Source organism: Helicobacter pylori (genome assembly GCF_011140715.1).
GTDB lineage: Bacteria > Campylobacterota > Campylobacteria > Campylobacterales > Helicobacteraceae > Helicobacter > Helicobacter pylori_DA.
In genome coordinates this window covers 1-57,671 of record NZ_SFZZ01000011.1, presented here as the reverse complement: position 1 = coordinate 57,671, position 57,671 = coordinate 1, and the positions used below count along the sequence as shown (strand labels likewise).

The 57,671-nt window shown below is 39.1% G+C and carries 60 protein-coding genes, 1 tRNA gene and 1 pseudogene (1 of these 62 running past the window's edge); 38 read left to right on the top strand and 24 right to left on the bottom strand.

All coding sequences use genetic code 11. The features are described from left to right. The 6 genes from EWZ81_RS01060 to thiE all read left to right on the top strand — a co-directional run. Positions 1-1,435: the 3' portion of a type I restriction-modification system subunit M gene (locus EWZ81_RS01060; RefSeq protein ID WP_165548731.1), read on the top strand. 149 nt of this gene lie to the left of the window's left edge; 1,435 of the gene's 1,584 nt are visible here — the last part of the coding sequence; its start codon lies off the left edge, out of view; it ends in the stop codon at positions 1,433-1,435. After that, positions 1,428-2,747, top strand: coding sequence for a restriction endonuclease subunit S (locus EWZ81_RS01055; protein WP_165548729.1), 1,320 nt, complete (start codon positions 1,428-1,430; stop codon positions 2,745-2,747). Before EWZ81_RS01060 ends, EWZ81_RS01055 begins: the two co-directional genes overlap by 8 nt. A 3-nt stretch (positions 2,748-2,750) precedes the next feature. Next, positions 2,751-5,753 carry an HsdR family type I site-specific deoxyribonuclease gene (locus EWZ81_RS01050; protein ID WP_165548726.1) on the top strand — a complete coding sequence of 1,001 codons (3,003 nt, stop codon included), beginning with the start codon at positions 2,751-2,753 and terminating at the stop codon, positions 5,751-5,753. A gap of 84 nt (positions 5,754-5,837) precedes the next feature. After that, a complete protein-coding gene (thiM, locus tag EWZ81_RS01045) occupies positions 5,838-6,620 on the top strand; it encodes a hydroxyethylthiazole kinase (RefSeq protein WP_165548724.1) in 783 nt (260 codons plus the stop codon). Continuing rightward, a complete protein-coding gene (gene thiD / locus EWZ81_RS01040) occupies positions 6,617-7,426 on the top strand; it encodes a bifunctional hydroxymethylpyrimidine kinase/phosphomethylpyrimidine kinase (protein ID WP_165548722.1) in 810 nt (269 codons plus the stop codon). The genes thiM and thiD overlap by 4 nt, the downstream gene beginning before the upstream one ends. Then, the gene (gene thiE / locus EWZ81_RS01035) at positions 7,419-8,072 is read left to right on the top strand and encodes a thiamine phosphate synthase (RefSeq protein ID WP_077655089.1); all 654 of its coding nucleotides are present in this window, start codon (positions 7,419-7,421) and stop codon (positions 8,070-8,072) included. Before thiD ends, thiE begins: the two co-directional genes overlap by 8 nt. Before the next feature lie 108 nt (positions 8,073-8,180). Here the strand turns inward: thiE and EWZ81_RS01030 are convergent, their stop codons facing one another. From EWZ81_RS01030 to der, 9 genes are all read right to left on the bottom strand, one after another. After that, the gene (locus EWZ81_RS01030; protein ID WP_165548719.1) at positions 8,181-8,918 is read right to left on the bottom strand and encodes a hypothetical protein; all 738 of its coding nucleotides are present in this window, start codon (positions 8,916-8,918) and stop codon (positions 8,181-8,183) included. Next, the gene (coaBC, locus tag EWZ81_RS01025) at positions 8,918-10,195 is read right to left on the bottom strand and encodes a bifunctional phosphopantothenoylcysteine decarboxylase/phosphopantothenate--cysteine ligase CoaBC (protein ID WP_165548717.1); all 1,278 of its coding nucleotides are present in this window, start codon (positions 10,193-10,195) and stop codon (positions 8,918-8,920) included. Before coaBC ends, EWZ81_RS01030 begins: the two co-directional genes overlap by 1 nt. Further along, the gene (gene pseB / locus EWZ81_RS01020; RefSeq protein WP_165516017.1) at positions 10,192-11,175 is read right to left on the bottom strand and encodes a UDP-N-acetylglucosamine 4,6-dehydratase (inverting); all 984 of its coding nucleotides are present in this window, start codon (positions 11,173-11,175) and stop codon (positions 10,192-10,194) included. The genes coaBC and pseB overlap by 4 nt, the downstream gene beginning before the upstream one ends. Before the next feature lie 21 nt (positions 11,176-11,196). Further along, a complete protein-coding gene (locus EWZ81_RS01015) occupies positions 11,197-12,960 on the bottom strand; it encodes an OmpP1/FadL family transporter (RefSeq protein ID WP_165548715.1) in 1,764 nt (587 codons plus the stop codon). Next, positions 12,957-13,574, bottom strand: coding sequence for an HP0838 family lipoprotein (locus EWZ81_RS01010; RefSeq protein ID WP_001268720.1), 618 nt, complete (start codon positions 13,572-13,574; stop codon positions 12,957-12,959). Before EWZ81_RS01010 ends, EWZ81_RS01015 begins: the two co-directional genes overlap by 4 nt. A 19-nt stretch (positions 13,575-13,593) precedes the next feature. Continuing rightward, on the bottom strand, positions 13,594-14,199 hold the full coding sequence (locus EWZ81_RS01005; RefSeq protein ID WP_001236600.1) for an LPP20 family lipoprotein: 606 nt from the start codon (positions 14,197-14,199) through the stop codon (positions 13,594-13,596). Between the two features lie 548 nt (positions 14,200-14,747). Continuing rightward, positions 14,748-14,824, bottom strand: a tRNA-Arg gene (locus EWZ81_RS01000). 56 nt (positions 14,825-14,880) lie between these two features. Further along, positions 14,881-15,165 (bottom strand): HU family DNA-binding protein, encoded by a 285-nt coding sequence (locus tag EWZ81_RS00995; protein WP_001029066.1) that lies wholly within the window; start codon positions 15,163-15,165, stop codon positions 14,881-14,883. A gap of 141 nt (positions 15,166-15,306) precedes the next feature. Beyond that, positions 15,307-16,695 carry a ribosome biogenesis GTPase Der gene (gene der, locus EWZ81_RS00990; RefSeq protein WP_165548713.1) on the bottom strand — a complete coding sequence of 463 codons (1,389 nt, stop codon included), beginning with the start codon at positions 16,693-16,695 and terminating at the stop codon, positions 15,307-15,309. Between the two features lie 76 nt (positions 16,696-16,771). Between der and EWZ81_RS00985 the strand changes: the two genes are divergently transcribed. From EWZ81_RS00985 to EWZ81_RS00955, 7 genes are all read left to right on the top strand, one after another. Continuing rightward, on the top strand, positions 16,772-17,644 hold the full coding sequence (locus EWZ81_RS00985) for a hypothetical protein (protein WP_165548711.1): 873 nt from the start codon (positions 16,772-16,774) through the stop codon (positions 17,642-17,644). Positions 17,645-17,731: 87 nt separating this feature from the next. Further along, positions 17,732-18,520 (top strand): spermidine synthase, encoded by a 789-nt coding sequence (locus EWZ81_RS00980; RefSeq protein WP_165548709.1) that lies wholly within the window; start codon positions 17,732-17,734, stop codon positions 18,518-18,520. A 1-nt stretch (position 18,521) separates the two neighbouring features. Next, positions 18,522-19,112 carry a dephospho-CoA kinase gene (coaE, locus tag EWZ81_RS00975; protein WP_165548708.1) on the top strand — a complete coding sequence of 197 codons (591 nt, stop codon included), beginning with the start codon at positions 18,522-18,524 and terminating at the stop codon, positions 19,110-19,112. Between the two features lie 58 nt (positions 19,113-19,170). Continuing rightward, complete coding sequence (gene gatA / locus EWZ81_RS00970; RefSeq protein ID WP_165548707.1) at positions 19,171-20,532, top strand: Asp-tRNA(Asn)/Glu-tRNA(Gln) amidotransferase subunit GatA; 1,362 nt, start codon at positions 19,171-19,173, stop codon at positions 20,530-20,532. Positions 20,533-20,541: 9 nt separating this feature from the next. Then, the gene (guaB, locus tag EWZ81_RS00965; RefSeq protein ID WP_165548706.1) at positions 20,542-21,987 is read left to right on the top strand and encodes an IMP dehydrogenase; all 1,446 of its coding nucleotides are present in this window, start codon (positions 20,542-20,544) and stop codon (positions 21,985-21,987) included. 121 nt (positions 21,988-22,108) lie between these two features. Next, positions 22,109-22,789, top strand: coding sequence for a F0F1 ATP synthase subunit A (locus tag EWZ81_RS00960; protein ID WP_000401222.1), 681 nt, complete (start codon positions 22,109-22,111; stop codon positions 22,787-22,789). A gap of 320 nt (positions 22,790-23,109) precedes the next feature. Then, the gene (locus EWZ81_RS00955) at positions 23,110-23,358 is read left to right on the top strand and encodes an RNA-binding protein (protein WP_000790557.1); all 249 of its coding nucleotides are present in this window, start codon (positions 23,110-23,112) and stop codon (positions 23,356-23,358) included. Positions 23,359-23,576: 218 nt separating this feature from the next. On the opposite strand, the gene EWZ81_RS00950 is transcribed toward EWZ81_RS00955, so the two are convergent. The 7 genes from EWZ81_RS00950 to EWZ81_RS00920 all read right to left on the bottom strand — a co-directional run bounded on the left by EWZ81_RS00950 (position 23,577) and on the right by EWZ81_RS00920 (position 29,971). Beyond that, positions 23,577-24,398: a glycosyltransferase family 25 protein gene (locus tag EWZ81_RS00950; protein ID WP_165548705.1), complete on the bottom strand. Its 822-nt coding sequence runs from the start codon at positions 24,396-24,398 to the stop codon at positions 23,577-23,579. Positions 24,399-24,753: 355 nt separating this feature from the next. Then, positions 24,754-25,689 carry a thioredoxin-disulfide reductase gene (trxB, locus tag EWZ81_RS00945; RefSeq protein WP_165548704.1) on the bottom strand — a complete coding sequence of 312 codons (936 nt, stop codon included), beginning with the start codon at positions 25,687-25,689 and terminating at the stop codon, positions 24,754-24,756. 5 nt (positions 25,690-25,694) lie between these two features. Then, positions 25,695-26,015 (bottom strand): thioredoxin, encoded by a 321-nt coding sequence (gene trxA, locus EWZ81_RS00940; RefSeq protein WP_000020199.1) that lies wholly within the window; start codon positions 26,013-26,015, stop codon positions 25,695-25,697. A gap of 88 nt (positions 26,016-26,103) precedes the next feature. Next, positions 26,104-26,448: a YraN family protein gene (locus EWZ81_RS00935; RefSeq protein ID WP_001211718.1), complete on the bottom strand. Its 345-nt coding sequence runs from the start codon at positions 26,446-26,448 to the stop codon at positions 26,104-26,106. Further along, positions 26,449-27,714, bottom strand: coding sequence for a homoserine dehydrogenase (locus EWZ81_RS00930; protein WP_165548703.1), 1,266 nt, complete (start codon positions 27,712-27,714; stop codon positions 26,449-26,451). Between the two features lie 10 nt (positions 27,715-27,724). After that, entirely contained in the window at positions 27,725-29,509 is a 1,785-nt protein-coding gene (uvrC, locus tag EWZ81_RS00925; RefSeq protein ID WP_165548702.1) for an excinuclease ABC subunit UvrC, read from the bottom strand. Then, the gene (locus tag EWZ81_RS00920; RefSeq protein ID WP_165548701.1) at positions 29,510-29,971 is read right to left on the bottom strand and encodes a hypothetical protein; all 462 of its coding nucleotides are present in this window, start codon (positions 29,969-29,971) and stop codon (positions 29,510-29,512) included. On the opposite strand from EWZ81_RS00920, the gene EWZ81_RS00915 reads away from it, so the two are divergent. Beyond that, on the top strand, positions 29,963-30,142 hold the full coding sequence (locus EWZ81_RS00915; protein ID WP_000468791.1) for a hypothetical protein: 180 nt from the start codon (positions 29,963-29,965) through the stop codon (positions 30,140-30,142). The two genes, EWZ81_RS00920 and EWZ81_RS00915, sit on opposite strands and share 9 nt — an antisense overlap. Before the next feature lie 11 nt (positions 30,143-30,153). Here EWZ81_RS00915 and egtV read toward each other — a convergent pair whose 3' ends face one another. The 7 genes from egtV to EWZ81_RS00880 all read right to left on the bottom strand — a co-directional run bounded on the left by egtV (position 30,154) and on the right by EWZ81_RS00880 (position 35,965). Beyond that, complete coding sequence (egtV, locus tag EWZ81_RS00910) at positions 30,154-30,795, bottom strand: ergothioneine transport ATP-binding protein EgtV (RefSeq protein ID WP_165548700.1); 642 nt, start codon at positions 30,793-30,795, stop codon at positions 30,154-30,156. A gap of 1 nt (position 30,796) precedes the next feature. Then, complete coding sequence (egtU, locus tag EWZ81_RS00905) at positions 30,797-32,458, bottom strand: ergothioneine transport permease/ergothioneine binding protein EgtU (protein WP_165548698.1); 1,662 nt, start codon at positions 32,456-32,458, stop codon at positions 30,797-30,799. Between the two features lie 113 nt (positions 32,459-32,571). Beyond that, on the bottom strand, positions 32,572-33,009 hold the full coding sequence (locus EWZ81_RS00900; protein ID WP_165548696.1) for a hypothetical protein: 438 nt from the start codon (positions 33,007-33,009) through the stop codon (positions 32,572-32,574). 5 nt (positions 33,010-33,014) lie between these two features. Next, complete coding sequence (gene motB, locus EWZ81_RS00895) at positions 33,015-33,788, bottom strand: flagellar motor protein MotB (RefSeq protein WP_001085358.1); 774 nt, start codon at positions 33,786-33,788, stop codon at positions 33,015-33,017. Between the two features lie 2 nt (positions 33,789-33,790). Further along, on the bottom strand, positions 33,791-34,564 hold the full coding sequence (gene motA, locus EWZ81_RS00890) for a flagellar motor stator protein MotA (protein ID WP_078262168.1): 774 nt from the start codon (positions 34,562-34,564) through the stop codon (positions 33,791-33,793). 15 nt (positions 34,565-34,579) lie between these two features. Then, the gene (locus EWZ81_RS00885) at positions 34,580-35,347 is read right to left on the bottom strand and encodes a HesA/MoeB/ThiF family protein (RefSeq protein WP_165548693.1); all 768 of its coding nucleotides are present in this window, start codon (positions 35,345-35,347) and stop codon (positions 34,580-34,582) included. Further along, on the bottom strand, positions 35,348-35,965 hold the full coding sequence (locus EWZ81_RS00880) for an MBL fold metallo-hydrolase (RefSeq protein WP_078285509.1): 618 nt from the start codon (positions 35,963-35,965) through the stop codon (positions 35,348-35,350). It lies immediately after the preceding gene. A 132-nt stretch (positions 35,966-36,097) separates the two neighbouring features. Here EWZ81_RS00880 and EWZ81_RS00875 point away from each other — a divergent pair, with 132 nt between their 5' ends. The 6 genes from EWZ81_RS00875 (at position 36,098) to EWZ81_RS00850 (ending at position 41,852) form a co-directional block, all read left to right on the top strand. Further along, a complete protein-coding gene (locus EWZ81_RS00875; protein ID WP_165548691.1) occupies positions 36,098-37,102 on the top strand; it encodes an SAM-dependent methyltransferase in 1,005 nt (334 codons plus the stop codon). A 340-nt stretch (positions 37,103-37,442) separates the two neighbouring features. Next, entirely contained in the window at positions 37,443-37,769 is a 327-nt protein-coding gene (locus EWZ81_RS00870) for a dihydroneopterin aldolase (protein ID WP_165548689.1), read from the top strand. After that, the gene (rsmD, locus tag EWZ81_RS00865; protein ID WP_165548687.1) at positions 37,748-38,350 is read left to right on the top strand and encodes a 16S rRNA (guanine(966)-N(2))-methyltransferase RsmD; all 603 of its coding nucleotides are present in this window, start codon (positions 37,748-37,750) and stop codon (positions 38,348-38,350) included. The genes EWZ81_RS00870 and rsmD overlap by 22 nt, the downstream gene beginning before the upstream one ends. An 8-nt stretch (positions 38,351-38,358) precedes the next feature. Continuing rightward, positions 38,359-38,910, top strand: a complete 552-nt coding sequence (gene fliL, locus EWZ81_RS00860) for a flagellar basal body-associated protein FliL (protein ID WP_000797032.1) — start codon at positions 38,359-38,361, stop codon at positions 38,908-38,910. Between the two features lie 6 nt (positions 38,911-38,916). After that, entirely contained in the window at positions 38,917-39,267 is a 351-nt protein-coding gene (gene acpS, locus EWZ81_RS00855) for a holo-ACP synthase (protein ID WP_165548685.1), read from the top strand. Between the two features lie 206 nt (positions 39,268-39,473). Continuing rightward, positions 39,474-41,852: a TonB-dependent receptor family protein gene (locus tag EWZ81_RS00850; RefSeq protein WP_165548683.1), complete on the top strand. Its 2,379-nt coding sequence runs from the start codon at positions 39,474-39,476 to the stop codon at positions 41,850-41,852. Positions 41,853-41,854: 2 nt separating this feature from the next. Here the strand turns inward: EWZ81_RS00850 and EWZ81_RS00845 are convergent, their stop codons facing one another. Further along, positions 41,855-42,475, bottom strand: coding sequence for a M48 family metallopeptidase (locus EWZ81_RS00845; protein WP_165548681.1), 621 nt, complete (start codon positions 42,473-42,475; stop codon positions 41,855-41,857). Between the two features lie 89 nt (positions 42,476-42,564). Here EWZ81_RS00845 and EWZ81_RS00840 point away from each other — a divergent pair, with 89 nt between their 5' ends. The 18 genes and pseudogenes from EWZ81_RS00840 to EWZ81_RS00755 form a co-directional block, all read left to right on the top strand. Then, positions 42,565-43,416, top strand: a complete 852-nt coding sequence (locus EWZ81_RS00840; protein WP_165548678.1) for a glycosyltransferase family 25 protein — start codon at positions 42,565-42,567, stop codon at positions 43,414-43,416. Positions 43,417-43,620: 204 nt separating this feature from the next. Then, positions 43,621-44,655 (top strand): bifunctional 3,4-dihydroxy-2-butanone 4-phosphate synthase/GTP cyclohydrolase II, encoded by a 1,035-nt coding sequence (locus tag EWZ81_RS00835; protein ID WP_165548676.1) that lies wholly within the window; start codon positions 43,621-43,623, stop codon positions 44,653-44,655. Positions 44,656-44,834: 179 nt separating this feature from the next. After that, a complete protein-coding gene (locus EWZ81_RS00830; RefSeq protein WP_240146726.1) occupies positions 44,835-45,581 on the top strand; it encodes a DUF3943 domain-containing protein in 747 nt (248 codons plus the stop codon). An 88-nt stretch (positions 45,582-45,669) separates the two neighbouring features. After that, positions 45,670-46,248, top strand: a complete 579-nt coding sequence (gene ribA / locus EWZ81_RS00825; RefSeq protein WP_000825029.1) for a GTP cyclohydrolase II — start codon at positions 45,670-45,672, stop codon at positions 46,246-46,248. A 77-nt stretch (positions 46,249-46,325) separates the two neighbouring features. Beyond that, positions 46,326-46,547 carry a MoaD/ThiS family protein gene (locus EWZ81_RS00820; RefSeq protein ID WP_000230572.1) on the top strand — a complete coding sequence of 74 codons (222 nt, stop codon included), beginning with the start codon at positions 46,326-46,328 and terminating at the stop codon, positions 46,545-46,547. Next, positions 46,548-46,985 (top strand): molybdenum cofactor biosynthesis protein MoaE, encoded by a 438-nt coding sequence (locus tag EWZ81_RS00815; protein WP_165548672.1) that lies wholly within the window; start codon positions 46,548-46,550, stop codon positions 46,983-46,985. A 12-nt stretch (positions 46,986-46,997) separates the two neighbouring features. After that, positions 46,998-47,528, top strand: a complete 531-nt coding sequence (gene mog, locus EWZ81_RS00810; RefSeq protein ID WP_001193314.1) for a molybdopterin adenylyltransferase — start codon at positions 46,998-47,000, stop codon at positions 47,526-47,528. Between the two features lie 9 nt (positions 47,529-47,537). Beyond that, positions 47,538-48,014 (top strand): cyclic pyranopterin monophosphate synthase MoaC, encoded by a 477-nt coding sequence (gene moaC, locus EWZ81_RS00805; protein WP_165548669.1) that lies wholly within the window; start codon positions 47,538-47,540, stop codon positions 48,012-48,014. 118 nt (positions 48,015-48,132) lie between these two features. Beyond that, positions 48,133-48,915 (top strand): flagellar sheath lipoprotein HpaA, encoded by a 783-nt coding sequence (hpaA, locus tag EWZ81_RS00800; protein ID WP_000855942.1) that lies wholly within the window; start codon positions 48,133-48,135, stop codon positions 48,913-48,915. A 29-nt stretch (positions 48,916-48,944) separates the two neighbouring features. After that, on the top strand, positions 48,945-49,781 hold the full coding sequence (locus EWZ81_RS00795; RefSeq protein ID WP_165548667.1) for an outer membrane protein: 837 nt from the start codon (positions 48,945-48,947) through the stop codon (positions 49,779-49,781). A 111-nt stretch (positions 49,782-49,892) separates the two neighbouring features. Continuing rightward, the gene (tig, locus tag EWZ81_RS00790) at positions 49,893-51,248 is read left to right on the top strand and encodes a trigger factor (RefSeq protein WP_165548665.1); all 1,356 of its coding nucleotides are present in this window, start codon (positions 49,893-49,895) and stop codon (positions 51,246-51,248) included. 20 nt (positions 51,249-51,268) lie between these two features. Next, complete coding sequence (clpP, locus tag EWZ81_RS00785) at positions 51,269-51,856, top strand: ATP-dependent Clp endopeptidase proteolytic subunit ClpP (RefSeq protein WP_000540576.1); 588 nt, start codon at positions 51,269-51,271, stop codon at positions 51,854-51,856. Positions 51,857-51,860: 4 nt separating this feature from the next. Continuing rightward, positions 51,861-52,385, top strand: a complete 525-nt coding sequence (gene def / locus EWZ81_RS00780; RefSeq protein WP_165548663.1) for a peptide deformylase — start codon at positions 51,861-51,863, stop codon at positions 52,383-52,385. A gap of 5 nt (positions 52,386-52,390) precedes the next feature. Beyond that, on the top strand, positions 52,391-53,911 hold the full coding sequence (locus tag EWZ81_RS00775) for a YifB family Mg chelatase-like AAA ATPase (protein ID WP_165548661.1): 1,521 nt from the start codon (positions 52,391-52,393) through the stop codon (positions 53,909-53,911). 24 nt (positions 53,912-53,935) lie between these two features. Further along, positions 53,936-55,996, top strand: a complete 2,061-nt coding sequence (locus EWZ81_RS00770; protein ID WP_165548659.1) for a heavy metal translocating P-type ATPase — start codon at positions 53,936-53,938, stop codon at positions 55,994-55,996. Positions 55,997-56,008: 12 nt separating this feature from the next. After that, positions 56,009-56,206, top strand: a pseudogene (locus EWZ81_RS00765) (restriction endonuclease subunit M); the annotation flags it as partial. 86 nt (positions 56,207-56,292) lie between these two features. Beyond that, entirely contained in the window at positions 56,293-57,069 is a 777-nt protein-coding gene (locus tag EWZ81_RS00760) for a CAAX amino protease (protein WP_033705968.1), read from the top strand. Then, positions 57,057-57,671, top strand: a 615-nt coding sequence (locus tag EWZ81_RS00755; RefSeq protein WP_205250200.1) for a restriction endonuclease subunit S, incomplete at its 3' end; no start/stop codon positions are given. The genes EWZ81_RS00760 and EWZ81_RS00755, both read left to right, overlap by 13 nt.

Here is a 57,671-nt window from a genome sequence, read left to right as displayed (position 1 = left end):
TTCAGAAAACATGGCTAATCACCACAATGAATACGAGCGAGAGCTTGATCCTAGCTTTGATTACGCTTCATTAAGCGATGAAGAGGCTGAAATCGTAAGAAAATCAACCATTGAAGAAAAAGGCTTTTTCATCCCGCCTAGCGCTTTATTTTGTAATGTGCTAAAAAACGCGCCCAATAACGAAGATCTCAATGTAACCTTACAAAATATTTTTAACGAAATAGAAAAATCCAGCCTAGGGTTTAAATCAGAAGAAAATGTCAAAGGCTTGTTTGCGGATTTAGATGTCAATAGCAACAAATTAGGGAGCTCTCATCAAAATAGGGTGGAAAAATTGACTAAAATCCTTCAAGCCATAGGGGGCATGCAATTAGGCGATTACCAACAAAGCGGGATCGATGTTTTTGGCGACGCTTATGAATATTTAATGGCGATGTATGCGAGCAATGCCGGCAAAAGCGGAGGGGAATATTTCACCCCCCAAGAAGTGAGCGAACTGCTCGCTAAAATCGCCCTGCACAACCAAGAGAGCGTCAATAAAGTTTATGACCCATGCTGCGGGAGCGGGAGCTTACTCTTACAATTTTCTAAAGTGTTGGGCGATAAAAATGTCTTAAAAGGGTATTTTGGGCAAGAAATCAATTTGACCACTTACAACCTCTGCCGAATCAATATGTTTTTGCATGACATCAATTATTCTAAATTCCACATCGCGCTAGGGGACACGCTTTTAGACCCAAAACATGAAGACGATGAGCCTTTTGATGCGATCGTTTCCAACCCTCCTTATTCCACTAAATGGGTGGGCGATAACAACCCCCTTTTAATGAACGATGAGCGCTTTAGCCCGGCCGGTGTGTTAGCGCCCAAAAACGCCGCTGATCTCGCTTTCACCATGCACATGCTTTCTTATCTATCCAATAGCGGCACGGCTGCGATCGTGGAATTTCCCGGGGTGCTTTATAGGGGGAATGCTGAAGCAAAAATCAGAGAATATTTAGTCAAAAATAATTTCATTGACTGCGTGATCGCTTTACCAGACAACCTCTTTTTTGGAACGAGTATCGCTACTTGTATTTTAGTGCTTAAGAAAAACAAACAAGACGACACCACGCTTTTTATTGATGCGAGTAAGGAATTTGTCAAAGAAGGCAAGAAAAACAAGCTCAAAGAACACAACCGAGAAAAGATTTTGCAAACCTATATTGAAAGGAAAGCCATCAAGCATTTTTCCGCCCTAGCCAATATGGAGCAAATCCAAGAAAACGATTACAACCTTTCGGTGAACCGCTATGTGGAGCAAGAAGACACGAAAGAAATCATTGATATCAAAGCGCTCAATAGCGAGATTTCTCAAATCGTAGAAAAACAAAGCGCTTTAAGAAACAGCCTTGAATCCATCATCAAAGAGTTAGAAGGGGGGCAAAATGCATAAAATAGAGCGCTTGCTCCAAACCTTAGCGCCTAAGGGGGTGGAGTTTAAAACGCTTGAAGAGGTTTTTGAAATTAGAAATGGTTACACCCCATCAAAAAACAATCCTGAATTTTGGGAAAAAGGGACTATCCCTTGGTTTAGAATGGAAGACATTAGAGAAAATGGGAGGATTTTAAAAGACTCTATCCAACACATTACCTCAAAGGCTTTAAAGGGTAAGAAATTATTCCCTAAAAATTCTATTATTATTTCTACAACAGCAACCATAGGCGAACATGCCCTTTTAATCGTTGATTCGTTAGCGAATCAACAATTCACTTTTTTAAGCAAAAAAGCGAATTGTGATATTGCTTTAGACATGAAATTCTTTTTTTATCAATGTTTTCTTTTGGGGGAATGGTGCAAAAAAAATACTAATGTTTCAGGTTTTGCTTCTGTGGATATGACTGCTTTTAAAAAATATAAGTTCCCCATCCCACCCCTAGAAATCCAACAAGAGATCGTTAAGATTTTGGACGCTTTCACAGAATTAAACACAGAATTAAACACAGAATTAAAAGCGCGAAAAAAGCAATACCAGTATTACCAAAACATGCTTTTAGACTTTAAGGACATCAACCAAAACTACAAAGACGCCAAAATGAGTGCAAAAACCTACCCTAAACGCTTAAAAACCTTACTCCAAACCTTAGCGCCTAAGGGGGTGGAGTTTAGGAAATTGGGGGATATTGGGGAATTTACTAGAGGTAATGGGCTTTTGAAAAGTGATTTACAAGACAAGGGGAGACCTGTTGTTCATTATGGACAAATACACACTCAATATAATCTTTCAATTGATAAAACAATTTCATATGTTAATGACGCCTTATTTCATAAACTAAAAAAAGCAAAACCAAACGATATTCTCATCGCCACAACTTCAGAAAATGTAAAAGATGTAGGAAAAAGTATCGCATGGCTAGGAAATGAAGAGATTGCTTTTTCGGGTGATATGTATAGCTATTCTACAAATATCCTATATCCTAAATTTATCATTTATTACTTTCAAACTTGGTTTTTTCAAAAAGAAAAAGAAAAGAGAATAACAGGAACTAAAGTTATGCGTATCCATGAAAACGATTTAAAAAAAATAACAATCCCCATCCCACCCCTAGAAATCCAACAAGAGATCGTTAAGATTTTGGATCAATTTTTGGCTCTAACCACCGATTTATTAGCCGGTATCCCAGCTGAAATAGAAGCCAGAAAAAAGCAATACGAATATTACAGAGAAAAACTACTGACTTTTAAACCACTCCAAAACAAGGCATAAACCATGAGTTATGAAATTATCGCAGAAAATAATGAAAGCACCGTGATGGCCGAGTATCATAGCGATAATGAAAAAAAAAGCGCTTATGAGAGCGAAGCAGAGCTAGAAAGGGAGTTTATCGCGCTTTTAGAAAAACAAGGCTATGAATTTCAACAAATCCACAACGAAAAAGAATTAAAAGACAATTTAAAAGTGCAGTTAGAAAAGCTTAACGATCATTATTTCACGCCCAAAGAATGGGACACTCTTTATTTTCAATTCATCGCTAATAAAAACGAAGATTATAAGGCTAAAACAAGAAAGATCCAAGAAGATTCGATTTTTAATTTAACCCTAGAGAATGGGAAAACCAAAAACGTTAAAATCATTGATAAGAAAAATATCCATAGAAACGCCTTGCAAGTGATCCACCAATACAGCAATAAAGGGGGGAAGTATGAGAACCGCTATGATGTGAGTGTCCTTGTGAATGGCTTGCCTTTAGTGCATGTGGAATTGAAAAAAAGAGGCGTGGCGATCAGAGAGGCGTTCAATCAAATCAAGCGCTATAAAAGGGATAGTTTTAGCGCTGAAGACGGGCTTTTTGAGTTCGTGCAGATTTTTGTCATCAGTAACGGCACGAGTAGTAAATACTATTCAAACACCACCAGAATAGCCCAGTTGGAAAAAAACCATAAAGCCGATACTTTTGAATTCACGAATTATTGGGCGGACAGCAAGAATCGCAATATTGAGGATTTAATGGATTTTGCCAAGTCGTTTTTTGCGAAGCGCAGCCTTTTGAATATTTTAACGTGCTATTGCGTTTTCACAAGCGAAGAGGTTTTATTGGTGATGCGGCCTTATCAAATCGTGGCGGCCGAAAGGATTTTGGAAAAAATCAAAGCCACGCATGAGAGTAAAACTTATAAGAAAAGCCAGAGCGGAGGCTATATCTGGCACACGACAGGGAGCGGTAAAACCTTAACGAGCTTTAAAAGTGCGACTTTAGCTAAAGAATTAGAACACGTTTCAAAGGTTTTGTTTGTGGTGGACAGGAAGGATTTGGACTATCAAACCATGAAAGAATACGATAAATTCCAAAAAGATTGCGCTAATTCCAACACAAGCACCAAGATTTTAAAAGAACAGCTTGAAGATTCTAACGCTAAAATCATTATCACCACGATCCAAAAATTAGACAAATTCGTTAAATCCCACCTTAAAGGGCATGCGATCTTTAATGAAGAAGTTGTGATGATTTTTGATGAATGCCACAGGAGTCAGTTAGGCTCAATGCACCAAGCGATCACTAAAGCGTTTAAAAAATACCACCTTTTTGGCTTCACTGGCACGCCCATTTTTGCACAAAATTGCGATAAAAACAACCCGTTAGGCACGACAGAGCAAAAGTTTGGGAAATGCCTCCACCAATACACCATTATTGATGCGATCAGGGATAAAAATGTTTTGCCCTTTAGAGTGGAATACCACAACACCATTAAAGCTAAAGAGGGTATTAAGGATAAAGAGATTAGAGCGGTTGATGAAAAAAACGCGCTTTTAGATAGTAGGAGGATCAAAGAAATTACTAAATGCATTGTAGAGCGTTTCAATCAAGCCACTAAAAATAAAAAATTCAATTCCATTCTGGCATGCTCTGGTATAGAAGCGCTGAAAAAATACTACCAAGCCTTTAAAGAAGAAAAACACGACCTTAAAATCGCTACCATTTTCAGCTATAGCGCTAATGAAGATTTTGAAGCGCTAGAAGATGAAAACAATGAAAGCGCTTGCGGGCTAGACAAAAGCTCAAGGGATTTTTTAGAGGGCGCGATTGCGGATTATAACGGGATGTTTGGCGTTTCTTTTGACACTTCGGATCAAAAATTCCAAAGCTATTACAAGGATCTTTCTCAAAAAATGAAAAATCGTGAAATCGATCTTTTACTGGTGGTTAATATGTTTTTGACCGGGTTTGACGCTACAAGGCTCAACACCCTTTGGGTGGATAAAAACCTCAAATACCATGGGCTAATTCAGGCTTTTTCGCGCGCAAACCGCATTTTAGATAGCGTTAAAACGCATGGGAATATCGTGTGTTTTAGGGATTTAGAGCAGGATTTAAATGACGCTCTCATGCTTTTTGGCAACAAGGACGCTCAATCTATTGCGCTATTAAGGAAATATGAAGACTATTTGAAAGGCTACACGGATAATAATAAGGAATACGAGGGCTATGAGGGTTTGATTGAAAGGCTTTTAAGAGAATTTCCCTTAAAAGAGCCAATTATTTCAGAAAGCCAGAAAAAGGATTTCATTAAGCTTTTTGGCAAGATTTTGAAATTAGAAAATATTTTAAACAGCTTTGAAAATTTTAAAAAAGATAATTACATCAAGGCGAGGGATTTTCAAGACTATCAAAGCAAATACCTTGATTTTTACGATGAAATGAGGCCAGAAAAAGGGAGGGATAAAGAAGAGATTAACGACGATTTGATTTTTGAAATTGAACTCATTAAGCAAGTGGAAGTCAATATTGACTATATTTTGAATTTGATTGAAGAGTTCGCTAAAGAGCATGGGGTGGAAATTCAAGGCGTTAAAACCAAAATAGAGCCAATCATCAACTCCAGCATAGAGCTAAGGAATAAAAAAGATTTGATCATGGATTTCATTGACAAATACAACAAAGACCAAGAAGTCCATGCGCATTTTCAAGATTATATCCACCAAAAAAGAGAAGAGGAATTCCAAAATATCATAGAAGAAAACCGCTTGAATGAAGAAAAAGCCTATTCGTTCATGCAGCATGCTTTTAAAGGGGGCGAAATCAGCTTCAGCGGGACGGAATTCCCTAAAATCATTGAAGAAAAACCCTCCAGGTTTAACAAAAATTCGCGCTATCAAGAGGTGAAAGAAAAAGTCGCTGCAAGCCTTTCTCGTTTTTTCCACCGCTTTTGTGATCTCACTAGCGCTATATTTAAAAAGAATGGGGTTAAAAAAGATGAGGTGAATGAAAAATAGTTCATGAACGCTTTTGTATTAAAACTCAAAGACAGCCGCCGTTTAATGGATTTTTTGTAAAATAAAAGAAATTTTAGGAGGCTTGTGGTGTTGAAAGAATTACGACAAAAACGCCCTTTAGTGCATAATATCACCAATTATGTGGCGGCGCAATTTGTGGCTAATGGTTTGTTAGCCTTAGGGGCATCGCCTTTAATGAGTGATGCGATTGATGAGATGCAAGATTTAGCGAAAATTTCTGACGCGCTCGCTATTAATATTGGCACCCTTAATGATCGCACCATTTTATGCGCTAAAGAGGCTATCAAATGTTACAAGGCTTTGAATAAACCCATTGTGTTAGATCCTGTGGGGTGTTCAGCGAGCGCTTTGTGCTATAACACAAGTTTAGAGCTTTTGAAAAGTGGTGGGATTAGTGCACTTAGGGGTAATGCTGCTGAATTAGGCTCTTTAGTGGGAATTTCTTGCGGAAGTAAGGGGTTAGACTCTCATGATGCCAACACGCCTGTAGAAATAATCAAACGAGCGGCTCAAAAATATTCTGTGATAGCGGTAATGACGGGCAAAACGGATTACGTGAGCGATGGGGAAAAAGTTCTTAGTATCAGTGGTGGGAGCGAATATTTGGCCGCAATTACTGGGGCTGGGTGTTTGCATGCAGCGGCATGCGCGAGCTTTTTAGGTTTGAAAAAAGACCCCTTAGATTCTATGGCGCAACTTTGCGCTTTCTATAAACAAGCCGCTTTTAATGCGCAAAAAAAAGCGTTAGAAAATAACGGCTCTAATGGTTCGTTCTTGTTTTATTTTTTAGACGCTCTAAGCTTGCCCATAGAGTTAGAAAATAGTCTTATTAAGGAAGTATTGTGAAAATTTACCCGCAAGTTTTAAGCATTGCTGGCAGCGATAGCGGTGGGGGCGCTGGGATACAGGCCGATTTGAAAGCGTTTCAAACTTTGGGCGTGTTTGGGACAAGCGTGATCACTTGCATCACCGCGCAAAACACACAGGGCGTGCATGGGGTTTATCCATTGAGTGTAGAGAGCGTGAAAGCGCAAATCCTAGCCATTAGAGATGATTTTTCTATCAAGGCGTTCAAAATGGGGGCGTTATGTAATAATCAAATCATTGAATGCGTAGCGGACACTTTAGAAACTTGCGATTTTGGGTTGTGCGTTTTAGATCCGGTGATGGTGGCAAAGAATGGGGCTTTGCTTTTAGAAGAAGAGGCGATTCTAAGCTTAAAAAAACGCCTTTTACCTAAAACCAATTTACTAACCCCTAACCTCCCTGAAGTCTATGCGCTCACAGGCGTTCAAGCGCGAGACGATAAAAGCGCTTCAAAAGCGATGGGTATTTTAAGGGATTTAGGCGTTAAAAACGCCGTGATTAAAGGGGGGCATACAGAGCATTTTCAAGGGGAATTTAGCAACGACTGGGTGTTTTTAGAAGACGCTGAATTTATCTTAAACGCCAAGCGCTTTAACACCAAAAACACGCATGGCACGGGTTGTACTTTGTCTAGCTTGATTGTGGGCTTACTCGCTCAAGGGCTGGATTTAAAAAACGCCATTACAAAGGCTAAAGAGCTTTTAACTATCATCATTCAAAACCCCTTAAACATTGGGCATGGGCATGGGCCTTTGAATTTGTGGAGCATCAAAAAGCATGTTTGATGCGAATTGTTTGAAACTCATGTTTGTGGCTGGTTCGCAAGATTTCTACCACATAAAAGGCGATAGGACAAACGCGCTTTTAGACACTTTAGAATTAGCTTTACAATCTAAAATCACAGCGTTTCAATTCCGCCAAAAAGGCGATTTAGCCTTACAAGATCCTGTTGAAATCAAACGATTAGCCCTAGAATGTCAAAAATTATGCAAAAAATACGGCACGCCTTTTATTATTAATGATGAGGCGCGACTCGCGCTAGAATTAAAGGCTGATGGCGTGCATGTGGGGCAAGAAGACATGGCTATAGAAGAGGTAGTAACTTTATGCCAAAAGCGCCTTTTTATCGGTTTGAGCGTCAATACTTTAGAGCAAGCCCTAAAAGCACGCCATTTAGATCATATAGCCTATTTAGGGGTAGGCCCTATTTTCCCCACACCATCTAAAAAAGACGCTAAAGAAGTTGTAGGCGTCAATCTTTTAAAAAAAATACACGATAGCGGGGTAGAAAAACCCCTCATAGCGATTGGGGGCATCACGACAGATAACGCTTCAAAATTGTGGGAATATGGGGGTATCGCAGTCATTAGCGCGATCACGCAAGCCAAAGATAAAGCCTTAGCGGTTGGAAAACTTTTAAAAAATGCATGAGGAATTCTAAAATTCCGCATGGATTAAAGTAAAAAAGAGGGTATCGCTCTTTTGTTGGATAAAAAAGCGCTTAAATCCATCATAAAGGCGTTTTTAAAACGCTAAAAACTACCCTAGCGTATCCAATAAGCGCTCTTCAAAGGCAAAAAGCATGGGGGTTTTTTCGCACACAATTTCCACAAAAGAAAAGCCTAAAAGGGTGTTTTGAGCCTCTTTTAAAACCTCTTGAGTCCTTTGGAGGGAGGTTTTTAAAAAAAGCTGTTTTTCTTTTTCTTTTAAATAAATAACGCCGCCAATTTCGCCCAAGTTAGGATACAGAGCGTAAAAATCAACGCTTTGTTTTTTGGCTTTCATCTGTAAAAAAGCTTTTTTGCGTTCGTTTTCAACCACAAAGCTTAAAACCTGCGATTGCAAGCTTAAAAGCATGTTTGCTGTATTCAAAAACTCTTGCGAGCTTTTAGCATGGATTAATTTTTCGCTCAAAAGTTCTTTGTATTCTTTTAGGGGGGTGTTGTCTTTGGCGCTCAATATTTCTTTTAATTTCTTCATTTCAATAGCAGGCAAATCGTCTAATGCGTCTAAGATTTTTGGGGCAGGCACTAAGTTTTTAAGCACAATATCGCCCAGCTGATTCCTTTGCATAACCGCAAAATAAGGCTGATTGATTTTTAATTCCTGTTCGCTTTTGGTGGGGATAATTTTATTACCCACTTGCAAAAGAAAAAGATCTTTATCTTGTTTTTCTAAAACCTTTAAAAGAATGGGTAAAGTAGCGTTAAAATGGTGCGTGGCGTTTTTGGAATGAAGGGCGTTAAGCTGGTTTAGGGCGTTTAGGGCTTCTAGCATTAAAGGGCGTTGTCTTTGATAAAATCAAGGATTTTAAAGCTCGCTTCTAGTTTGTTCATGGAAGGGATTTTTTGGGTTTTTTTATGGCTAAAGAGCCACAATTCATTCTTTAATGAGCCAAAAGGGCGTGAATCTTTAATGAGGTTCAAAGCGGCCACAGAGCAATCCTTGCCGTTATTTTGAGAAGGTTTTAAAAGATTTTGAGCGTTTTTGATAGCGTTTTGTTGATCGTCTTCAGCTTTAAAACCGATTTTAACGAATTGATTAGGATTGATAGAGGTTAGTAAATCCTTATTTTGAACGCATTCAACGTTTAGGGTTTCACCGATTTCGCTTTTTTTAAGCTTATGGTTAAAAGAAATCTTAGGCACATAATCGCTAATGGCGGCTAAATTGAAGAGTAGGGGTTTTAAGGCATGTTTTTGCAAGTTGTTAGTGGCGTTATTTAAGGCGTTTTCATAAGAAGCGGTGTCGCTGACTAAAACGCTTGCGATTTCTTTAGGCAAAGGGGTGGGGAAGTTGGATGCAATCAAAGTCACTTTCGCTCCCTTAAAATATAACGCTAAAGCCAAAGCGCTCGCTTGAATCCCGCTAGAAAGATTGCTAATAATTCTAACGCTGTCAATCTTTTCCACACTCGCTCCGCCCATGACTATGACTTCTCTGTTTTCAAAATAAGCGTCTTTTAAGAGCGTTTGGGTGGCTTTAAAAAGGATTTCTAAAGGCTCAGCCATCGCCCCATCGCCTTTAGTATCGCATGCTAAAAGGCCGTTTTTGGTGTCTAAAATAATATGGTTGGAATCTTTCAAGCGTTTTAAATTACTTTGAATGATAGGGGAATTGAGCATGTTAGTGTTCATGCTGGGGGCTAGGATTTTAGGGGAAGTGCAAGCTAAAAAAGTCGCGCTGATGGTATTATCCGCTAAAGCGTGAGCGATTTTAGACAGGCTGTTAGCGCTTAAAGGGGCAAAGATGAGTAAATCAGCACTAGCAGCGCATGCGATGTGGTTGTGGTGCAATTTGTTTTGGTGGTTGTAATACCATTTTTCATTACGATCATGCAGGACTTTATGGTGGCTCAAAGCTTCAAAGCTTAAGGGCTTGATGAATTTTTTCGCTCCCTTACTCATCACCACTTGGATACTAGCCCCGCTTTTAAACAACAAACGCGTTAATTCTAGGGATTTATACGCCGCAATAGAGCCGCTCACGAGCAATAAAACGCGCTTGTTTTCTAACAATCTTAAGGGGTAAAATAAATCTTCTAAAAAATTCATAATAATTTTAACAAATCATCAGGCTCTAGCCATTGGTTGTTAGTGTGGCTGCTGTATTCAAAATCGGGGGCGACTTTTTGGCCTTTTTCGTGGAGTTTGGTGAGCGTGTAATCTTTAGGCGTTTGGAAGCTTATGGTGGGCTGAATAATAAAAAAGTCTTCAAATTCTAGGGCTAAATGGCTTTCATCTTTAGGGATCATCACTTCATGGAGTTTTTCGCCCGGACGAATCCCTATGATTTTAGTAGGGGTATTGGGGGCTAGGGCTTTAGCGAGATCAGTCATTTTCATGCTAGGGATTTTAGGCACAAAAATTTCACCCCCATGCATTCTTTTCAAGCTTTTAAGCACAAAAGAAACCCCCTCATCTAAGGTGATCCAAAATCGTGTCATGCGAATATCGGTAATGGGGATTTCACTCGCTTTGTTTTGGACTAATTTTTTAAAAAACGGCACCACGCTCCCACGACTCCCCACCACATTGCCATAACGCACCACGCTAAATTGCGTTTGAGAAGAGCCTTTAAAGTTATTCGCGCTCACAAAGAGCTTGTCGCTGCACAATTTGGTTGCGCCGTAGAGATTAATGGGGTTAGCGGCTTTATCGGTGCTTAGGGCGATGACCTGGCTGATAGCGTTTTTTAAGCATGCGTTAATCACATTGCTCGCTCCCATGATATTGGTTTTAATGCATTCTAGGGGGTTGTATTCAGCGATAGGCACATGCTTGAGCGCGGCTGCATGGATACAAATATCCACGCCCTCTAAAGCGTAATTCAAGCGCTCTAAATCCCTGACATCGCCGATAAAAAAACGCATCCTGGGATCATTAAATTCCATGGCCATTTCGCTTTGTTTTAATTCGTCTCGGCTATAAACGATGATTTTTTTAGCGTTGGTGGTATCTAAAACTTTACGAACAAAGCGTTTGCCAAAACTCCCAGTGCCTCCGGTGATTAAAATCGTTTGGTTATCCAACATGTTTTGATGGTTTGGCATGTTTTACCAGCGATAGCCTAAGGAAGCGCTAAAAATTCTCAATTGCCCAATACTTGGGGATTGATACAAACTGGAGCGGTTGCTTTTAAAAGTGAAACTCCCCGCTACGCCCAAATCAAAGCCCCTAAAATTGTATTTAGTCCCAAAAGCCACGGTATAGCCATTAGAATCTGGGATACCTATCGCATCTTGGGGGCTTGGGGCTTGATCATAATCAATAGCGCCCATTAGACGCAAGCTTTTACCCATGTAAGTTACCCCTAATCTAAAGGTGTTGGTGTCCCTCCAGCCAGCCCCCATGTTCATCACGCTTTTAAAATTCGCTAGGCCTACCATTTTTTTAAGCGTTTCAGAGTCTAGTGAAGCCACCGTCCCGCTTAAGCCCTTGTAAGTGGCGTTCGCAAAATCAGGGGTGACTAAAAATTTATTCCCTTGACTCCAAAAGGTGCACTCAAACACCCCCTCTATTCTCAAATGGTCTTTAAAAAATTGATGGGCGTAGGCTAAGCTTAAAGTTTGGGGGAGTGAAACATTGATATTCAAGCTGCCTTTAGTCAAAACGCTCCCTAAAGAAGGGCCAAGCTCTGTGATAGCCACCAAACCGCCTTTCATGTTAAAGGTAACTGAAGAATTATACACCACAGAAAACATGCCATGATCAAAGATGCGCAAACTCGAACCCACTCTATACCCACCTGATACGCCTTGCCCGTTAGATTTTTGCACGACTTGAGTCGTGCCATAAAGATTCGCGCTCGCTTTGATTAAACCGCTATAACCCATGATTTTTTTCAAGCCGTTGTAAAACTCTTGACAGCTTTGATCGCTCATGTCCCCACCGGCTTTTTGGCAATTGAGCGCTGGCTGGTAGCCAATATTGCCTAATAAAGTCATCATATTACTTGGCACTTGATCGGCAAAAACATTGTTAGGTAAATTTAAAATTTGCTCCGCGCTCAAAACCGAAGCGCCTTCTAAAGGCACATAAACGGTGTTGTTAAAGCTCCCGGTCGCATAAAGCCCCCTTAAGCCTACACCCACAGAAAAGCGTTTATTAATAGTATAACTCATGCTAGGGGCAAGCTCTACCATCATGATAAACACGTCATGCAAGAATTCCCCCCCCTTACCATTCCATTTCATACCCAACCCGCTAGGAGCGGTGAAACTCCCCCCAAAAGTGAAGCCGTTATGCGTGCGCGTTTTATAAAAAAACTTGGGTAAAACAAAATTAGTCGTGCCCGTCCAGCCATTCACGATTTGAGTGTCAGGCTTTGAAGCGAGGGTTACGACTTTTTGATTGGTTAGATTCATAAGCCCTTGAACCCGACTGATTGCTTGTGATAAGCCATTGGTAGCGGCCGTATTGCCAAGCGCTTTAAGGATATTGCCAAGCCCTATAGTGTTGATGATGCCTAAAATATTTTGTTGGCTTTTATCAATTTCTAAACTCGTAACCGAATACAAGCCTTGATTAGTCGTAGGGACTTTAAAGCTAAAGGCCGGGATGTTAATCACGGTGGTGGTCATTTCAAATTCGCTTCTGTTTTCGCCCCAATCGTTAGTAAAGCCCATATTCGCTGGGTTATAAAAGGAAGCGTCAGCCCCCCTAGCCCCAGCGACATAAGCCGAGCCTAAAGCCGTGCCATTTAGGCTTTGTTCTTGGATTTTAAAGCCATTGGCATAAGAAAGCAAGGGCAGGCTCAGAGCGATTAAATGGCGTTTTTTGAGCTTTTTAAAATAACAGAATGGGGAAAAGTTTTTCATTGGAGCTCGCTATCAGCGTTTTCATTATCTTCTAAATCTTGCAAAGAAGGCTCATAGGGCTCAATCCTAATAGCAATTTTTTGCGTCAAATTCTGGAAAGAAATCAGGCCATTTTTTCTTTCATAAAGGATAATTTCCCCGCTTTTTTGAAACCTTTGGATCACGTATTCAGGGGTTAAGTGGCGTTTTCCTAAGCCTTTAAAAATATCCCTCCCTAAAACAATGTCATCAAACAAATCCCCATAGCTCACCTTACCAAACAAATCCCTTGCAGCAATCCATTTAGCCGAACATTTTTGGCTAAAACAAATGCTTCGTTTAGTCATATAAATATCGCCCACTCTTTGGCTGAGCTTGTAAAGGGTTACTTCAATATTATGGTCTTTATCGGTTTTAATCGTGCCGTAATCATAAAAGCGAAAAACCGGCGTGTTAATATAAATGAGCCTGAATTGGCGCAAGGCATTCAAAGTCTCTTCTCTTTTTTTATTGGCTTCTTCTTGTCTGATTTGCTCCCTAGTTTTGGGGGTTTGCTTAGAAAAAGGGTGCTTGGAGCAAGAGACAAAAAAAAGCGTCATGAAAAATAATAAAAAAGCGCTTCTAAAATACCGCATGATTATAGAGTAAGAGGGTTTATCCTCTCGCTCCGCTCAAAATACGATACCAAATCCTGCCGTCTAATTTAAGCTCCATGCTCACCTGGCACAAGCCGTCTTTATAGATGGTCTCAGTGATTTCAGCGTTACGAATGAGAGCATTGACTCTCGTTTTAATCACGGAATTTTGTAAAACCATGTCTTTGACGGTGTCTTGAGCGTTCACCCTAATACCATACATTTTTTCACCCAACTGGCGGTAGCCATCAACAATAGCCGCTCGCTTGGCCAAAGCTAGGGCTTGAGAGGGCGAAATGGTGGATTCTGGAGCCACGCCCATGCCCACTGCGTTCAATTCAATGACATTATTAGGCGTGAGAATGGGAGTGTTAGGGATAGCGTTAGTGGGGTTAGAACTAATGATGGGCTGATCGTTATTCTCAAGGCGAGGGCTTGGGAGAGGCTGAATGCTCTTTCTGGGGGTGAAATTGGTTGGAGGATAAATGGGGGCTTGCAAGCCATTAGCTGAAGGGGGGATTAGCTGGGCGTTAGTGTTACGCTTTTTAAAAAGACTGCAACCACTTATCAAAAGAGAGGCAACAAGCAATGAATTAATACCAAAAAAGGCAGTGTGCAAACGCATGGGCATTTTCCTTAAAATGAGTTCATCAAGTCTATTATATCATTTTTGAAGGGATTTGTCATGCGGATATTCTTAATAAGCTTATAAGGTTAGCGGGTTTTAATTTAAGATCTAGGGGACTATGATTTGTTTTTGGCTTTCCTAAATTTTTAATAGGGATCACTCAATTTTTTAAAAAAGGGGATTTTCATGGCTTGATTGTATCGTTTTAAGGTTTTATTCTTATGATAAAACCCATTTTTTAAGTTTGATTTTTAAATTCATTTTCTTAAAGGGGTAGGAGGCATTTTGAAAATTCTCCCCCTACAACCCACAACTAAAAACCCCTTAAAGAGCGTTTTTTATAGAGGTTATCGCTTGCTTTTTGCAAGATCTTTTTAATTGTAAAAAATGCTTTGAATATTTTTTAAATAAGATGAGAAATAAAATATTTTTTTGAGCACTTTTTAAGGATAAGGTTAAATTTTTAATTTCTTTTAACTACCTTTTTCATCAAAAACACAAACAACGACTATTTTAAATCCCTATGGTAGTAGAAATAGTGCGAATGGTGTCCTTGGCGGGATTCGAACCCACGACCTTACGATTAGGAATCATACGCTCTATCCAGCTGAGCTACAAGGACATTTTATAAGAAAGCAAGAAACTCTATTGATAAGCCCCTTGCTGAGTGGATTAGATTTACTTGCCTTCTTCAACTTTTTGTTTAAGGATTTTGCCGGGTTTGAATTTAGGCACTCGTTTGTCTTCGGTTTTATAAGTTTTATCGCTTCCTGGAACTTTACCTTCTTTGCCTTTTTGCTCTGCGGTTTCAAATTTACCAAAACCAACCAGCTCCACACTCTCACCCTTGCTTAAAGCTGTTTCTACCGCTAGAGTAAAGGCGTTGATCGCTTCTTCAGCTTCTCTTTTGCTGTTGTATTTACCCGCTTCTTTAACCAAATCAATAAATTCCGCTTTGTTCATGTGGATAACCCCTTTTCTAATGGATGCCAAAACCAAGCGATCTAAACGCTTAGCCTGACTGATTGAGCGGTAATTATAATCAAATCCTAAAGATAAATCAAGCAAAAACGCTTTTTTAAGGGGGTTTAATGCATAAAAAATTTAATTTTGTTGAGCACTCTTTTTATCTTTAGCGTTAAGGATTAAGGGCGTGCCTAAAAAATTAAATTCTTTCCTTAAAGTGTTGATCAAATAGCGTTTGTAACTGAAATGCAAGGCTTTAGGGCGATTCATGACAAGAGAGATTTGAGGGGGTTTGGTGGCAAATTGCGTGGCGTAATACACTTTCACTAATTTCCCGCCATCGCTTGGCAAGGGGTGTTTTTGGGTGGCTTGAAAAATCACGCTATTGAGCAAACTCGTGGGAATGCGTTTGGAAAAACACTCATAGACTTCTATGATTTTATGCTTGATCTCATCTATATGACGCGCTTTTAAGCAGCTGGTTGTGATCACAGGGGCGTATTCTAAAAAGCGGAATTTCCTTTTTAAAGTTGCCATGATTTCTTCATAAGGGGCGTAGCGGATGTCCCATTTGTTTAAAATAAGAATGATGCCTAAAGAGTGTTTATCCGCTAAAGAGCTGATCTTTTCGTCCAATTCCACAAAAGGAGCGCTCACGTCTAAAACTAAAAGCACGATGTGGGATTTTTCTAAGGCTTTTTGCGTGCGTTCTAGCGCGTATTTTTCAATGCCTAAGATTTTACCCCTATGCCTGATGCCAGCGGTATCCACAAAGCAGATTTTTTGATCGCCTATTAGAATGGTTTCATCTATGGGGTCAATGGTGGTTCCAGCCACGCTAGAGACAAGGCTTCTTTCTTTTTTTGTGAGCGCGTTTAAAAGCGAGCTTTTGCCCACATTCACCCTCCCAATGATGCCTACTTGAATGATTTCTTCTTCTTTATTTTCTTCTAAAGCGTTATTAGGGGTTTCTAGGCTTTCTAAAATATCCGCATCCAAATCTTGCTCTATGATTTGGTTTAAATTCAATGCGTTCAATACCGCATCAATTAATGCGCTAATGCCTCTATTGTGCGAAACGGAGATATTAAAACTCTTTGGCATGCCAAAAGAAGAAAACGCATAAGCTCGCTCTTTTTCTTTGTCGTTATCAATTTTATTGATCACTAAAAAGCAGTTAGGGTTGATTTTAAAAACCTCTCTAAAAAGCTTGATGTCTTCATCGCTAGGGATAGACTTGCCATCCACAACATATAAAATCAAATCGCTCATTTGAGCAGCTTTTAAATTAAGGGCTTTGATTTCTTTAGACAAAAGAGCGTCTTTAGCCATGCCCCCTGTATCTAATAGTTCCACTTCATGACCATTCAATGCGATTTTTCGTTTGTTAATGTCTCGTGTAGTGCCTGCAAAATCTGAAGTGATAGCGATCCTTTCTCTAGCCAGGCGGTTAAATAGTGAGCTTTTCCCCACATTAGGCTGACCTAAAATCGCAATGGTTTTTAAAGTTTTATGGCTTGTATTCATCTTTTTTATCGCTTCAATTTAATCAAAATTAGATTACAATATTATAGTTATTTAAAGCTTAAATAAGGGTCTAGCATTGTTTTTAGTCAAAAAAATAGGCGTGGTAATAATGATTTTAGTCTGCTTTTTAGCTTGCTCGCAAGAGAGCTTTATCAAAATGCAAAAAAAAGCCCAAGAGCAAGAAAATGACGGCTCTAAACGCCCCAGCTATGTGGATTCGGATTATGAAGTTTTTAGCGAAACGATTTTTTTACAAAACATGGTGTATCAGCCTATAGAAGAAAGAGATTCTTTCGCCCAATTGACTAAAGATGAAAACGATTCTTTTAACCCTGAAACTTCTGTGATTTTATTGAATGAGCCAAGCGATAATAATGAAAAAAACCCTCCCCTATACCAAAACGATCCCAACAACAACGCTAATAATGAAAAAAACCCATTCCTTTACAAACCCAAAAGAAAAGCCAAAAATCCAAAACTCATTGAATATTCCCAACAAAATTTCTACCCCCTAAAAAACGGGGATATTATGATGAGTAAACAAGGGGATCAATGGTTGGTAGAAATCAAATCCAAAGCCTTGAAGCGTTTTTTAAAAGATCAAAACGATAAAGATCGCCAGATCCAAACTTTCACTTTTAATGACACTAAAACGCAAATCGCGCAATTTAAGGGCAAAATTTCTTCGTATGTTTATACCACCAATAACAGCGATTTGAGTTTAAGGCCTTTTTATGAATCCTTTCTCTTAGAAAAAAAGAGCGATGATCTTTATACGATAGAGAATAAGGCTTTAGATACCATAGAGATTTCAAAGTGTCAAATGGTGTTAAAAAAGCATTCAACCGATAAATTAGACAGCCAGCATAAAGCCATCAGTATTGATTTGGATTTCAAAAAAGAGCGCTTTAAGAGCGATACGGAACTTTTTTTAGAATGCCAAAGCTAGGCTTTTATTACGACAATTTAGATTTTTTTGGGTAGCATGTTAGCAATTCATAAGGCATGGATATTGTTAAAAAGTAAGGAATGTTATATGTGGATCACCCAAGAAATCACGCCGTATTTGCGTAAAGAATACACCATAGAAGCGAAATTATTAGATGTGAGAAGCGAGCATAATATCTTAGAGATTTTTAAATCTAAGGATTTTGGTGAAATTGCGATGCTCAACCGCCAGTTGTTATTCAAGAATTTTTTACACATTGAAAGCGAGTTGCTCGCTCATATGGGGGGTTGCACCAAGAAAGAGCTTAGAGAGGTTTTGATTGTGGATGGGTTTGATTTGGAATTAGCCCACCAGCTTTTTAAATACGACACGCGTATAGATTTTGTGCAAGCGGATGAAAAGATTTTAGACAGCTTCATTAGTTTTTTCCCCCATTTCCACGAAGTGAAAAACAACAAGAATTTCACGCACGCTAAACAACTTTTAGATTTAGACATTAAAAAATACGATTTGATCCTTTGCTTGCAAGAGCCGGATATTCATAAAGTGGATGGTTTAAAAAGAATGCTTAAAGAAGATGGGGTGTTTATTTCGGTAGCCAAACACCCGCTATTAGAGCATGTGAGCATGCAAAACGCCCTTAAAAACATGGGCGACTTTTTTGCTGTTGCCATGCCTTTTGTAGCGCCCTTAAGGATTTTGAGCAATAAGGGTTATATTTACGCTTCTTTTAAAACCCACCCCTTAAAAGATCTAATGACGCCAAAAATAGAAGCGCTAACAAGCGTGAGATACTATAACGAAGACATTCATAGGGCCGCATTCGCTTTGCCTAAAAATTTACAAGAAGTCTTTAAAGACAATATCAAATCTTAAAATGATCTTAAAAAACGCTATCGCTCTCACAGGGGGGATAGGCACCGGTAAAAGCACCACCCTTAAAATATTAGAATCGCAAGGTTATCCAATTTTAGATGCGGATAAGATCGCCCACCAATTATTGCAAGAGCATCGGTTAAAAATCGCCCAACATTTTGGATCAGATATTTTAGAAAAAGACATTCTTAACAGAAAAAAGCTTGGCGCGATCGTGTTTCAAAAGGCTAATGAGTTAAAATGGCTAGAGGATTTTTTGCACCCCTTAATCCGTGAATGCATGCTTAAAAAAGCCTATGAATTAGAAAAAAATCATCAAGCGTATTTTTTAGACATCCCTTTGTTTTTTGAAGTGGGGGGAAAAGAGTGCTACCCTGTGAGTAAAGTGGTGTTAATCTATGCGCCTAGGGCTTTACAAATTGAGCGTCTTTTAGAGCGAGACAAACTCAAAGAATCTGAGATTTTGCAGCGCTTAGCTTGCCAAATGGATATAGAGCAAAAACGAGCCATGAGCGATTACATTATAGACAACAGCTCCAGTTTAAAAGATTTAAATAAGCGAGTTGAACGCTTTTTAAAAACGCTCTTATAAGCTCGTTTTATACCTAAAGCATGTTAAACTACCATTAAATTTTTTGTAAGGCTAAAACATGATCACTTTAAAACAAGCCCTTTCTTTATCCCAAGATGAATTAGAAACCCTTAAAAACGAAATTGACGCTAAGGTTAGAGCTTCAGATTTGAACGCTTATATTAAAGCCCCTAGTCTTAATGGCGCTAGCGCTAAGGGGGTGCCAATCCTTATTAAAGACAATATCAGCGTTAAAGGGTGGGAAATCACTTGCTCTAGTAAGATTTTAGAAGGCTATGTCGCTCCTTATCATGCGAGCGTGATGGAAAACTTGCACCAAAACAGCATGGCAGGGTTTGGGCTTTCTAACATGGACGAGTTTGCGATGGGAAGCACCACAGAGTCTAGTTGTTATGGGATCACTAAAAACCCACGAGATAAAAACAGAGTGCCTGGAGGGAGTAGCGGAGGGAGTGCAGCAGCGGTAGCGGGTGGCTTAGCGGTGGCGGCTTTAGGGAGCGATACGGGCGGATCTATCAGGCAGCCGGCAAGCTATTGCGGGTGCGTGGGGTTAAAACCCACTTATGGGAGGGTGAGCCGTTATGGTTTGATCGCGTATTGCTCTAGTTTTGATCAAATCGGGCCTATCACGCAAAATGTAGAAGACGCTTCTATTTTATTTGACGCTATTAGCGGGCATGATAATAAGGACTCCACGAGCGCGAATCTCAAACCCACGCAAACCTTTAAAAACCTTAACAGAGACAAACGCTTTAAAATCGCTATCTTAAGGGATCACATTAAAGATGCGAGCAATGAAGTGCAACTCGCTTATGAGAACACTATTAAAGCCTTGAAAGAAATGGGGCATGAGATTGTGGAAAAAAAGATGTTGGATTCGCATTATCAAATCTCTATTTATTATATTATCAGCATGGCTGAAGCGAGTTCGAATCTGGCCAGATTTGATGGGGTGCGTTATGGGAGGAGGGCTCAAAATATTAAAGATTTGAAAGAATTGTATCTCAAAAGCCGCAGTGAAGGTTTTGGCGATGAGGTGAAACGGCGCATCATGTTAGGGAATTTTGTCTTAAGCAGTGGGTATTATGACGCTTATTATTTGAAAGCCCAGCAAATGCGTTTGATGATCAAAGAGCAATACAACAAGATTTTTGAAGAAGTGGATTTGATTTTCACCCCTGTAGCCCCTACGACCGCTCATCTATTCAATTACCATGCAAGCCCCTTAGAAATGTATTTGAGCGATATTTACACGATTGGGGCGAATTTGAGCGGTTTGCCGGCCCTTTCTTTGCCGGTCGCTAAAGATCCTTTAGGCTTGCCCATAGGGATGCAATTCATTGCTAAGGCTTTTGATGAGCAAAGCCTTTTAGACGTTTCTTACGCTTTAGAGCAAGAATTGGATTTAAAATTAGATTAAGGATAGAAAATGAGAATTTTACAAAGGGCTTTGACTTTTGAAGACGTGTTGATGGTGCCTAGAAAATCCAGCGTTTTACCTAAAGATGTGAGCTTAAAGTCTCGCTTAACTAAAAACATTAGTTTGAATATCCCCTTTATTAGCGCGGCTATGGATACGGTTACAGAGCATAAAACCGCTATCGCTATGGCGCGCCTTGGGGGTATTGGCATCGTGCATAAAAACATGGATATTCAAACGCAACTCAAAGAAATCACTAAAGTTAAAAAAAGCGAGAGCGGGGTGATTAATGATCCTATTTTTATCCATGCGCACAGGACGCTAGCGGACGCTAAGGCCATAGCGGATAATTACAAGATTTCAGGCGTGCCTGTGGTAGATGATAAGGGATTGTTGATAGGGATTTTAACCAACAGAGACATGCGCTTTGAAACCGATTTGAGTAAAAAAGTGGGCGATGTGATGACTAAAATGCCTTTAGTTACCGCTCATGTGGGCATTAGTTTGGATGAAGCGAGCGATTTGATGCACAAGCATAAGATTGAAAAATTGCCCATTGTGGATAAAGATAATGTTTTAAAAGGCTTGATCACGATTAAGGATATTCAAAAACGCATTGAATACCCTGAGGCCAATAAAGATGATTTTGGGCGCTTGAGAGTGGGGGCGGCTATTGGAGTGGGGCAGTTGGATAGGGCTGAAATGTTAGTTAAAGCTGGGGTAGATGCGTTGGTGTTGGACAGCGCGCATGGGCATTCAGCTAATATTTTACACACTTTAGAAGAGATTAAAAAAAGCTTGGTAGTGGATGTGATTGTGGGGAATGTGGTTACTAAAGAAGCCACAAGCGATTTGATTAGTGCAGGAGCGGACGCTATTAAAGTGGGTATTGGGCCAGGAAGCATTTGCACCACTAGGATTGTGGCTGGGGTGGGAATGCCTCAAGTGAGCGCGATTGATAATTGCGTAGAAGTGGCATCTAAATTTGATATTCCTGTGATTGCAGATGGAGGGATCCGCTATTCAGGCGATGTGGCTAAGGCTTTGGCTTTAGGGGCATCAAGCGTGATGATAGGCTCTTTACTCGCTGGCACAGAAGAATCTCCTGGGGATTTTATGATCTATCAAGGGAGGCAATATAAAAGCTATAGGGGAATGGGCAGCATTGGGGCTATGACTAAAGGGAGTTCTGATCGGTATTTTCAAGAGGGCGTAGCGAGTGAAAAGTTAGTCCCAGAAGGCATTGAAGGGCGTGTGCCTTATCGTGGTAAGGTTTCGGATATGATTTTCCAATTAGTAGGGGGCGTGCGCTCTTCTATGGGGTATCAGGGGGCGAAAAATATTTTGGAATTGTATCAAAACGCTGAATTTGTAGAAATCACTAGCGCGGGGTTAAAAGAAAGCCATGTGCATGGCGTGGATATTACTAAAGAAGCCCCTAATTATTATGGGTGAATTGTAAAAGAAAACAAGACAAATCGTTAAAAAACTCGTTAAAAAGCTTGATTTAATGAGTTTTTAAAACTTAATTGCTACAATTAAGGAAATTTTCAATAAGGCTTAGAGAAACTTTTTCATGGAACACAGAGTATTTACTATTGCTAATTTTTTTAGCTCCAATCATGATTTTATCACTGGGTTTTTTGTCGTTTTGACAGCGGTTTTGATGTTTTTAATTTCGCTTGGCGCGTCGCGCAAAATGCAAATGGTGCCTATGGGTTTGCAGAATGTGTATGAGAGCATCATTAGCGCGATTTTGAGCGTGGCTAAGGATATTATAGGCGAAGAATTAGCCCGCAAATACTTCCCCCTAGCTGGCACGATCGCTTTGTATGTCTTTTTTTCTAACATGATAGGCATCATTCCTGGTTTTGAATCCCCTACGGCTAGCTGGAGCTTTACGCTGGTTTTAGCGCTGATTGTGTTTTTTTATTACCATTTTGAAGGCATCAGAGCACAAGGCTTTTTTAAGTATTTCGCTCATTTTGCAGGCCCTGTGAAGTGGCTCGCCCCCTTCATGTTCCCTATTGAGATCATCTCGCATTTTTCTAGGATCGTGTCTTTATCGTTTCGCTTGTTTGGGAATATCAAGGGCGATGACATGTTCTTGCTCATCATGCTTTTATTAGTGCCTTGGGCGGTTCCTGTAGCGCCTTTTATGGTGTTGTTTTTTATGGGGATTTTACAAGCTTTTGTTTTTATGATTCTCACTTATGTGTATCTGGCAGGGGCTGTTTTAACCGATGAAGGGCATTAAATAAAGCGTCCTTGTTTGGCTTTGATATGGTGTTTTAAACTTTGCTTCATGGTAAAGCTTAAAAGGATAGGGGGTGGTTTTGAAACCATATTCCCCCTTATCCTTTAATAACGCTTTTTAAAATTACCGCTTGCTTGTGTAAGTTCTATTTTATTATCAATACCCAATTTTAATAGCTTTTATAATTTTTTAAGCAATCATTAGATAAAATCCACCATACTTCTGTTTTGGATGTGTTTGGGTTTTAGAAGTGTTACTTTTTTATAACTTTTTCATATTCTTATGGGTATGTTGTCATTTTTTTACCGGAGAATTTTATCTTGAAAAACATTTATGTAGGGAATTTGGTTTATAGCGCTACCAGTGAGCAAGTCAAGGAGCTTTTCAGTCAATTTGGCAAAGTTTTTAATGTCAAACTGATTTATGACAGAGAAACGAAGAAACCTAAAGGTTTTGGCTTTGTAGAAATGCAAGAAGAGGGCGTTAGCGAAGCGATTGCTAAATTGGATAATACGGATTTTATGGGCAGAACGATTAGGGTAACCGAAGCCAATCCTAAAAAGTCTTAATCTTAAAGCATTAGAAAATTAGAAAATAATTTTCTGATGCACTTCATTTTCTTAATGCGTCTTATTTAGATTGCTTATAGAAGCTAAAAGAGGCTACAAACTCTTTTGAAATCCATTTAAAAATTCAATCCATTCTTAAAAGCGGTTAAAAACTGGTTTTGTTCCAATCAAATAGGGACAACTTTAAAACGCTCGTTAGTATTTTTTACAATTTTTATTTATACAAACTGCCACCATTTCAAATATTTAAAATGGAGTTCTCTCATTAAGGCGATTTTAGGGCTATAAGGTTCTTCTTTTCGCACTATCGTAGAGATCTGCTCATCATCAGCGATCACAAAAGGTTGTAACACCAGATTTTTCACGCCATGGATAAAAGTAGCGTCCATTATCGTATCCACAGGAACAACCCATTTTCGGCTGTGTTTCAAAAAAACTTTGGCAATCTTGGGCGTGATCACATAGCCTTGAGTCCCCACCCCATGACTATAAGCTTTAATGATCCCCACACGCTCTTGTATCTCGTGGTTTTTATGGCTCAATGGCTCACTTTTCACACTGGCATCATACAATAAATGCATCAAGCGGATATAGCCTAACTCTTGGATGTGTTTTTCTAAAAAATCCAAGCCCTCTTTAAAATCCTCTTTCAAGGTTATATCGTCTTCTAAAATACAGATCGCTTCATTGAGTTCTATGCATTTTTCCCACAAGGAATAATGACTCGCATAGCACCCAAGCTCCCCCAAGCTCATAAACTTCGCATGGTATTTTAAAGCGTAATAAAACTTAGAAACCTCACTGATGAGATTGGTTGTAATCCCCATGTCTTTGATGTTTTGCGTGATGAAATAAGGGTGTAAATGCTTTTTCACTAAGGGGTGCAACCCGCCTTCAAAAGTTTTAGAATAAATCGCATCAAAAATTTGCGCTTGGTGGTGGGTGGCGTTGATGTTGTTGAGTAAAGTTGTGGTGTCTCTAAAAACCAAACCAAATTTATCGCACACTTTTTGATTTAAAGAAATGATAAAAACACGCAAAGCTTAAACTCCCATAATTTTTAGTAGAGTATATCGTTTTTAGGCTCTGTTTTACAATAAAACTCTTAAGAGAATAGGGGGTATTAAAACAGTTCTCCCCCCTACAACCCCCAACTAAATCCCCACAACCCCCTAAGGAGCGCTTTTTTGATTAAACAAGTTCTTTTATTATATTGATTGTAAAAAATGTTTTAAGCGTTTTTAAATTTTGTGATCAATATTTAATTAAAATAAAGCAAGAGAACGAAATCGCATTGCAATTAAACAAAAAACTAAAATACCTTACAAGTTTTGAAATCCAATGAATGTTTGAAGCGAGAACTCATAACCCTAAATCTAGGGTCATGAGCTTGATTTAATGGTGTTCTAAATAAGAAATCACGCTTAAGGCTGCCGTAGCGCCATCGCTTGCAGCGCAAACCACTTGCTTAGGGGCAAAAATGCGAATATCTCCTGCTGCAAACAAGCCTTGAACATTCGTTTTCATGGAAAAATCCACGACAATAGAGCCGTATTCATCGCATTTGCATAGCATGGAACCGTCTTCTTGTTTCAACACGGCGTTATTCACATCATAACCCACAAAAATAAAAAACCCCGGCACGATTAATTCTCTTGTTTCATTAGTGGCTGTGTTTTTAATGCTTAAAGAAGACACGCCAGAAGCATCGCCCTTGATTTCTTCTACCACATAAGGGGTTAAAAACTCAATCTTATCATTGTTTTTGGCATGTTCTAAAGTGATAGGCGCACACCTAAAACCATCTCTTCTGTGGATGAGATAGACTTTTTTGCAGATGTTGGCCAGATAAATCGCCTCTTCTACGGCGGTATCGCCTCCACCAAGCACCGCTACTTCTTTATTTTTGTAAAAGAAGCCATCGCATGTCGCACAAGTGCTAACGCCTTTACCCCAATATTCTGACTCGCCCTTGATGCCTGTGCGTTTAGGGCTACCACCGGTAGCGATAATCACGCTCTTAGCTTCAAAAGTATTGCCATCTTCTGCCAAAATAACAAAATGAGAGTCTTTTTTAGAAACCCTTTGAACAGCACTCATCTCATGCTTTAAGCCAAAGCGGAAGCACTGCTCTTGCCATGGTTGCATGAAATCCAACCCACTCACCACTTCCTTAACGCCCGGATAATTTTCAATCTCACTACTGCCAGTGATTTGCCCCCCAGGCATTCCTTTTTCAAATAAAACGGCGTTTTTAACACCACCTCTAGTGGCATAAAGCCCCGCGCTCAAACCCGCAGGACCACCTCCAATAATCGCGCAATCTATCATGGCTACTAGCCTAGAAGTTTGTTCAATTGCTCTTTTAAAGCAACTTTAGTTTGCACGCCCACCAACTGATGGACGACTTCGCCATCTTTTGTGAATAAAAGCGTAGGAATGCTTCTAATCCCAAATTTCGCGCTCAATTCTTCTTGCTCATCGGTATTGACTTTACAAATCTTAGCCTTACCTTCATATTCGCTAGCTAATTCATCAATCACAGGGGATAGCATCTTACAAGGACCACACCATGGCGCCCAAAAATCCACTAACGCAACCCCTTTTTTAATGGTGCTTTCAAAATTTTCTTCAGTTAATTCAATATAGTGACTCATTAGTTACTCCTAAATATATGATTTTGATTAACGAGAATTATATTAGCTTAAGAATGTTAATGAAATCGCATGGGTTTTGGATAAAAATCTAAAAAGTGATATTTTCTAAAAGCTCAAATTTACCATTTTTCACAATAAGAGCGTCTATGCAAAAATCGCTATTGGGATCTTTTTGAGACAAATAACAGCGGATCGTTTTGATCATCTTTTTTAATTTACTCGGCGTGATCGCATAAATGGGATCAAAATTTTCCCCGCTTTTGACTTCAATGAAATGCAAAACCCCTTTTTTCAAAGCGATAATATCAATTTCACCAAATTGTGAAAAAAAGTTCCTCTCCACCATTTCAAAACCCAGCGTTTTTAAAAACCCGCAAGCTTCTTCTTCAGCCTTTAAGCCTTTTTCTCTGTGTTTGTTGTTTAAAAAACGCATTCAATTTTCCAAACGAATCATCTTAGGGGTATCCAACACGCTTTGTAAATTTTCAAGCTCTTTAAGGGCGTTCAGCATAGATTTTTCGTTGGTGGTGTGCGTAGAAAATAAGATTTTAGCCTTGTTGGAATGCGGGATTTCTTTTTGTAAGACATTGTTGAGCGAAATATCATTTTGAGCTAAAATCGCGCTAATTTGAGAAAAAACCCCTTTTTCATCGCTCACTAACAAACGCGCATAATAAGCGCATTGGATTTCTTCTTTGGGTTTTAGGGGGAGTTTTTGAGGGGTTTCAAAGCCCAGCATTAGAGAGCTTTTTTTCCTTGCGATTTCTATAATATCGCTAATGACCGCGCTTGCGGTAGGCTCTCCCCCAGCCCCAGCCCCATAATACAAAGTCTCGCCCACCTTATCCCCTATAACGCTGATAGCGTTCATCACCCCATCCACTTTAGAGAGCATGCATTCGTTTTTAATCATGCTTGGATGCACTCTTAATTCAATGCAATCTTGGTGTTTTTTAGCGATGCCTAAAAGTTTAATGCTATAACCAAATTCTTTGGCAAACTCCATGTCGTCTGGCTCTATCTTTTCAATGCCTTCAATCAAGATTTCTTCTAATTTCGCATCAATGCCATACGCTAAAGACGCTAAAATCAATAATTTGTGCGCCGCATCAATGCCTTTAATGTCAAATTCAGGGTTTAATTCCGCGTAGCCTAAATGTTGCGCGTCTTTCAAAGCGTCCTTAAAGCTCGCTTGATTTTTAAACATCTGGCTTAAAATGTAATTGCTTGTGCCGTTTAAAATCCCTTTAAAAGAAAGGATGTGATTAGCGCTCAAGCCGTCTTTTAAGGCTTTGATAATAGGGATACCCCCACACACGCTCGCTTCAAAGCCTATGGGGGTGTTTTTAGCGGTTTGTTCTAATTCATAGCGGTGGTACGCTAACATGGCTTTATTGGCCGTAACGAAGGCTTTTTGCTTGGCTAAAGTTTTTTTAGCTAAAAGATAAGGCGCTTCCACCCCACCCATAAGCTCCACGATAATATCAATTTCTTTATCTTCTATCAAGCTTTCTAAATCATTACTGATTTCAAAAGCATAGCCCTTGTGCTTTTTCACATCTCGCACCACCGCTTTTTTAATTTTAATTTCCACGCCGGCTCTGTCTTTGATGATTTCTTGATTTTCTTTTAAGATTTTAGCGACCGCACTCCCCACACACCCTAAACCCACAAGCCCTATATTCAATCTTTTTTTCATGCATTTTCCTTTAAATTCGTTTTTTTAAAACGGCGTTTTTTTCCTGCTCGCTCGCTTTTTCTATCGCTTCAAAACTCCCAAAATAATCCAACAATTTTTTCACGCTGGCTTCTCCTATACCCTTTTCTTTTAAAAGAGCGATTTGTTTCATGTTTTTAAGTTTAGTGGATCTATGGAAGTTTATCGCATACCGGTGGCTTTCATCGCGCAATTTTTGCACCCACTGCAAACGCTTGTCGCTAGGGAGCAATTTAAAAGTATTGTTAGGCGTATGGATAATGTCTTTAGCGCCCCCTTTAGAGCGATAAGCTTTAGAATCCCTTTTTTCTTTAGAAATAGCGATCACTTCTACAAAACTCCCGCTGCTTTTTAAAATTTCTAAAGCGATGTTTAATTGCGCCCTCCCTCCATCTATCACCCACAAATTAGGCGGTGGCTCTTTGGCAAAGTCTAAAGCCCTTCTGGTGAGCAATTCGCTCATTTGATCGTATTCGTTAGAGCCTTTTAAATGGTAGCGCCGATAAGAGTTTTTTTGAAATGCATGATTTTCATACACGACCATTCCCCCCACGCATTGGCTGTTTGAATGGTGGCTTGTGTCAAAGATTTCCACCCTATAAGGCACGCACTCTAAATTGAAAAGCGATCGCGCTTCTTCTAAAATCAGATCTTCATTAGAGGTTTTTTCTTGGCTAAAAATCTCTTGAGCGTTTTTCATAGCGATTTCTATTAAAGCGAGCTTATCGCCCTTTTTAGGAATGCTAAGAGCGATTTTTTTAGAATATTGATGAGAGATAAACTCTTGCAATTCTTTAAGCGCTTCATTAGAACAAGCGCTCAATAAGATCTGTTCAGGCATCAAAGGCAAATGCGATTGGTAATGGTTGATAATGGCTTGTTTCATCGCTTCATCGGTGTCAAACCCATTAAGGGAGTGGATTTTTTCAAACGCTGAAGAAATGATTTTACCCCCACGCATAAACATTTTCACTAACACCGCCTTATTGCTTGCGCCATAAAAAGCAAAAATATCCAAATCATAGAGTTTGGCCAAATCCATGCAAGTGAAGGGGGCGATTTTTTGGATTTTTGCAATCCTGTCCCTATAAATGAGAGCTTCTTCAAAACGCAAGTTACTAGAAAGGCACTCCATTTTCAATTCAAGCTCTTTGATGAGCCTGTCTTTATTTTCAATCATTTCTAAACATTCTTTAGCGATTTTTAAATACTCTTCTTTGGTGATTTTATCCTCGCATGGGGCTTTACAACGCTCTATTTGATAAAACATGCATGCCTTTTTATCCTTGATGCAATTTTTCTTTTGAACTAACGGGAGCAATTCATACAAGCTGTCCAAAATGTCCTTAGCCCCGCTAGTAAAAGGGCCAAAATATTTAACGCCAGGCTGTTTTAAAATTTTTCGTGTGATTAAAGGGATAGGGAAATCAGTGGAAAAATCCATATAAATATAAGGGTAAGTTTTATCGTCTCTTAAAAGAATGTTGTATTTAGGCTTGAGCTGCTTGATCAAAGAATTTTCCAAAATCAAAGCGTCTTGCTCGTTTTCCACTAAAATGGTTTCTAAAAAAGCGATTTGCTTGACCATCATTTGGATGCGTAAGCTGGTGCGATGGTTGGGCGTGATTTCATTGTTGCGGACAGAAAAATAGCTTTTGATGCGCTTTTTTAAGTTTTTCGCCTTACCGATATAGAGTAATTGGCGGTTTTTATCAAAATATTGATACACCCCACTGCTATTAGAAAGGTTTTTCAAACTGGACAATAAATCAGCCATTCACTCCTCAAAAAAACTTCGTTGGTAGTGGATCAAAGCGCGCGCTTTTTCAAAACATTCATGCAAGCGAGCGTCTTTAATGGGGTTATGGAACAACCCTAAAGCGCTAGGGCGAAAAAAACGGGCTTGTTTTTTAATAGGGGCATAAAAATTGGCTTTTTCTAAGGAATCTTTAGGCACATAACCTAAAATTTCTAAGGCGCTAAACTCATCAAGCCCGCAAGCATGCCCTTGCGTGTTCAAAAAATGGCTGATTTCTTTAGCGAATCGCTGGTTAAATTCCTTAGAAGCCCAAATGTCTTTAAACGCAAAAAGCAATTTAGAGTCTTTGATGAAGATGAAAAGCAAATTTTCTTGTAAACTTAAAGGCATAAAAACCTTAAGCTTTTTGAGTTTCAAAAGAGTTTCAAGCTTTTTATAAGACTTTTTTTGAATGAGTAAGGAGAAAATATTTTGTTCCATAAACTGATCTTAACATGCTTTTTAATACTTGTAGCGATAACGATTCAAGCTTGCGGCTATAAAGCCCCTCCATTCAACGAAAAACCCGCTAAAAAAACTTCAAACAGCTCTAATTCTTCTATGCAAACGCCCACCAATAACACCACGCCAGAATTTTTAAACGAGCCTTAAAATCATTGCCCTTATTTAAGGGCTTTGATTTCTAGGGTTTTTGTGGCTAACTTTTGTGCCTCGCTCTCATCATGCGTTACCATAATGAAAGTAGCGCAAGAATTTTGGTGTATTTCTTTGATGAGATCTTGCAAATTCTTACGATTAAAACTATCTAAAGCGCTAAAAGGCTCATCTAATAAAATGAGTTCTGGCTTGTGGATAATCCCCCTAATAATGCCCACTCTTTGGGCTTGCCCCCCACTCAATTCATTAGGGAATTTATCCATAAGGCTCTCGTCTAACCCCATTTTTAACGCTAAGGCTTTGGCTTCTTTTTGAGCGGCTTGTTTGTTTATGCCTTGTAAATTAAGGCAAAAAGTCATGTTTTGTAAGGCGTTTAAATGGGGGAATAAGGAATTGCCTTGAGCGATATAGCCTATTTTTTGGCGTAAAAAAGCGTTGTTTGAAAGGGTTTCATTAAAGATTTTAACGCTCCCCAGACTGGGTTTTAAAAGCCCTAAAATCAAGCCTAAAAGCGTGCTTTTACCGCTCCCGCTCTCCCCTAAAACACATAAAAAATCCCCTTTTTCAATGCTTAAATTAAAATCCTTAAAAACAGCGCGGTTGTGGTAGTTAAAAGACACATTCTCTATTGTAACGATTTCTTTCATGCTATAACCCCAAGCTTTCTAAAAAATCTTTAGCTACGATTTTAGGGCTTTTTTTCAACGCTTCCACCTGATAGTTTAAATCCTGCATCGTCTCATCGTTAATTTTTGCATTCAATTTTTCTAAGATTTCTAGTGCTTCAGGATACTTTTTGACAACTTCTTTTCTTATAACAATACCGGCCTGATAATTAGGGAAAAACCCTTTATCGTCCTTCAGCACCTTTAAATCCAATTCTTTGATTTGAGCGTCTGTCGTGAAAACGTCTAAAGCGTTGATTTTATGGGATTCAAAACTTTTATAACGCAAATTAATATCCATTTCATGCAAACTTCTAAAATGAAAGCGATAAGCTTTGATTAAGCCCTTAAAAGCGTCCTCTCTTTCAAAAAAGTCAAACTCCGCTCCAAAATCAAAATTCGGGCTATGAAGAGCTAAATCGCTGAAAGTTTCAATCGCGTATTTTTGAGCGTCTTCTTTAGAAATCGCTAAGGAATAGGTGTTATTAAAGCCCAAAAGCCCCACCCATAAAAGATTAAATTCCTTCTCATAACGCTTTTTAATCGTTTCAAAATCCACTTTTTGAGTCAAAGGGCTTTTGAGCGTATTCACCCAAGCGGTGCCGGTATATTCCACATACAAATCAAAATCGCCCCTAATTAATGCCGGATGGATATTCATCGTCCCCCCACCAATGCCAAACGCTCGCTTGATAGGGATATGGTGTTTTTCTAACAAAAGGCTTAAAATCTCGCCCAAAATATACTGCTCGCTGCTAGGTTTTGTCGCCACGACTAAGGGTTTTTCTTCTATGGCGTTTCTAGGAATAAGCCATAAAGCGCTCGCTAGCAATAAAAAAAGAAACACCGCTAAATTAACATAAACTCTTCTTTTTTGTTTTTGGGTGGCGTTTTGAGAAAATAGGCTTTGCAAGGCGTTTTCATGCTGAAACACGCTCACGAATTTATCCGCTAAAACGCTAAAAAGAGCAATAATCAAACTACCCGCCACTAAAAGCATGGTATTTTGTGTGTTTAGCCCTCTAAAAATCGCCTGCCCTAAGCCTCCAGCCCCAATGAGCGCTCCGATCCCAGCCATCGCCACTAACATCACCACTGCAATCCTTAAACCCACTAAAATTTGGGGGATAGCGAGCAAGAAGTACACCCTAAAAAACAACTCTTTGGGGTTACACCCTAGCCCAATAGCGGCTTTAATCACCTCTTCTCTCACTTCTTTTAAAGCGTTATAAGTGCTGTGGACAATGGGCAATAAGCCGTATAAGACCAACACTAAAAGCGCGTTTTTTAACCCAACCCCAATCACAGGAATGAATAACGCGAATAACGCAAGCGATGGGATGGTGTAGAGGAAATTCACCACAGGGAGCAATAACGCCCTAGCCTTTGAGTTATAAAACACAAAAACCCCAATCAAAACCCCAAACACCAACACGAGAAGACTAGAAAGCGCAACGATGATAAAATGTTGTGCAATCAAATCTATAAAATAAATGAAGCGATCATGAAATTCTTTTACCAAATATTTTACCATGCTTATTTTTAACACCATAGCAACTAAATGCTGCGTAGCCACATCTATAGAATGGAGCAACCATTCATACAATTCTTTGATCAATTGTTTAAAAACGCCCATGCTTGGCATTATAACCAAACTTATTTGATATAAAAAGGTTTTTCTTAATTGGGTTTAAATCGAATTTTTATCATTAACAATAAGCGCAAACTTTTTTAAAACAAAGCCAAAAACCAATCAAATTAAAACTGAAAGGTGCGTTTGCCTAAATTGGTGCTAACTTCTATCCATAGCGGCTGGTTTTCGCATAAAATTTCATAGGCTACGCTTTGATTCCTCACTAAAGAAACGCTTTTAGGCGTGGGGTAGAGCGAGCAAGAACGCCCCTGATTGATGTCAATCTTTAAAATAACCACGCTCTCCACTACAGCGCTCACTTTCAAATAATACGACTCCCTAGCCCCTTGCCATTCTAAATAGGGCGTTTCTTGGGGGACAATCTCTAACGCCACTAAAGGGCTTTGAGCCAGTTTCAAGCGCGTTTTTTGCTCCTGCTCTTTCAATTCTTGTTCTCTGTTGATCCCCTTATCAATCAAATCAAAAAGGTTTGAAGAAGCGTCCTTCTCTCTAGCAATAAGGCTCGTTAACAACAAAAAGATTAAAAGATAATTTTTATTCATGCGATTTATTCTTGCTGTTTGTGGGGATTGAATTCTTCATCTAAAATAGAATGGATCTTGCTCAAATCGTTCGCATCGGTTGAAAAAAAGATTTCCACACGATTGTTTTTCATTCTGTTTTCTAGGGAGTCATTAGGCGCGATAGGGTTGGTAGAGCCATAAGAAGAAAAAGACAATTGGTTAGGATCCACGCCGTATTGTATAAGGACTTTCATCACCCTATAAGCGCGATTGGCGGCTAATTCATAGTGGCTTTTAAAACGGGTTTTAGTTAAAGGCGTGTTGTCTGTAAAACCTCTCACATTAATATGCACCCTTTTAGGGAGTTTTTGAATGATTTTAGCGATCCGTTCAATATAAAGCATCATGTCTTGATTGATAGCATCTGATGTAGCGTTTTCAAACAACAAACTAGAGGGGAGCTTTAAAACAGAGCCTTGATCAATTTGCTCTAAAACACTGCCTTCGCCTTTGCGAGCGATAGTGGCTTTTGTTTCAGTATTTTGCGAAGCCGGTTTGGAGCTTTCGCTCGCCATTTGCTCTTCTTCTTTCCCTGAATCAGGGGGGATCACTACAACCGGCTGCATCGCCTCTGGCTTGGGGGCGTAATTAAAAATCTTAATGAATTCGGTTTTTAAGGCTTCCACTTTGGATTTATTGACCGCTGAAATGGCATAAAGAGCGATAAAAAGCGCGAGCAACAACGACAAAAAGTCCGCATAAGGAACAGCCCATTTTTCGCCGGCGGGGCATTCGGTGGGTTTGTTTTTCTTAGCCATGTTTATCCCTCAAATTGAGATTTTTTAGGCTCACCGGGAGCGATGTAGTTTAAGAGTTTGTTTTCTAAATCCCTTGGGTTTTCCCCATTAGCGATGCCTAAAATCCCCTCTAAAAGAACGGTTTTTTCTTTGATAATGTCTTTAGACTTAGCCTTGAGCTTATGCCCAAAAGGGCCAAAAATCGCATAAGAACACATAATCCCTGTAACAGTAGCCGTAAAAGCCCCAGCGATCCCTGCTGCCATTTCAGCCGGGTTGTCCAGTTTTTGCAAGGCCAACATAAGTCCCATAACCGCCCCCACTAACCCCATAGTAGGAGCGGTCTCACCGGCCGTCTCCCAATAATGAGCGGCGCCGTGGTAATACTCTTCCATTTCTTCAATGCTGATTTCTAAGCTTTCCTTAACGGATTTTAAATCCTTGCCATCTATGATCATAGACAAGCCGTTACGGGTGAAATCGTCTTCAATTTGCGCCACTCGCCCCTCCAAACTCAACACCCCATCTTTTCTGGCTAAAGTGGCTAATTCCACTAAATTTTTAATGGTTTCGTTCAAATTGATTTTAGGGTTTAAAAAAACAATTTTTATCTCTTTGTAAGCGGCTTTCACGTAACGCACATGCGTGCCTGTCATGGCGGCAAAAAGCGAAGTAGGCACGATGATAATGACTGAACTCAAATGGATAATGTGCAACGGGTTACCATCTTCTAAAATATCGCCTAACGAAATAGAAGCGACCGCCAATACCAAGCCTAGTATGGTTGATAAATCCAAAACTTACCCCTTAATCTAAATTTCATAATCTTGTAAATGCGTGATTTTATGCGTGCCACAAACCCTACATTCAGGGTTTTTGGGTGCTTGAATTTTTTTAAAATCCATCGTTTTAATATCGGCTATAAGTAAAGTATTTATAAGTAAAGTTTCAAACCCTAAAAAATATTTAAGGCATTCGCTCGCTTGGATACACCCTAAAACCCCGGGCAAAACCCCAAAAAGCCCTGAAGTAGGATTCAATCCCTTTTTAGGGGGCTTATCAAAAACACATGCTAAGCATGCGCTATGGGGTAAAACGCTCATGCTTTGCCCCCTGTATTTTAAAACCCCGGCATGCGAATAGGGTTTTTGGGCTAACACGCAAGCGTCATTGATCAAGAATTTAGCGTTAAAATTGTCCGTGGCGTCTATGATAAAATCGTAAGGCTCTATGAGAGGAAGAGCGTTATGGGCCTTAAAGCGTTCTTCAAAGGCTTCTACTTCAATACTAGCATTGAGTTGTTTTAAGCGCGCTTTCGCGCTAGAGGCTTTAGGTTGGTTTAAAAAATCCTGTGAATGGATGATTTGGCGTTGCAAATTACTCATACCCACCACATCAAAATCCACAATGCCTATTTTTCCTATCCCAGCAGCGCACAGATACATCAAAACCGCTGATCCAAGCCCACCGGCTCCAATGACTAAAACGCTAGATTTTAAAAGCTTCAATTGGCCTTCTTCGCCCACATCTTCTAGCATGATATGGCGCAAATAACGCTCTTTGTCTAGCCGGCTTAACAATTAAGCCATCCTTGAAACCCAAATTTTAGAATGCTCTCTTTCGGCAAAAAAACTTGTCTTATCCCCATGCCCTGGATAAATCTCTATGTCTTTAGAAAAATCTAAATTTTGAAACCTTAACAGGGACTCTTTCATGTCTTTTTCATTAGAATAAGGGAAATCATAACGGCCAATGCTGCGATAAAAGATAAAATCCCCGCTAAAAATCACCCCTTCTATTTCTATGATAGAGCAGCCGGGCGTGTGCCCGGGAAAATGCCAGTATTTAATGGTGGTGTTTTCTATCTCTAAAGTGGTGCAACCCTTATTGCAAGGCACGCTGAAATTGGGGCTAAAAACCGGCATGCCCAAATGGAAAATATCATTTTCTAGCATGAAAACATCGTCTTTGGGGGCGTAAATGGGGGTGTTTTTAAGGAGTTTTGACAATTGAGCGCTATCCCATACATGATCATAATGCCCATGCGTGATTAAAATCGCCTTAGGGTTTTTGGCGTTTTCTAACACCCATTCGCTGCTAGAAAATCCGGGATCAATAATAAAATCTATCCCACTAGAAAGCTTCACAATATAAGCGTTTTCTTCAACCGCCCCGCATTCTCGCCTTAAAATTTCCAAACTCTAAACTCCCTTCAAACTTAGCTTAAAAAGTCATTATTATTGAATATCATAGCGCAAAAATAAGGCGATTTTGACTAGAATAGCGCTTCTATTATTGTTGGTTGAGATGAGTTTAATGAAAGGAAAATCATGCGTTCGTTTGGGAATTACATGCAAGAGTGGCTTTATGGAGAAAAGGGGTATTACAAAAAAGCGCTAATCGGTCAAAAAGGGGATTTTTACACTTCGGTGTCTTTGAGTAAGTTTTTTGGGGGCGCTGTTGCGTTTTATATCATCAAGCTTTTAGAAGAAGAAAAATTATTTTTGCCTTTAAAAATTGTAGAAATTGGCGCCCATCATGGGCATTTTTTGAGCGATATAGCGAATTTTTTAAACGCTTTGAGCGTGGGCGTAATGGAACAATGCGAGTTTGTCAGCTGCGAGCCTTTAAAGGAATTGCAAAAACTCCAACAAACTATTTTTAAACAAGCCACGCAATTGGATTTGATGATCTGCGATCTGAAAGATCTAGATTTCAAGGGGCAGCAAAGCGCGTTTATTATCTCTAATGAATTGTTTGACGCATTCGCTTGCGAGATCATTAAAGATAACCAAATGCTTTTTATTGCCCATGATCATCAGGGCGTTTGGGGTGCTATTGATGAACCCACTAAAGAACTTCTTAAAAATTTGGATTTAAAACAAGGGTGCGCGCCGTTATTTTTAGAGGCTTTCATTAAGGATTTGTTAGAGAAATTAAATGAGGCTTCTTCTTGGGTGTTTTTGAGCTTTGATTATGGCGATGAAATAGAGAGAAAAGACATGCATTTAAGGGCTTTTAAAAACCACCAAGTGCTGGATTTTAAGGATATTTTAAACAATCTGGCTTCTTTGTATCAAAAGAGCGATTTGACCTATGATGTCAATTTTTCTTTAGTGCGCAATTTGTTTGAAAAACACCATGCACAATTTTCATTCTTCAAAACGCAGGCTAACGCTTTATTGGATATGGGGCTTATGGAATTATTAGAAACATTTTCAAAGAGCGTGAGTTATGAAAGGTATCTAAAAGAAGCGGCTAAAATCAAGCCCCTAATTAGCCCTGGGGGCTTGGGGGAGCGTTTCAAAGCGTTAGAGTTTGTGAAAAAAAAATAAAATGTAAATTAAAAGTATTTTTACAATCTAAATAATAAAGAGTTTGCGTATTTTAAGGAGGAAAGGTAAGAGCGTCAGGACATTTTAATGAAAAAGTTGATTAAAATGCTAAGTTATAGTAAAGAAGGAAGGAATATAATACGCCTTTCGCTCTTACCTTAAGCAGCATTATACCAAAAAAAAAAAAGATGTTATTTGAGCTTTATTTTTAACATTCTGTTTTTCTTTTTTATAAAATGAAACACTTTTTAAGTTTATTTATTTAATATTGGTGTTTAAAAGAAAGAATCGCTATAATTTTGAAACAATTTAAGCCTATTGATGGGATAAAGGGGGTTTTTTGAAAATTTTTCTTTCTTGCAAGTCTTTGTTGATTCAAAGGAGTTTGGAATTTTATTTGAGCGGTTGCCTTTCTCCTATGGAAGTTTGCGATCTTGTTTTAAGCGATGATGAAAAGCTAGAAACCAATAAACCCCTATGCTTTATAGAAGAGCGCTTAAGAAAGCCTTTCACTAAACAGAGCGTGAAAGAAGATGTAAAAAATTTTTATCGCGCTTTAAAGACGAGCGAAAAACCTTGCGAAGAAATCCAATTTTCTAAAGAGCAAAAGATTAAGCAATTATTAGAAGAATACACCCAAAAATTATGCCAAATCATCAGCCAGTAAAAAAATTTAAGATCATTGGGGGGGCTTGTAAGGGATTGGGTTTGAATTTGCCTAACATTTCTAGCACGCGCCCCACCAAAGCGATCGTAAGAGAGTCGTTTTTTAACACCTTGCAAGCAGAAATTAATGGAGCACATTTTATAGAAGTGTTTTCAGGCAGCGCTTCTATGGGTTTAGAGGCTTTGAGTAGGGGGGCTAAAAGCGCGGTGTTTTTTGAGCAAAACAAAAGCGCTTATAAGACGCTCTTAGAAAATATTTCCCTCTTTAAAAACCGCTTAAAAAAGGAAATGGAAATTCAAACTTTTTTAGATGACGCTTTCAAGCTTTTGCCCGCACTAGGTTTAAAAAATGGTGTTTTGAATATCCTTTATTTGGATCCTCCTTTTGAAACAAGCGGGTTTTTAGGGATTTATGAAAAGTGTTTTCAAGCTTTAGAAAGGTTATTGGAACGCTTCAATCCAAAAAATCTTTTAGTGGTTTTTGAGCATGAAAGCCTGCATGAAATGCCTAAAAGTCTCGCAACTTTAGCTATAATCAAACAGAAAAAATTTGGGAAAACCACTTTAACTTATTTTCAATAGGAATAGGCATGGCAGAAGAACAAGAAAATACCGCGCAACAACCCCAAAAAAAAAGCAAAGCCCTTTTATTTGTCATTATTGGAAGCGTGCTAGTGATGCTTTTGTTGGTGGGGGTGATTATCATGCTGCTTATGGGGAATAAGGAAGAATCTAAAGAAAACGCTTCTAAAAACACCCAAGAAGTTCAAGCTAATCCTATGGCGAACAAGAATCAAGAGGCTAAAGAAGGCTCTAATATCCAGCAATATCTGGTGCTTGGGCCTTTGTATGCGATTGATGCGCCTTTTGCGGTGAATTTGGTCTCTCAAAATGGCAGACGCTACCTTAAGGCTTCTATTTCGTTAGAATTGAGTAATGAAAAGCTTTTAAATGAAGTCAAGGTTAAAGACACAGCGATTAAAGACACGATTATAGAGATTCTATCGTCTAAAAGCGTGGAAGAAGTGGTTACCAACAAAGGCAAAAACAAGCTTAAAGATGAAATTAAGAGCCATTTGAATTCGTTTTTGATTGATGGCTTTATTAAAAATGTCTTTTTCACTGATTTCATTATCCAATAACTTTAAATGATTGGCGTAGATATTGTCTCTATTGCTAGGATAGAAAAGTGTGTGAAACGCTTTGAAATGAGGTTTTTAGAGCGTTTTTTATCGCCAAGCGAGATTGTTTTATGCAAGGATAAATCAAGCAGTATCGCCGGGTTTTTCGCACTTAAAGAAGCTTGCTCTAAAGCCCTTCAAGTAGGCATTGGTGAGGAATTGAGCTTTTTAGATATACATATTTCTAAAAGCCCTAAAAACGCCCCCTTAATCACCCTTTCCAAAGAAAAAATGGACTATTTTAACATCCAAAGCTTGAGCGCGAGCATCAGCCATGACGCTGGTTTTGCGATAGCGGTTGTAATGGTTTCTTCTTAAATTTTATAAATAACGCATTCTAAAACTCCCATAACATTCTGTTTTAAAAAACGCTTAGCAGCTATTAAAAAAATACTAAAAACCTTTTTCAAATCGTTTTGATAACGAATTACAAATAAAAAAATCAAACTTCAAAATTTAAGTTAATTATAATAATTATTTTTATAATATGCATCGGTTTGAATTAAATAAGAAAGGTTATCATAATGAATGGTTATTTGAGGGTAAAAACCCCGTATTTTTTAGCGTCGGTCGTTTTGACTTTTTGGGCTTTTAATTCTTTTATGAGCGCGAAAGATAAGCACCATTTTTTAAAAAAAGTTACAACCACCGAGCAAAAATTCAGTTCCAGCGCCCCGCTTTCATGGCAAAGCGAAGAGGTGCGTAATTCCACAAGCTCTCGCACGGTGATTTCCAACAAGGAACTCAAAAAAACGGGGAATTTGAATATTGAAAACGCCTTGCAAAATGTGCCAGGGATTCAAATCAGAGACGCTACAGGCACGGGCGTGCTGCCTAAAATTTCGGTGCGCGGTTTTGGTGGGGGCGGTAACGGGCATAGCAATACCAACATGATTTTAGTCAATGGTATCCCCATTTATGGCGCGCCGTATTCTAATATTGAACTGGCGATTTTCCCTGTTACTTTCCAGTCAGTGGATAGGATTGATGTGATTAAGGGGGGGACGAGCGTCCAATACGGCCCTAACACTTTTGGAGGCGTGGTGAATGTCATCACTAAAGAAATCCCTAAAGAGTGGGAAAATCAAGCGGCTGAAAGGATCACTTTTTGGGGGCGATCCTCTAATGGGAATTTTGTCGATCCCGAGGAAAAAGGCAAGCCCTTAGCCCAAACTTTAGGAAACCAAATGCTGTTTAACACTTACGGGCGAACGGCCGGGATGTTGGGTAAGTATATAGGTATTAGCGCTCAAGGCAATTGGATTAATGGGCAAGGTTTCAGGCAAAACAGCCCTACAAAGGTGCAAAACTACTTGCTTGATGCGATTTATAAGATTAATGCGACCAATACTTTTAAAGCTTATTACCAGTATTATCAATACAACTCTTACCATCCAGGCACTTTGAGCGCGCAAGATTATGCCTATAACCGCTTCATCAACGAGCGCCCTGACAATCAAGATGGAGGGCGAGCCAAACGCTTTGGGATCGTATATCAAAATTATTTTGGCGATCCGGATAGGAAAGTGGGGGGCGATTTTAAATTCACTTATTTCACGCATGACATGAGCAGGGATTTTGGGTTCTCCAACCAATACCAAAGCGTGTATATGAGCAGTCAAAACAAGATTTTACCCTTTAAAGGCAAGGGAGAAATTAGCGCGAAAAACCCTAATTGCGGTCTGTATTCTTATAGCGATACGAACAGCCCTTGTTGGCAATTTTTTGACAATATCCGCCGCTTCGTGGTGAATGCCTTTGAGCCAAAACTCAATCTCGCAGTCAATACCGGTAAAGTCAAACAAACTTTTAACATGGGAATGCGGTTCTTAACCGAAGATTTATACCGCCGATCCACCACCAGGAAAAACCCTAGCACGCCTAATAATGGGAGTGGGTTTGATGCAGGAACTTCACTCAATAATTTCAACAATTATACCGCTGTGTATGCCAGCGATGAAATCAATTTCAATAACGGCATGCTAACGATCACGCCAGGATTGAGATACACTTTTTTAAATTACGAAAAAAAAGACGCTCCCCCTTTTAAGGCAGGTCAAACAGGAAAAACCATTAAAGAGCGTTATAACCAATGGAATCCGGCGCTGAATGTCGGCTATAAACCAATTAAGGATTGGTTGTTTTATTTCAATTATCAAAGAAGCTACATTCCGCCCCAATTCAGCAATATAGGTAGTTTTACAGGCACAAGCACGGATTATTTTCAAATCTTTAATGTCATGGAAGGCGGCTCAAGATATTATTTCAACAACCAAGTGAGTTTTAATGCGAATTATTTTGTGATTTTTGCGAATAATTATTTTACCGGGCGCTACGGGGACAACAGAGAGCCGGTCAATGCGAGGTCGCAAGGCGTGGAGCTGGAATTGTATTACACGCCGATTAGGGGGCTTAATTTCCATGCGGCTTACACTTTCATAGATGCCAATATCACCAGCCACACGATGGTTACTAACCCTGCTAATCCTAAAGGGCCTAAAAAAGATATTTTTGGCAAAAAGCTCCCTTTTGTAAGCCCACACCAATTCATTTTAGACGCGAGTTACACTTACGCCAAAACCACGATTGGGTTGAGTTCTTTCTTTTATAGCCGCGCTTATAGCGATGTGTTAAACACCGTGCCTTTCACAGAATACGCGCCCACGATTAAAAACGGGGCTATCACTACCAAAACAGCGGGCATGACGCCGTGGTATTGGGTGTGGAATTTGCAAATTTCTAGCGTTTTATGGGAACGCAAAAATCAAAGCGTCAATGCGAGCTTGCAGATCAATAACATTTTTAACATGAAATATTGGTTTAGCGGGATAGGCACTAGCCCTAACGGGAAAGAAGCCGCGCCTCCTAGAAGCATCACAGCGTATGTGAGCTATAATTTTTAATTTTAGGGTTGTAATGTTTTGAGAAGTTGGGCGTAAAAAATGATATTTTGTTTTAAATGTTCTCTTAGAGCGCGGTAATTAGGGCAAAAGGTTTGAACGCAACGCCAGAAATTTTTGGAATGGTTTTTGTGGATCGTGTGGGCTAGCTCATGGATGATGACATAATCAATCGCTTCTTTTTGGGCGCAAACCAGTAAAAGAGCAAAACTCAAGCGGTTATGATAAGAGCAACTCCCCAAAACTTTAGCGTTGTTTCTAATGCTAAAATGGGTGTATGAAGTTTGCATTTTTTGAGCGATCAAGGGGAGTTGTTGCTCCAAATAAGTTTTTAAGATTTTTTTAAGATCTGTTAGGGTGTAATCGTTGGCGTTTTTGACCTCATCAAAGATGAGGATTTTGTTTTGATAGGTTTCTAGGCGCGAGTGTAAAAGGGAGTGTTTTTCTTGCATGCTTAAAAAGGTTTTTTTTAGCCAAGATTCTTGTTCTTTTAAAAAAGCGCTCGCTCTAGCTTGAGAGCAAGAATTGGGCATTTTGAGAATCACTTCTAAAGAGGGCGTGATATTCAAGCTCAGGGTTTTGATTTTTTTACTTTTTTGAATGGTAATAGGAATATCATCTAACATGATGCGTATTTTACTAAAATTTGCGCTAGTGCGCTAGAATGTAAGTCTGTTTAATATTAATTTTATTTGTATTAAGAATTAAGGCTAACATGCGTGTTTTTATTATTCATTTAAGCCCAAAAACCTGTCAAAATTTTTCTTTAAAAGAAACTCATATAACCCCCCTTTTAGAGAGCCTTAAACTTCAAGGGATTTCTTATGAAATTTTTGATGCGATCTATTCTAAAATCTCTCCCACTCAATTACACCCCTTGATTTTAGAGCATTTGCACCCTTCTTTTATGGTTGAAGATTTATTGGCTTTTTGTAAGAATAAAAAACACCCCCCTTGCGCGTTAAAAAATTTCTTTCATGCGATCAAGCATTGCGGGAAGAGGATGGGGTTTGGGGAGCTTGGGTGCTATGCGAGCCATTATTCCTTGTGGCAAAAATGCATAGAGCTTAATGAAGCGATCTGTATTTTAGAAGACGATATAACCCTAAAAGAATGTTTTAAAGAAAGCTTGGAATTTTGCCGCCAGCACATCAACGAATTAGGCTATATCCGTTTGATGCATTTAGAAGAAAATGTGGCTAAACAAAAGACTCCCGTTAAAGGGGTTTCTCAAATCTTAAATTTTAAAGATGGCATTGGCACTCAAGGGTATGTTTTAGCCCCCAAAGCCGCGCAAAAATTATTGAAATACAGCGCGAAAGAATGGGTGATGCCTATAGATTGCGTGATGGATAGGCATTATTGGCATGGGGTTAAAAACTATGTGTTAGAAGAATTTGCGATCGCTTGCGATGGGATGAACGCTCAAAATTCCAACACAGAAAAACAAAGGCCTAAAAAATTACCTTTAAGCATTAGGATTGGCCGTTTTTTGCATAAAAGCGCGGTTAAAATCTTGGATAAAGTTTTTAGGTATAGCCCAAAATTAATCATTAGAAAAAACTGATCATTAGAATTGGCAAACATTAGAATAAGTCTTTGAGCATTTCTTGCATGATAGGGGAAGTTTCATTCAATTGATTTAAAGGTTTTAGCGGTTTGCTAAATGCGGTTTGCTAAATAAAGCAATAAAGTAATAATCGTTATTAAACATGCTATATTTCTTTTTTCTATAAAACTAAATATTATTGAATAAAACTAGGGAGTTAGAATGATCTTAAAACGAGTTACTGAAGCTTTAGAAGCGTATAAAAATGGCGAAATGCTTATTGTTATGGACGATGAAGACAGAGAAAATGAAGGGGATTTGGTTTTAGCCGGGATTTTTTCTACTCCTGAGAAAATCAATTTCATGGCCACGCATGCTAGGGGGTTGATTTGCGTATCTTTGACCAAAGATTTAGCGAAAAAATTTGAATTACCCCCTATGGTTAGCGTGAATGATTCTAACCATGAGACCGCTTTCACGGTGTCCATTGACGCTAAAGAAGCCAAAACCGGGATTTCTGCTTTTGAAAGGCATTTGACGATTGAATTGTTGTGTAAAGACACCACTAAACCGAGCGATTTTGTGCGCCCGGGGCATATTTTCCCTTTGATTGCAAAAGATGGAGGCGTGTTAGCGCGCACGGGCCATACTGAAGCGAGCGTGGATTTGTGCAAATTAGCTGGATTAAAGCCCGTGAGCGTGATTTGTGAAATCATGAAAGAAGACGGCTCTATGGCGAGGAGAGGGGATAAATTTTTGAGCGATTTCGCTCTCAAACATAACCTTAAAACCCTCTACGTTTCTGATTTGATTAGCTATCGTTTGGAAAATGAAAGTTTATTGAAAATGTTTTGCCAAGAAGAAAGAGAATTTTTAAAACACCAAACGAAATGCTACACTTTTTTAGACCACCAGCAAAAAAACCATTACGCTTTTAAGTTTAAAGGTGCAAAAACCAATGGTTTAGCCCCTTTAGTGCGTTTCCACCCTATCAAAGAGGATTTTGATTTTTTAACGACTGATGCGTTTGAAGCGTTTTTTAAGGCTTTAGAATATTTAAAGCGCGAAGGGGGTTATTTGATCTTTATGAACACGCATTCTAAAGAAAACAATATCGTTAAAGATTTTGGGATCGGGGCGTTAGTGTTAAAAAATTTGGGGATAAAGGATTTCAGGCTGTTAAGCTCTTGTGAAGACAGGCAGTATAAGGCTTTGAGCGGGTTTGGGCTTAAGCTTGTAGAAACGATTAGCCTTTGAGGCTTGTTGAGCTTCGTTGAATGTGTTGTAATGTTTTTAAGGTATAATAAACTCTTTTTAAGTCAAGCAATAAAGTTTGCAACCTGATGAGAGTAATAATAGAGTTTATGCTGATTTCATTAAAAACATTCCTAAAAATATTATTGAAAATATTCTTAAAAACCTTCCAAAAGATTTGGATGGTTTGCGTTATTATTTGGGGGTTAGGCTGTAGTTTTTTAAACGCTAACAGCATTCAATTAGAAGAAACGCTCAAACGAAGCCCTAAAAATCTTATTTGGCAACACTTTAAAAAGAAGTTTAAAAAGAGTAATACGATCCCTTATGCCCCAAATAGCCGTTGGAAATATTTAGGCACAAGTATAGGGATTTTGGGCGTGTCATTGGTGATAGGGATTGTAGGGTTGTATCTCATGCCAGAGAGCGTAACGAATTGGGATAGAGAAAAGTTTGGCGTCAAAAGTTGGTTTGAAAATGTCCGCATGGGGCCAAAACTGGACAATGATAGTTTTATTTTTAATGAAATTTTGCACCCTTATTTTGGGGCTATGTATTATATGCAACCGCGCATGGCTGGGTTTAGTTGGATGGCATCAGCGTTTTTTTCTTTTATCACTTCCACGCTTTTTTGGGAATATGGCTTGGAAGCGTTTGTGGAAGTACCTAGCTGGCAGGATTTAGTGATCACCCCTTTATTAGGCTCCATTTTAGGGGAAGGGTTTTACCAGCTCACGCACTATATCCAACGCAACGAAGGCAGGCTTTTTGGCTCTTTATTTTTAGGGCGTTTGGTTATCGCTCTTATGGATCCTATCGGTTTTATCATTAGAGATTTAGGGCTTGGGGAAGCTTTAGGGATTTATAATAAACATGAAATCCGTTCTAATTTAAGCCCCAATGGTTTGAATTTGACTTACAAATTTTAAGAATTTAAAATGTAAGAAAATTATAAAGAGTTTTGATAGAATACCTTTTTTTAAAAGACGCGTTTTAAAACTAATTTTAGGAGTATCCTTGAAACGATTAGAAGTTTCTAACCAAGCCAAATTACCCACTCAATTTGGGGAGTTTTGTATCCAGTGTTTTAGAGAAAAGGGTTCTAATGGCTCTAAAGATCATTTAGTCATTTTCACCCCTAATTTTTCTCAAAACCCCTTAGTGCGTTTGCATTCAGAATGCTTAACGGGTGATGCTCTAGGCTCTCAAAAATGCGATTGCGGGGGGGCGTTGCAAATGGCGTTAGAAAGGATTTCTAAAGAAGGGGGGCTAGTGATTTATTTGCGCCAAGAAGGGCGTGGGATAGGGCTATTTAATAAAGTCAATGCCTACGCTTTACAAGATAAGGGCTATGATACCATTCAAGCCAATGAAATGATAGGGTTTAAAGACGATGAAAGGGATTATAGTGTTGCGGGTGAGATTTTAGAATATTACCATATTAAAAAAATGCGCTTACTCACAAACAATCCTAAAAAAATCGCCGCTTTAGAAAAATACGCTGAGGTAACAAGAGAGAGCTTGATCGTGTGCGCTAATGAACACAATCAAGGGTATTTGGAAGTCAAAAAGCTCAAAATGGGGCATTTATTGTGAAAACTAAAAGCGCTTTTCAAAGAGGTTTTAAAAATATTAAAATCATGCTTTTAAAAGATTTAATATAAGGGTAAATAATGGTGGAAGTGCGATTCTTTGGACCTATAAAAGAAGAAAATTTTTTCATCAAAGCGAATGATTTGAAAGAATTAAGAGCGATTTTACAAGAAAAAGAGGGCTTAAAAGAGTGGTTGGGCGTTTGCGCGATAGCCCTTAATGATCATTTGATAGACAATTTAAACACGCCTTTAAAAGATGGCGATGTGATAAGTTTGTTGCCACCGGTTTGTGGGGGCTAGGTGTTAAAAATCATTCAAGGGGCATTGGATACTAGTGAGCTTTTAAAAGCCTACCAAGAGGAAGCTTGCATTAAAAACTTTGGAGCGTTTTGTGTGTTTGTGGGGATTGTGAGAGGAGAGGGTAACATTCAAGGCTTGAGTTTTGATATTTATGAAGCGCTATTAAAGACTTGGTTTGAAAAATGGCACCATAAAGCCAAAGATTTGGGCGTGGTGTTAAAAATGGCGCACAGCCTGGGCGATGTTTTGATAGGACAAAGCTCATTTTTATGCGTTTTAATGGGAAAGAATAGAAAAAATGCTTTAGAACTATACCAAGATTTTATTGAAGATTTTAAGCGTAACGCTCCTATTTGGAAATACGATTTGATTGATAATAAACGCATTTACGCTAAAGAAAGAAGCCACCCTTTAAAAGGGAGTGGGCTTTTAGCTTAAAAAGGAGTTCAAATGCAAACGATTCATATAGGCGTTTTGAGCGCGAGCGATAGGGCGTCAAAAGGGATTTATGAAGATTTAAGCGGGAAAGCGATACAAGAAGTGTTGAGCGAATACCTGCTCAATCCTTTAGAATTTCATTATGAAATTGTCGCTGATGAAAGGGATTTGATTGAAAAATCGCTGATTAAAATGTGCGATGAATACCAATGCGATCTAGTCGTTACTACAGGAGGCACAGGCCCTGCTTTAAGAGATATAACCCCAGAAGCCACAGAAAAAGTGTGCCAAAAAATGCTTCCTGGGTTTGGAGAGCTTATGCGAATGACTAGCTTAAAATACGTGCCTACAGCGATTCTATCGCGCCAGAGCGCTGGCATTAGGAATAAGAGTTTGATCATTAATCTTCCTGGTAAGCCAAAAAGCATTAGAGAATGCTTAGAAGCGGTTTTTCCAGCGATTCCTTATTGCGTGGATTTGATTTTAGGGAATTATATGCAAGTGAATGAAAAAAACATTCAAGCGTTTCGCCCCAAACAATAGGATAAAAAAATGCCGCTCACTCATTTGAATGGAGAAAATCAGCCTAAAATGGTGGATATAGGGGATAAAGAAACCACTGAAAGAATCGCTTTAGCAAGCGGTCGTATCAGCATGAATAAAGAGGCTTATGACGCTATTGTTAATCATTGCGTCAAAAAGGGTCCGGTGTTACAGACTGCTATTATTGCTGGGATTATGGGGGCTAAAAAGACAAGCGAGCTCATTCCCATGTGCCATTCAATCATGCTCAATGGGGTGGATATTGATATTTTAGAAGAAAAAGAGACTTGCAGCTTTAAACTCTATGCGAGAGTCAAAACTCAAGCTAAAACGGGCGTGGAAATGGAAGCGCTAATGAGTGTGAGCGTAGGGCTTTTAACCATTTATGACATGGTGAAAGCCATTGATAAGAGCATGACAATTAGCGGTGTGATGTTAGAGCATAAGAGTGGAGGCAAAAGCGGGGATTATAACGCTAAAAAATAGAAAAAAACTAATAATCTAAAGATGTTAGGGTAAAATAACATTTTGACAACAAAAGCGTGTTGGTTGCTTCGTATTTGTTGTTATAGAAGTCTGAAATATTACAATCAAGGATAGAACGATGAAAACAAATGGTCATTTTAAGGATTTTGCATGGAAAAAATACCTTTTAGGCGCAAGCGTGGTGGCTTTATTAGTGGGGTGTAGCCCGCATATTATTGAAACCAATGAAGTCGCTTTGAAATTGAATTACCATCCAGCTAGCGAGAAAGTTCAAGCGTTAGATGAAAAGATTTTACTTTTAAAGCCAGCTTTCCAATACAGCGATAATATTGCTAAAGAGTATGAAAACAAATTTAAGAATCAAACCACGCTTAAAGTTGAAGAGATCTTGCAAAATCAGGGCTACAAGGTTATCAATGTGGATAGTAGCGATAAAGACGATTTTTCTTTTGCGCAAAAAAAAGAAGGGTATTTGGCGGTTGCTATGAATGGCGAAATTGTTTTACGCCCCGATCCTAAAAGAACCATACAGAAAAAATCAGAACCCGGGTTATTATTCTCCACTGGTTTGGATAAAATGGAAGGGGTTTTAATCCCGGCCGGTTTTGTCAAGGTTACCATACTAGAGCCTATGAGTGGGGAATCTTTAGATTCCTTTACGATGGATTTGAGCGAGTTGGACATTCAAGAAAAATTCTTAAAAACCACCCATTCAAGCCATAGCGGAGGGTTAGTTAGCACCATGGTTAAGGGGACGGATAATTCTAATGACGCGATCAAGAGCGCTTTGAATAAGATTTTTGCAAGTATCATGCAAGAAATGGATAAGAAACTCACTCAAAGGAATTTAGAATCTTATCAAAAAGACGCCAAGGAATTGAAAAACAAGAGAAACCGATAAAGACAAATAACGCATAAGATAAAGAACGCTTGAACAAACTGCTTAAAAAAGGGTTTTTAGCGTTCTTTTTAAGCGTGTATTTAGGGGCTGATGATCTGGTTACTTATACGATCGCCAAAAAAGAAAATCTAGGGTACCAGCGGTTTTTAGCCAAGAAGTGTTTAAGGGGTAAAACCCACCCCCCATGTTTTACCGCGTCTAAAAAGCCCAAAAGAAAACCTTTTAACACAGACAAAAGCTCCCATTATTACGGCACAAGCGTGGTGCAAATGTCATGGCTACAGAGTAGGGAAAAATTTGAAAACCATTCAAAATACCGAAACATTCCTTTTGCTGAAGTCAGTTTGATTTATGGCTATAAACAATTTTTTCCTAAAAAAGAGCGCTACGGCTTCCGTTTTTATGTCTCTTTGGATTATGCTTATGGGTTTTTTCTTAAAAATAAAGGCGTATTGGGCGATAGTTTGAGGGAGAGTTCGCAGATCCCTAAAAGCTATAGAGAAAAATTGCAAAGAAAAGAGACTTTTATTAACGCTATTTTTTATGGCGCGGGAGCTGACTTTTTATACAAACGCGCTTTTGGGACGCTGATTTTAGGGATGAATTTCGTGGGAGAAACCTGGTTTTATGAAACAAAGATTTTTAAAAAGTGGGCTAAAGATCCTTCAAGCGTTTATCACCCTTACATGTTTCAAGTGATGCTGAATGTGGGGTATCGTTACCGCTTTTCAAGGTATAAGAATTGGGCGATAGAATTTGGCGCGCGCATCCCTTTTTTAACCAATGATTATTTTAAAACCCCTTTATACACCCTTCATTTCAAGCGCAATATTTCTGTCTATCTCACTTCAACTTATGACTTTTAGTTTTTTCAATTTTTGAAAACCAGAATTAAAACCGCTTTTTATCAACCGGAATTAAAACAAATTAAGCTATAATGATACAAAAATTTAATTTTTTAGCCATTAAGGAAAGAAATGAATCTTGAAGTGAAAAAGATTGACACCGCTAACGCCCGTTTGAGCGCTAAACCTTCTGTTGAAGATTTAGAAAAGCGTTATGATAAAATCGCTCAAAAAATCGCCCAAAAAGTTAAGATTGATGGCTTTAGGAGAGGTAAAGTCCCCATTAGTTTAGTGAAAACCCGTTATCAAGCCCAAATTGATCAAGACGCTCAAGAAGAGATGATTCAAGAGGTTTTAAAAAACGCTCTTAAAGAATTAGGGATTGAAACTAAGGATCTCATCGGTAGCCCCAATTTCACTAAATTTGAAAAAAAAGACACGCATTTTGAAATAGAAGCGGACATCGGCTTAAAACCCACGATTGTTTTAGACAAGATCCAAGAGTGCGTGCCTAGCGTGGGAGTGGAAATCCCCAATGAAGAAAAAATTGATGAGCGTTTGAAACAGCTCGCTAAAGACTATGCGAAATTTGTGGATACTGACGCTCAAAGAAAAGCCCAAAACGACGATAAATTGATAATTGATTTTGAAGGCTTTATAGATAATGCGCCTTTTGAAGGGGGCAAGGCTGAGAATTTCAGTTTGATTTTAGGCAGTAAGCAAATGCTAGAAGATTTTGAAAAGGCTCTTTTAGGCATGCAAGCGAGCGAAGAAAAAGAATTCCCTTTGACTTTCCCTAGCGGATACCACGCAGAGCATTTAGCCGGCAAAGAAGCCCTTTTTAAAGTGAAATTGCACCAGATTCAAGCGCGTGAAGCGTTAGAAATCAATGACGAACTCGCTAAAATCGTCTTAGCCAATGAAGAAAATGCGACCTTAGAGCTTTTAAAAGAAAGGGTTAAAGGGCAGTTGTTTTTAGAAAATAAAGCCAGGCTCTATAATGAAGAGCTGAAAGAAAAATTGATTGAAAATTTAGACGAAAAGATCGTTTTTGATTTGCCTAAAACGATCATAGAGCAAGAAATGGATTTGTTATTTAGGAACGCTCTTTATTCCATGCAAGCTGAAGAAGTCAAATCCTTACAAGAAAGTCAAGAAAAAGCCAAAGAAAAGCGTGAAAGTTTTAGGAATGATGCGACAAAAAGCGTGAAAATCACTTTTGTCATTGACGCTCTAGCGAAAGAAGAAAAAATTGGCGTGCATGATAATGAAGTCTTTCAAACCTTGTATTATGAAGCGATGATGACAGGGCAAAACCCAGAAAATCTCATTGAGCAATACCGCAAAAATAACATGTTGGCGGCGGTGAAAATGGCGATGATTGAAGATAGGGTGTTAGCTTATTTGTTGGATAAAAACCTGCCTAAAGAGCAGCAAGAAATTTTGGAAAAAATGAGGCCTAACGCTCAAAAAACTCAAGTGGGTTAAACGATTAAAAGGGAAAAATGATGGGATACATTCCTTATGTAATAGAAAATACAGAGCGTGGCGAACGCAGCTATGATATTTACTCGCGCCTTTTAAAGGATCGCATTGTTTTATTGAGCGGTGAGATTAACGATAGCGTGGCGTCTTCTATCGTGGCCCAACTCTTGTTTTTGGAAGCTGAAGACCCTGAAAAAGACATTGGCTTGTATATCAATTCTCCCGGTGGGGTGATAACAAGCGGTCTTAGCATTTATGATACGATGAATTTTATCCGCCCTGATGTTTCCACGATTTGCATCGGTCAAGCGGCTTCTATGGGGGCGTTTTTACTGAGCTGTGGGGCTAAGGGCAAGCGCTTTTCACTGCCCCATTCAAGGATTATGATCCACCAGCCTTTAGGGGGGGCTCAAGGGCAAGCGAGCGATATTGAAATCATTTCTAATGAGATCCTTAGGCTTAAGGGTTTGATGAATTCTATTTTGGCTCAAAACTCAGGGCAGAGTTTGGAGCAAATCGCTAAAGACACGGACAGGGATTTTTATATGAGCGCTAAAGAAGCTAAAGAGTATGGCTTGATTGATAAAGTGTTACAGAAAAATGTGAAGTGATTGCATGGCGTTATTAGAGATTATCCATTACCCTTCTAAAATCTTAAGAACGATTTCTAAAGAAGTCGTTTCTTTTGATTCAAAACTCCACCAACAGCTAGACGACATGCGTGAGAGTATGATCGCTAATGAGGGGATAGGGTTAGCCGCTATTCAAGTGGGTTTGCCTTTAAGAATGTTCATTATCAATCTCCCACGAGAAGACGATTTGCAACACAAAGAAGACTGCTTAGAAATCATTAACCCTAAGTTTATAGAAACTGGGGGATCAATGATGTATAGAGAAGGGTGCTTGTCTGTGCCGGGATTTTATGAAGAGGTGGAGCGTTTTGAAAAGGTTAAAATAGAGTATCAAAACCGCTTCGCTGAAGTGAAAGTTTTAGAAGCGAGCGAACTTTTAGCGGTAGCCATTCAGCATGAGATAGATCACCTCAATGGCGTGTTATTCGTGGATAAATTATCCATTTTGAAGCGTAAGAAATTTGAAAAAGAACTCAAAGAGCTGCAAAAAAAACAAAAACACAAGTAACAACCATGATTAACACGATATTTTGCGCGACCATGCAAAGGGGGGTGGCAGAAATCGTAGCCGTGGAGGCGACTTTCACAAGGGCTTTGCCGGCGTTTGTGATTTCAGGCCTGGCCAATAACTCTATCCAAGAAGCCAAACAGCGGGTCCAATCGGCTTTACAGAATAACGATTTCACTTTCCCGCCTTTAAAAATCACCATCAACCTTTTCCCCTCAGATTTGCCTAAATCCGGAAGCCATTTTGATTTGCCAATCGCTCTTTTAATCGCTTTGCAAAAACAAGAATTGGCTTTTAAAGAGTGGTTTGCTTTTGGGGAGTTGGGGCTTGATGGCAAGATCAAACCCAATCCTAACATTTTCCCCATGCTTTTAGACATCGCCATTAAGCACCCCCATGCTAAAGTCATTGCGCCTAAAGCGAATGAAGAGCTTTTTTCGCTCATCCCTAATTTGCAATGTTTTTTTGTGGAGCATTTTAAAGAAGCGTTGGAAATCTTGCAAAACCCTGAAATCAAAGCAGACACCCACACGAAAAAACTACCCTTTAAAACGATAGAATTGAACGATAAAGAGTATTATTTTTCAGACGCCTACGCCTTAGATTTTAAGGAAGTTAAGGGGCAAGCTGTCGCTAAAGAAGCCGCTTTGATCGCTAGTGCCGGGTTTCATAACTTGATTTTAGAGGGAAGTCCAGGGTGCGGGAAAAGCATGATTATTAATCGCATGCGTTATATTTTGCCTCCCTTAAGCCTGAATGAAATCCTAGAAGCGACAAAATTACGCATTTTAAGCGAACAAGACAGCGCCTATTACCCTTTAAGGAGTTTTAGAAATCCCCACCAGAGCGCTTCAAAATCCAGCATTTTAGGCTCAAGCTCTTTAAGAGAGCCAAAACCTGGCGAAATCGCATTAGCACATAACGGCATGCTTTTTTTTGATGAATTGCCCCATTTTAAAAAGGATATTTTGGAAGCTTTAAGAGAGCCTTTAGAAAACAATAAATTAGTGATCTCAAGAGTGCATAGCAAGATTGAATACGACACCTCTTTTTTATTTGTGGGGGCTCAAAACCCTTGCTTGTGCGGGAATTTACTCAGCGCAACCAAAGCATGCCGTTGTCAAGATAGGGAAATTACGCAGTATAAAAACCGCTTGAGCGAGCCTTTTTTAGACAGGATTGATTTGTTCGTGCAAATGGAAGAGGGGAATTATAAAGACACGCCGTCGCATTCTTGGACTTCAAAAGAGATGCATGAATTAGTGTTATTAGCTTTCAAACAGCAAAAATTAAGGAAACAGAGCGCTTTTAATGGTAAGCTTAATGAAGAGCAGATAGAACGATTTTGCCCTTTAAATACTGAAGCGCAAAAGTTGTTAGAGCAGGCGGTTGAAAGGTTTAATCTGTCCATGCGTTCTGTCAATAAGGTCAAAAAAGTCGCTAGAACGATTGCGGATTTAAACGCTTGCGAGAATATAGAAAAATCTCACATGCTTAAAGCGCTGAGTTTTAGAAAGATTTCTTAAAAGGATTTTTATAAGGGAGAGAAAATGCAAGAATACCACATTCACAATTTGGATTGCCCTGATTGTGCGGCTAAATTAGAAAGGGATTTAAACAAACTGGACTATGTGAAAAAGGCTCAAATCAATTTCAGCACCAGTAAGCTGTTTTTGGATACGAGCGATTTTGAAAAAGTTAAGGATTTCATCAAACAAAACGAACCGCATTTGAGCCTGTCTTTTAAAGAGGCTACAGAAAAGCCCTTGAGTTTTACCCCACTCATTGTTACGATCGCTGTCTTTTTGGGTGCGATTTTAATCTTACACCTAAACCCTAGCCCTTTCATTGAAAAAGCGGTGTTTGTGGTGCTCGCTTTAGTGTATCTAGTGAGCGGTAAAGATGTGATTTTAGGGGCGTTTCGTGGGCTTAGAAAAGGGCAATTTTTTGATGAAAACGCTTTGATGCTCATTGCGACTATTGCGGCTTTTTGCGTGGGGGCTTATGAAGAGAGTGTGTCTATTATGGTGTTTTATTCAGCGGGCGAATTTTTGCAAAAACTCGCTATCGCTCGCTCTAAAAAATCCCTTAAGGCTTTAGTGGATGTCGCTCCTAATTTAGCCTACTTGAAAAAGGGCGATGCATTAGTGAGCGTTGCACCTGAAGATTTAAGAATTAATGACATCGTGGTGGTGAAAGTCGGCGAAAAAGTGCCTGTTGATGGCGTGGTGATCAAGGGCGAAAGTTTGCTAGATGAAAGGGCGTTGAGTGGGGAGTCCATGCCCATTAATGTCAGCGAACGCTCTAAAGTTTTAGGAGGGAGCTTGAATTTAAAAGCGGTCCTTGAAATTCAAGTAGAGAAACTTTATAAAGATTCTTCTATCGCTAAAGTGGTGGATTTAGTCCAACAAGCCACGAATGAAAAGAGCGAAACCGAGAAATTTATCACTAAATTTTCACGCTACTACACCCCAAGCGTTTTATTCATTGCGCTAATGATCGCTATATTACCGCCCTTGTTTTCTATGGGGAGCTTTGATGAGTGGATTTATAGGGGGCTTGTGGCTTTAATGGTGAGCTGCCCTTGTGCGTTAGTGATTTCTGTGCCTTTAGGGTATTTTGGGGGCGTGGGAGCAGCGAGCCGAAAGGGCATTTTAATGAAAGGCGTGCATGTTTTAGAGGTGCTTACCCAAGCTAAAAGCATCGCTTTTGATAAAACCGGCACTTTAACTAAAGGCGTTTTTAAAGTAACAGATATTGTGCCGCAAAACGGGCATTCTAAAGAAGAAGTTTTGCATTACGCTTCTTGCTCGCAGCTCTTATCCACGCACCCGATCGCTTTATCCATTCAAAAAGCATGCGAAGAAATGTTAAAGGACGATAAGCACCAGCATGACATTAAAAATTACGAAGAATTGAGCGGGATGGGGGTTAAAGCGCAATGCCATACGGATTTAATCATCGCAGGGAATGAAAAAATGCTCGATCAATTCCATATCGCGCACAGCCCTTCCCCAGAAAACGGCACGATCGTGCATGTGGCTTTTAACCAAACTTATATCGGCTATATCGTCATTAGCGATGAGATTAAAGACGACGCCATAGAGTGCTTAAGGGATTTGAAAGCGCAAGGGATAGAAAATTTTTGCATTTTGAGCGGGGACAGAAAAAGCGCGACTGAAAGCATCGCTCAAACTCTAGGCTGTGAATATTATGCGAGCTTGTTGCCTGAAGAAAAAACGAGCGTGTTTAAAACCTTTAAAGAACGCTATAAAGCCCCGGCGATTTTTGTAGGCGATGGCATCAATGACGCTCCGACTCTAGCGAGCGCTGATGTGGGGATTGGCATGGGGAAAGGCTCAGAATTGAGCAAGCAAAGTGCAGACATTGTAATCACTAATGACTCCTTAAGCTCTTTAGTGAAAGTTTTAGCGATCGCTAAAAAAACGAAAAGCATCATTTGGCAAAATATCTTGTTCGCTTTGGGGATTAAAGCCGTTTTTATCGTGCTAGGGCTTATGGGGGTAGCGAGCTTGTGGGAAGCGGTCTTTGGCGATGTGGGGGTTACGCTTTTAGCCTTAGCCAACTCCATGCGCGCGATGAGAGCTTAAAGCCTTGAATCCATCATCAAAGACAAATGGCTCAACAGCTTGAAAAACGCCCTAGAAAACAAGATCCAAAAACGCATCAACGCTTTTGCTAGCGCCCTTAATGAAATCATTTCAAGCTATTCTAACAGCTTGTTAGAACTAGACAAAGAAGTCAAAGAGAGCGAATCAAAAGTTTTAGAGCATTTGAAAGATTTGAGGATTGTCGTTTGATATTAAAAAGTTTGGAGTGCCTTTTGACTAGCGTATCCTCGCTATGAGACCCCCAAACTGAGAACGATTATAGCGCAGGAAATTTAATGGAACTTGAAAATGAAATTTTTCATCGTATTTTAAAACATCTAGCCCTAAAAAACCCTCTCGCTTTCAAAGATAAGGGTTTGGATCAATTAAAAAAATCTATCAGCGTGTTACACTATGACTACCTCATAGGTGCTAGTAAGGAATTGGGTATCGTGTTACAAAAATACCCTAATAAAGAAAATGAAATCAATAACCTTTTTGATTTTTTAATGCACTTTTACAACAAACGGATTAAAACGCACCACATGCTTTTTTTATGGATACATTTTTTTGAAACGGCTTTGCGTTCTAAAATGGCGGTTATTTTGGCTCAAAAACGCAGCAGCAAGGATATTGACGATTGGTTTTTGTCTGAAAAGCTTAGGCATAAGATTGAACGCTTAAAAAACACCCACCATTTAGAAAGTTTAGAAGGATACAATGGCTTTCAAATTTTAAATTTATTCACTCTTGGCGCTTTAGAAACCATTATTAAAATGTATTGGAGCGATTTTAAACCCTTATTCGCAGATCACAAAACACACAACGAACATGCCTTGCCAGCCTATGGTACTTGGGATCATTTTTTAAAGGCTTTCAGCTTGATACGAAAAGCCAGGAATGACTTATTCCACAACAACCCTTCTAAAATCAAAACAAGTTCGCTAGTTAAAAACATTGAGATTTTACTATTAAGGCTGGATTTTAACCCTAAAAACGCTTTTGATAACACCCTAAAAATAGAGCGCGTTATCTTTTTTAAAACCATTCAGGAGAACGCATGGACGCATTAACAACGCCCTTACCAAAAGCTTGGCAAAAAATAAGGCTTGGGGATATTGCCGAGATTATTGGCGGAGGCACACCTAGCACTCAAATAACATCATTTTGGAATGGCAGTATTAATTGGTTCACGGCTACAGAAATAGGCATAACAAAATATGTTTATAAAAGTCAGCGAACAATCACGCCATTAGGGTTAAAAAAGTCAAGCGCCAAACTTTTGCCTATAGGAACAATTTTATTGACAAGTCGCGCCAGCATTGGAGATTGTGCCATTCTTAAAGTGGTAGCTACAACAAATCAAGATTTTCAATCGCTGATACCATTAGAAAAGATCAATAATGAATTTTTATACTATCTAATGTTAACACTAAAAAATAAATTATTAAAGTTGGCAAGTGGTAGCATTTTTTTAGGAGTTAGCCCAAACAAAATTAAAAATTTACTAATCCCCCTACCCCCTCTAAACGAACAAATCGCTATCGCTAACATTTTAAGCGGTTTGGATCGTTATCTTTATGCTTTAGACGCCCTCATTCTTAAAAAAGAAAGCGTTAAAAAAGCTTTAAGCTTTGAACTATTGAGCCAAAGAAAACGCTTGAAAGGCTTCAAT

Bases quoted from the DNA above. Each gene is read 5' to 3' on its own strand.
- EWZ81_RS01055 (WP_165548729.1), top strand. From the start codon at position 1,428: ATGCATAAAATAGAGCGCTTGCTCCAAACCTTAGCGCCTAAGGGGGTG.
- EWZ81_RS01050 (WP_165548726.1), top strand. From the start codon at position 2,751: ATGAGTTATGAAATTATCGCAGAAAATAATGAAAGCACCGTGATGGCC.
- thiE (WP_077655089.1), top strand. From the start codon at position 7,419: ATGTTTGATGCGAATTGTTTGAAACTCATGTTTGTGGCTGGTTCGCAA.
- EWZ81_RS01030 (WP_165548719.1), bottom strand. From the start codon at position 8,918: ATGCTAGAAGCCCTAAACGCCCTAAACCAGCTTAACGCCCTTCATTCC.
- coaBC (WP_165548717.1), bottom strand. From the start codon at position 10,195: ATGAATTTTTTAGAAGATTTATTTTACCCCTTAAGATTGTTAGAAAAC.
- pseB (WP_165516017.1), bottom strand. From the start codon at position 11,175: ATGTTGGATAACCAAACGATTTTAATCACCGGAGGCACTGGGAGTTTT.
- EWZ81_RS01015 (WP_165548715.1), bottom strand. From the start codon at position 12,960: ATGAAAAACTTTTCCCCATTCTGTTATTTTAAAAAGCTCAAAAAACGC.
- EWZ81_RS01010 (WP_001268720.1), bottom strand. From the start codon at position 13,574: ATGCGGTATTTTAGAAGCGCTTTTTTATTATTTTTCATGACGCTTTTT.
- EWZ81_RS01005 (WP_001236600.1), bottom strand. From the start codon at position 14,199: ATGCGTTTGCACACTGCCTTTTTTGGTATTAATTCATTGCTTGTTGCC.
- EWZ81_RS00995 (WP_001029066.1), bottom strand. From the start codon at position 15,165: ATGAACAAAGCGGAATTTATTGATTTGGTTAAAGAAGCGGGTAAATAC.
- der (WP_165548713.1), bottom strand. From the start codon at position 16,695: ATGAATACAAGCCATAAAACTTTAAAAACCATTGCGATTTTAGGTCAG.
- EWZ81_RS00980 (WP_165548709.1), top strand. From the start codon at position 17,732: ATGTGGATCACCCAAGAAATCACGCCGTATTTGCGTAAAGAATACACC.
- coaE (WP_165548708.1), top strand. From the start codon at position 18,522: ATGATCTTAAAAAACGCTATCGCTCTCACAGGGGGGATAGGCACCGGT.
- gatA (WP_165548707.1), top strand. From the start codon at position 19,171: ATGATCACTTTAAAACAAGCCCTTTCTTTATCCCAAGATGAATTAGAA.
- guaB (WP_165548706.1), top strand. From the start codon at position 20,542: ATGAGAATTTTACAAAGGGCTTTGACTTTTGAAGACGTGTTGATGGTG.
- EWZ81_RS00960 (WP_000401222.1), top strand. From the start codon at position 22,109: ATGGAACACAGAGTATTTACTATTGCTAATTTTTTTAGCTCCAATCAT.
- trxB (WP_165548704.1), bottom strand. From the start codon at position 25,689: ATGATAGATTGCGCGATTATTGGAGGTGGTCCTGCGGGTTTGAGCGCG.
- trxA (WP_000020199.1), bottom strand. From the start codon at position 26,015: ATGAGTCACTATATTGAATTAACTGAAGAAAATTTTGAAAGCACCATT.
- EWZ81_RS00935 (WP_001211718.1), bottom strand. From the start codon at position 26,448: ATGCGTTTTTTAAACAACAAACACAGAGAAAAAGGCTTAAAGGCTGAA.
- EWZ81_RS00930 (WP_165548703.1), bottom strand. From the start codon at position 27,714: ATGAAAAAAAGATTGAATATAGGGCTTGTGGGTTTAGGGTGTGTGGGG.
- uvrC (WP_165548702.1), bottom strand. From the start codon at position 29,509: ATGGCTGATTTATTGTCCAGTTTGAAAAACCTTTCTAATAGCAGTGGG.
- EWZ81_RS00920 (WP_165548701.1), bottom strand. From the start codon at position 29,971: ATGGAACAAAATATTTTCTCCTTACTCATTCAAAAAAAGTCTTATAAA.
- egtV (WP_165548700.1), bottom strand. From the start codon at position 30,795: ATGAAAGAAATCGTTACAATAGAGAATGTGTCTTTTAACTACCACAAC.
- egtU (WP_165548698.1), bottom strand. From the start codon at position 32,458: ATGCCAAGCATGGGCGTTTTTAAACAATTGATCAAAGAATTGTATGAA.
- EWZ81_RS00900 (WP_165548696.1), bottom strand. From the start codon at position 33,009: ATGAATAAAAATTATCTTTTAATCTTTTTGTTGTTAACGAGCCTTATT.
- motB (WP_001085358.1), bottom strand. From the start codon at position 33,788: ATGGCTAAGAAAAACAAACCCACCGAATGCCCCGCCGGCGAAAAATGG.
- EWZ81_RS00875 (WP_165548691.1), top strand. From the start codon at position 36,098: ATGCGTTCGTTTGGGAATTACATGCAAGAGTGGCTTTATGGAGAAAAG.
- rsmD (WP_165548687.1), top strand. From the start codon at position 37,748: ATGCCAAATCATCAGCCAGTAAAAAAATTTAAGATCATTGGGGGGGCT.
- fliL (WP_000797032.1), top strand. From the start codon at position 38,359: ATGGCAGAAGAACAAGAAAATACCGCGCAACAACCCCAAAAAAAAAGC.
- acpS (WP_165548685.1), top strand. From the start codon at position 38,917: ATGATTGGCGTAGATATTGTCTCTATTGCTAGGATAGAAAAGTGTGTG.
- EWZ81_RS00850 (WP_165548683.1), top strand. From the start codon at position 39,474: ATGAATGGTTATTTGAGGGTAAAAACCCCGTATTTTTTAGCGTCGGTC.
- EWZ81_RS00845 (WP_165548681.1), bottom strand. From the start codon at position 42,475: ATGTTAGATGATATTCCTATTACCATTCAAAAAAGTAAAAAAATCAAA.
- EWZ81_RS00840 (WP_165548678.1), top strand. From the start codon at position 42,565: ATGCGTGTTTTTATTATTCATTTAAGCCCAAAAACCTGTCAAAATTTT.
- EWZ81_RS00835 (WP_165548676.1), top strand. From the start codon at position 43,621: ATGATCTTAAAACGAGTTACTGAAGCTTTAGAAGCGTATAAAAATGGC.
- EWZ81_RS00830 (WP_240146726.1), top strand. From the start codon at position 44,835: ATGGTTTGCGTTATTATTTGGGGGTTAGGCTGTAGTTTTTTAAACGCT.
- EWZ81_RS00820 (WP_000230572.1), top strand. From the start codon at position 46,326: ATGGTGGAAGTGCGATTCTTTGGACCTATAAAAGAAGAAAATTTTTTC.
- mog (WP_001193314.1), top strand. From the start codon at position 46,998: ATGCAAACGATTCATATAGGCGTTTTGAGCGCGAGCGATAGGGCGTCA.
- moaC (WP_165548669.1), top strand. From the start codon at position 47,538: ATGCCGCTCACTCATTTGAATGGAGAAAATCAGCCTAAAATGGTGGAT.
- hpaA (WP_000855942.1), top strand. From the start codon at position 48,133: ATGAAAACAAATGGTCATTTTAAGGATTTTGCATGGAAAAAATACCTT.
- tig (WP_165548665.1), top strand. From the start codon at position 49,893: ATGAATCTTGAAGTGAAAAAGATTGACACCGCTAACGCCCGTTTGAGC.
- clpP (WP_000540576.1), top strand. From the start codon at position 51,269: ATGGGATACATTCCTTATGTAATAGAAAATACAGAGCGTGGCGAACGC.
- def (WP_165548663.1), top strand. From the start codon at position 51,861: ATGGCGTTATTAGAGATTATCCATTACCCTTCTAAAATCTTAAGAACG.
- EWZ81_RS00775 (WP_165548661.1), top strand. From the start codon at position 52,391: ATGATTAACACGATATTTTGCGCGACCATGCAAAGGGGGGTGGCAGAA.
- EWZ81_RS00770 (WP_165548659.1), top strand. From the start codon at position 53,936: ATGCAAGAATACCACATTCACAATTTGGATTGCCCTGATTGTGCGGCT.
- EWZ81_RS00760 (WP_033705968.1), top strand. From the start codon at position 56,293: ATGGAACTTGAAAATGAAATTTTTCATCGTATTTTAAAACATCTAGCC.